The organism is Paraburkholderia mimosarum LMG 23256 = NBRC 106338, from assembly GCF_000739815.1.
Classification (GTDB): Bacteria; Pseudomonadota; Gammaproteobacteria; order Burkholderiales; family Burkholderiaceae; genus Paraburkholderia; species Paraburkholderia mimosarum.
This window is the reverse complement of sequence record NZ_BBJJ01000053.1, coordinates 1-49,685: the sequence shown is the minus strand read 5'-3', so window position 1 is coordinate 49,685 and position 49,685 is coordinate 1. Positions and strand designations below refer to the sequence as shown.

Here is a 49,685-nt window from a genome sequence, read left to right as displayed (position 1 = left end):
GAGAAGTCGTGCAGGGCGAGGGTCGCGCCGCTGTTCACGGTCACGGCGGAACTGGAGGCGAATGCGTTGGCAATGCCCGCGGCGAGCGTGCCCGCATTGATGTTCGTCGCGCCGGTATAGGTGTTCAGCGCCGACAGCGTGAGCGTACCCGCGCCCGCCTTGGTGAGGCTCGTGCCATCCCAGCCCGTGGCGGAGGCGGCTTCGTTGGTGAGCACCACGTCGACGTTGAAGGCGTCGGTGGCGTTCGCGAGCGTGAACGTGCCGTTGCCTGATGTCGCGCCCGCTGCCCACGTCAGTCCAAGGCCGACGTTGTAGTCGAGACCATCCGCGCTCTTTTGTGCCGCGAGGGTCAGGTAGTCGACGGGACTCGCCGCGCCACCCAGCAATATCGTGCTGAAATCGCCGGTGACGCCACCGGTCGTGTGGATGGCCGTGTATTCCGTCATCGGCAAGGTGGTTGCCGACGTGGGCGTGTTCGACGAATAGCCCGATATGTCCAGCGTGCCCGCGAGGTTAGCCGTGTTGGCGGTGATGGCAGGGCTGTTCGTGCCCACCGAGACGCTCAGCGTGGAGTTGGCGGCTTGTGTGAACGTGCCGCTCACCACCAGTTGCGCGTTGGCGCCGACATTCGTCGTGGCGCCGCCTTGCGTCGTGTACGACGAGGCGTTGAAGGCGCCGTTCTGCGCGAGCGCAAGCGTGCCTGCACCCACAGTCACCGCGCCCTGGGTCGAGCCCGCCGCCGTGAGCGTGGCCGTTCCCGCGCCGGTTTTCGTGAGACTGCCGGTACCCGAGAGCGCGTTGGCGAGCGTGCCGTCCGATGCGAAATCGAGTTGCAGCGCGGCGCCGTTGGCGATCGCGCCGCTGCCCAACGCACTGGCATTCGTCGCGATGAGCGTGCCGGCGGCGACATCGGTGCCACCCGAGTACGTATTGGCGCCCGACAAGGTCAGCGTGTTCGCACCCGTCTTGTCGATACCGCCCGCGCCGCTGATATCGCCGGAGAACGTCGTGCTGGCGTTGCTGTTGGCGGTGAGCACGGTCGACGTTGCGGTGCCCAGGGTGATGTTGCCCGCGCCCGAGAGATTGTTCGCCGTCTGCGAGAAGTCGTGCAGGGCGAGGGTCGCGCCGCTGTTCACGGTCACGGCGGAACACTGGAGGCGAATGCATTGGCAATGCCCGCCGCGAGCGTGCCGGCGTTGATGGTGGTCGCGCCGGTATAGGTGTTCAGCGCCGAGAGCGTGAGCGTACCCGCGCCCGCCTTGGTGAGGCTCGCGCCATCCCAGCCCGTGGCGGAGGCCGCCTGGTTCGCCAGCACCACGTCGACGTTGAAGGCGTCGGTGGCGTTCGCGAGCGTGAACGTGCCATTGCCGAGCGTCGCACCGGCCCGCCAGGTCAGCCCGAAGCCGACGTTGTAGTCGAGCGCATTGGCGCTCTTTTGCGCTGCGAGAACCAGATAGTCCACCTCGCTCGACGCGCCGCTCAGCGAGATCGTGCTGAAATCGCCGGTGATACCACCGGTCGTGTGGATGATCGTGTATTCGGTCGAGGGCAACGCGCTCGCCGAGGAAGGGGCGGACGAGCTGAAGCCCGTCACGTTGAGCGTACCGCCGAGCGTGGCCGTCGAAGCGCTGACGGCAGGCGTGGTCGCATTGAGCTCGACGTCGAGCGTCGAGCCGGCGGCCTGTGTGAGGGCGCCGCTCGTCACCAGTTGCGCGTTGGCGCCGATGGCCGTCGTCGCGCCGCCTTGCGTCGTGTACGACGAGGCGTTGAACGCGCCGTTCTGCGCGAGCGCAAGCGTGCCTGCACCTACTGTGACCGCGCCCTGGGTCGAACCCGCCGCCGTGAGCGTGGCCGTTCCCGCGCCCGTTTTCGTGAGGCTGCCGGTATCCGAGAGCGCGTTGGCGAGCGTGCTGCTCGATGCGAAGTCCAGTTGCAGCGCGGCGCCGTTGGCAACCGCCCCGCTGCCGAGCGCGTTGCCGGACGTGGCGACCAGGGTGCCCGCCGAAATCGTCGTGCCGCCCAGGTAGGTGTTCGCGCCCGAGAGCGTGAATGCGGAGGCACCCGTCTTGGTCAGGCCGCCTGCGCCGCTGATCACGCCGGAGAACGTTGTATTGGCATTGCTGTTCGCGGTGAGCACGGTCGACGTTGCGGTGCCGAGCGTGATGTTGCCCGCGCCCGAGAGATTGTTCGCCGTTTGCGAGAAGTCGTGCAGGGCGAGGGTCGCGCCGCTGTTCACGGTCACGGCGGAACTGGAGGCGAATGCGTTGGCAATGCCCGCGGCGAGTGTGCCGGCGTTGATGGTGGTCGCGCCGGTATAGGTGTTCAGCGCCGAGAGCGTGAGCGTACCCGCGCCCGCCTTGGTGAGGCTCGCGCCATCCCAGCCCGTGGCGGAGGCCGCCTGGTTCGCCAGCACCACGTCGACGTTGAAGGCGTCGGTGGCGTTCGCGAGCGTGAACGTGCCGTTGCCGAGCGTCGCACCGGCCTGCCAGGCCAGTTCGAAGCCGACGTTGTAATCGAGCGCGTTGGCGCTTCTGTGTCCAGCAAGCGTCAGATAATCGACGGGACTGGCCGCGCCGGCCACTGAAACCGTACTGAAATCACCCGCGATACCGCTGGTGGTGTGGATGACCGTGTATTGCGTGCTGGCCAGGGCGCTCGCCGAAGTCGGCGCCACCCCAGTGAAGCTCGCGACGTTCAACGTACCGTTGAGCGCCGCTGTCGCTGCGCGGATGAGTGGCGCATTCGATGACGAGACGTCCACATTCAGCGTCGAACCGGCCGCCTGCGTCAATGCATTGGTGATCGTCAACTGCGAGTTCGGACCCAAAGACGTGACCGCGCCGCTGAGCGTAGACAGATTGTTGGTCACCGAAAAGACGCCGGTCTGTCCGAACGCCAGCGTCCCGGAGGAAACCGTCACCGTACCCTGAGTCGAATTCACACCGGTCAGGGTTGCCATGCCGCTCCCCGTTTTGACCAGCGCCCCCGACCCCGCGAGCGTATCCGCGAGCGTGCTGTCCGCGGCGAAGTTGAGCTGGAACGTCGACGCGTTGTTGACCGTGCCCGTGCCAACCGCGCCGCCATTCGTGGCGACGAGCGTGCCTGCGGATATCGTGGTGCCGCCTTTGTAGGTATTGGACGCCCCGGAGAGTGTCAATGTCCCCGTGCCGGTCTTGGTCACGACGCCGGTCCCGGAGATGCTGCCCGAAAACTCGGTGCTTGTTCCATTGTTATTCGCGCTCAGCGTCGCGGACCCCAGCGTGATTGCGCCGGAACCCGAGAGACTGTTTGCCGTCTGGCCAAGATTGTTTTCGCTCAGATCTAGCGTGCCGTTCACTGCCACGCTGCCGCTCGTCGCAAACGCATTCGTTGCACCGCCAATCAATGTTGCGCCGGCGCCCACCGTGGTCGCGCCGACATACGTGTTACCGGCGTTGGCGAGGCCTAGTACGCCGCTTCCCTGCACGCTGATGCCGCCCGCGCCAGCAAGCAGCCCGTTGATCGTGAGCGTATTGCCGGCACTGATGTTGGCGTTCGTCGTGCCCGCGATATTGATGTTGCTGCTCGCGGCGAGCGTGCCGTTACCGGCGAAATTGCCGCCATTCTGAACGTTGATGGTTGCCGCATTAACCGTGAACGTGCCGTCGGTGACGTACAGTGTCCCGCCACTTTGCACCGTAAATGTCAGCGCGCGCAGGTTGGAACCGCTGCCGCCGCGCACCGTGCCCGACGTGCCCGCGCCGGCATCGGTGCCGACGGTAAAGACGCCGGCTGCCGTATTGCCGTAATTCACGCTGTTTGCGAGCGTGAAATAACCGCCATTCACGGTGGTATTGGCCCGGATCGCCGAATCGTATAGCGTCGTGGCGCCGCTATCTCCATAGAACACGACTTCGCCATTGCCCGATTTGGTCACGGTCACCGTCGAGCCGACGACGGACGAAATCGGATCGTAGAACTGGATCTGGTAGCCGGCATTGGCGATGAGGTTCAGGTTTCCTGAGGAGCCCAGATAGATTCCATTGGGCGTGCCGGTGCCTGGCACTGGCGCGTAGTTTCCGGATGTTCCGAACGTGACGCCCTGCAGGTTCCCCTGAAACAGGATATTCGCCGTCAGGGCACTCAACGAGATCGTGCCCGATTGCAGAAAGATGGCGCCGCCATTGGTGGAAGCGTCATTGCCGAGGAACTGGGTACCCGATGCAAGACTTACGAAGGCGCCAGACGCATCGTAATAGATGGCGCCGCCGTTCCCGGTTCCAGCGCCCGTTCCTGCCTTTACGACATAATTGTTTTCAAAGATGGCGGGGGCGTTGAAAACGTATTGGTAATTGTAAGCGTTGCCATTCCCGTAAGCGCTGATGGCCCCGCCGTAGGCACTGCCGCCCGAGCCGGTCGACACGATATAGTTGCCGTTGAACGTCACCGCGTTGTTGAACCGCACCACGGAGGCGTCACTGCCCGGGCTCAGGTAGCCAATATTGATCGCCCCGCCGCGTGGGTTGCCCGATCCCGTAGCGGAAGTGACGACGTAATTGCCCGTAAAGCTGGTCGGGCCATTGAATGTCAACGTGGAGGCGCCGCCCCAGATGTCGATGGCGCCGCCGAAGTAATTCTTTGCGAAGTTATTGTTGAATGCCGTGGTGCCGTGGTGCCGTTGAACGTCATCACGCCCGGGCTTTGGTACATCGAAATTGCGCCGCCATAATTGTCCGTGCGATTCGAATTGAATGTCAAATCGCCGTTGAACGTCATGTTTCCGGCATACATGGAGATGACACCGGCTCCATCGCCTGACGACGTGCTATTCGAAAATACGACGCCGTTCGCTCCTACCCCGGCGGTGACGTTCATTATTGTGCTTCCGGTCGTGCCGTTCATATAAAAGACATTGCCGAAGGCGCCGGCAAGACCATCGAACGTCACGTTGTTTAGAAGCACGTTGGAGGTGATCGAGCCCCCGGAATTGTAAAATATCGCGGATCCCGAATTCGCGGTCTGGCTGAATGTCAAATTCGAAAGCGTGACGGAATTGTTGTTGACGCTGGAGCCATTGTAGATGATGACATTGTTGCCGGCGCGTGTGACGGTATTTCCACCACCATCCAATGTGAGCGTCGAATGGGCGGCGCTATTGAAGTAGATAACGTTTCTCCACGTTGCTGCCGCGCCAATCGAGAAGTTGTAGTTCGTCGCGCTCCAGTTGGTTCCGCTATTCAAATACGTCCCGATGTCCGTGCCTTGGGGAATGGTCGTCTGCGCCGACGTCGCGGACGAAAAAAACATTGCGGATGCCTGTGCGAGAAGCAAAGGCCGTAGAAAATCAGCGGGACCGCGTCGATGGGGTGCGCGTGTCTGCGAATTGCCGTTTGCGCCGCCAGTCATTCCAGGAGGGCATTGCGCAACCTCTCCGCTTATCGTCGCCTCACAAATTTCTGTCAGAACCGCCGCGCATCTACCGCATCCTGAGCGAGCTTTCGCCAACTCGGATACCGCGACCCAACTCCCCGACTGATCGTTCCAAATGCTGCGGTAAACCCTGTTCATGGCGATCCCCCTATGTAAATTTGACTATGCAGGTCTTCGGTGGCAGTTCCCATACGTGTCGGGGATGGCCGCTTATTTTTTTGCCAAACGGTTGGTCTGGTGGTATGAACATTGGAGTACTAAATGGTTAATTCCGCAGCATGAAAAGCTCCGTAGCGCGTGCGGTCTCACAGACAGATGCGGTAGATAAAGCGGAGTTTCGTCACGTAACACCCGGCGGATGCTTTGGTCATCGCGATGATGAGAACGTCTCGCATGATCGATTTTCCGGGTAAACGCAAACGGTTCTTACTGATTTAACGATTCATGCCATTCGACAGTCACATCGCAACTGAAGAATTGATTTAAGTCAATTCTTCGACGCAAGCATGCAGGACAAGTTATTTCATGGTGTCGAAAATGCGAGTGGCTGCTGCTGACGAAGCTAGGCTACAACAATCGCTTCGTTATTGAGCGCTGTGTGTACAGTGCGACGACAGTATGGAAACGTTCAGCTCATGAAGCCGACATTAATCGCTTCTATTTGGGATTTGCGTGGGGGCTTGCGCTTGAATTGTCTGAGCATTCATTGCGCTTACCGCTGCCTTCATGGCGCGGGTGGCAATCCGTTAGCAGACCATGTAGATTGGCGTGGTCATTCGCCACGCACATGAAAGTGCGTAAGGTACGCACGGGTGGCGGTGGCGCAGCATCCATCCAGCCGCCCTGCGTCTACTCGGCGAAGAGATCCGGTCCGAAGACCTCGTAGTGAATGCGCGCCTCGTGAACGCCGAGCACCTTGAGCGCATCGTGCTGCATGCGCATGAAGGCAATCGGCCCGCAAATATAGTAATCGGCATCGGGCTGCAAGATAGCCTGCTTGATCCGGCCAATTTCGACGAAGCCCGCGTGATCGTAGTCGCGTCCTTGCACGTCGGCGGGCAGGAAGTTCGAATTCGTGGCGGCGGTCTCGCGCAACCGGTCGCGCATGGCGTACACGCCGCTGTTACGCGCGCCGTGGACGAACACCACCTTGCGGTGCGGGTCTTGAAGCGCCCGCTTGAGCATGCTGATCAGGGTTCCACGATGCATGCGGAGAGTAGCGCGGCGCATGCGATCAATGTGATGGGATGCAGTAGTCTCATCTTCATGACGGTTATCCTCCACTGATTTATATTGTTTAGTTTTCCGAACGACCGTGGTCTTGTCCCACGCGGGGCCGAGTCCGTCGCGCAGCGCGGCGAGCATCGTATCGAGTGCCTTGAGTTGATTCGCGAGCCGCGTATTTTGCGCGCTATGCGTATAAAATATTGCTGACAGGCTCCGTACTCCTCAATGTTTTTCTGCCCGGCGGTATTGCAGGCGACGCCTGGCGCTGGTCCGCCGTGCGTGCGGAGCAGCAGGCGCAGCCCGCCTAGCGCGTGGCGCTGCGTTTTGCCACCGAGGCGCTTTCGCCGCAACGCCAGCAGCAGTTCATCGAAGCGCTCAAGTCCTCGCGGCGCGCTGGCCGCCAATACGCGCACGATGCACGCGAAGACCGGCGCCAGCTGCTCGACGCCGCGCTGGCGCGTACGCGCGCGGCCGATAGCGCGGTGCGCGCACAAATCGAGAGCGGCGTGGTCGATTACGCCGCCACGCTGGCCTCCTGAGCGACGTCCTCGGCTTCGTTGCGGTCGCCCAGCATGCGCGCGGCGAGCGCAATGAAGCGAGGCAGCTTGCTCGCGACGAGCGCACGCACGGCGAGCGGATCTCCTGCGCCGACACGCGCGACGAGGTCTGCGTCCGGATCGCGCTCGCTCAAGGCCTTCCCAGACTGGTAGACCTGCAACGGTCGAACCGCAGGCGCACTCGCTTCCCTCTCTTCATGGGTGTCCCGGGTGAACCGGACATTGACATCTCATGGCGCTCATGCCGCGTCATGCCCAGTGGCCGGGAATCCATCGCCAGTTCGCGCCGTCCTCGACCCAATGACCCGGCACCCATTCATAGCCCGAGCGAACCTCCTGCCAGTGGCCGGGTGTCCACACATAAACGCCGCGATCCCAGCTCCAGTGGCCGGCATCCCACACATAGCCGGCACGCGGCGCCGGGACGGTTTCCTCCCGGGGTGGCGGAGGCGGCGCATTGGGCTCGACGATCACGGGCTGCGAGAACGCAGCCGTGGCGGTAGAAGCGAGAAGCACGCTGACAAACAAATCGCGCAGTGATTTCCGATTCATGATGTCTCTCCCTTGATGCAGTAAGCAGCGGCCCTTGGGACTTGAACGGCGGTGGGCCGAATATCCGTCGGCGGATATTTATCTAGTGCGCATATTTCGCGCTTGGTGTTTGGCCGAACAGTTCAAATTTACCTGTTGCCTTACAACAGCAAGTTCCGAACCAGAAATACTTGCGCTAAGGGTTTATACCTAATATGAATAGCCACAAAATTGTTAAATTTCTGCCTTAGAATGAATTTTCTAATTTGACTGCGGCGATGCAGCAAGGACGTTTGATCATAAGAGTTCAGCCGCAAGTCATGCCATCGGGGGTTGGCGCTTTAATTAGTATGACTAACCAAGGAGCATAACTGATGTCTGTTTCCGCACCCGAACAACTCCGCGCAAACTACGAGGCCGGTGTCGCTGCCTTCTTTGCGCTCGCTAAGCCCGTTCTTGATGGCGTGCACGCCGTCATCGACCTCAACGTGCAGGCCGGCAAGGCAGCGATGGTGGAAAGCGAAGCCACGCTCAAGGGTGCCCTCCAGAGCAGCAATCCCACTGAGTTCTTCACGCAGCAAATTGGCGCAACGCAGCAAGCGACCGCCAAGGCCCTGTCGTATGGCCGACATCTCGTCGACATCGCGTCGACCACCCAAAACGAATGGATGCAGGCCGCCCAGGCGCAATCGGGCGAGCAGGAGCAGCGTTTCAAGGCCTTTTCCGAAGGCCTGACGCAACACGCGCCCGTGGGCTCGGAGTCCTTCGTTGCGGCCATGAACTCGACGTTCGCCGCCGTGAACAATGCCGTCGAGACGCTGCGCGGCATCAGCCGCCAGGCCATCGAAACCGCCCAAAGCAACTTCCAGAACGTCGCCGCTTCCGCGCAGGAAGCCGCGCCGGTTGCCGCGCAACCGGCCCCCGCGAAGGCCGCGAGCCAGGCCAAGGCCTGATTCCCGTTGTTACCCGGTTGTGCAACAGGCAGGGCGACTTAGCAGGCAACTGAGCAGGCAACTGAAAGGCGATACGCCTCAGACCTTCGTCCTCACTGAGTGACGAGGGCGGGGCGTTTGCCGGCTCAGCGTTCAGAACACACATCTTCCAATGTAATTGCAGAGCGGGGAGCTCAACATGACTGACATTGTGATCGTTTCGGCCGCACGCACGGCGGTAGGCAAATTCGGCGGTTCGCTGGCGAAGGTGGCGGCGCCCGACCTGGGCGCGATCGTCATCAAGGCGGCGCTCGAACGCGCGGGCGTGAGCCCCGGGCAGGTGAGCGACGTGATCATGGGCCAGGTGCTCACGGCCGGCGCGGGCCAGAACGTGGCGCGCCAGGCGTCGATCAAGGCGGGCCTGCCCACGGCGGTTCCCGCGATGACGATCAACAAGGTGTGCGGCTCGGGCCTGAAGGCGGTGATGCTCGCGGCCAACGCGGTCATCGCGGGCGACTCGGAGATCGTGGTGGCCGGCGGCCAGGAGAACATGAGCGCGGCGCCGCACGTGCTGCCGGGCTCGCGCGACGGGTTCCGCATGGGCGACGCGAAGCTCATCGACAGCATGATCGTGGACGGCCTGTGGGACGTGTACAACCAGTACCACATGGGCGTGACGGCGGAAAACGTCGCGAAGGAATACGGCATCACGCGCGAAGAGCAGGATGCCTTCGCTGCGCTCTCGCAGAACAAGGCCGAAGCCGCGCAGAAGGCGGGGCGCTTCGACGCCGAGATCGTGCCGGTGGCGATTCCGCAGCGCAAGGGCGAGCCGCTGCAGTTCGCCACCGACGAGTTCGTGCGCCACGGCGTGACGGCCGACTCGCTCGCGGGTCTGAAGCCCGCGTTCTCGAAGGAAGGCACGGTGACGGCGGCCAACGCGTCGGGCATCAACGACGGGGCGGCGGCGGTCGTGGTGATGTCGGCGAAGAAGGCCGAGGCGCTGGGGCTCACGCCGCTCGCGCGCATCAAGGCGTACGCCAGCGGCGGGGTGGACCCGAAGGTGATGGGCATGGGCCCGGTGCCGGCGTCGACGCGCTGTCTGGAGCGCGCGGGCTGGACGGTGAACGATCTCGATCTGATGGAGATCAACGAGGCGTTCGCGGCGCAGGCGCTCGCGGTGAACAAGCAGATGGGCTGGGACACGTCGAAGATCAACGTGAACGGCGGGGCGATTGCGATTGGTCACCCGATCGGCGCGTCGGGCTGCCGCATTCTCGTGACGCTGCTGCACGAAATGCAGCGCCGCGACGCGAAGCGCGGTCTGGCCTCGCTGTGCATCGGCGGCGGCATGGGCGTGGCGCTCGCGCTCGAGCGTGCTTAATTCCGCTTGATAGCCGATTGACTCTGCTCGCTCCTCTTTTCGAGGCAGCAGCAGAGCATTAACCGGGTAGTAAGCGGCTCGCCGTGCGCAAGCAACGGCGAGCCGTCAGTAGCAGCAACCACGCGCAATATTAAAAGCTGACTAGAAGCCGCGCGGTCTCAGTCTTGTCTTCGTCTTGGGTGGAAAGAGGAAGCAGGACAACGGCGAATGTGGTGTCAATCTACTCAGGTGATGCCACAAATTCTTTTAAATAGATCTCTCGCAGGTATATAGGATGACTAATCGTATTGCATTGGTAACGGGCGGCATGGGGGGCCTTGGCGAGGCCATCAGCGTGAAGCTTCACGATGCGGGCTATTGCGTTGTCGTGACGCATTCGCCGGATAACGCCGGGGCGAAGGACTGGCTCGCCCGGATGAAAGAAACGGACCGCGAGTTTCATGCATATGGCATGGACGTGGCCGATTACGACTCGTGCCAGCGCGGCGCGGCGAAGATCCAGAGCGAGATCGGGCCTGTCGATATTCTCGTGAACAACGCGGGCATTACGCGCGACATGACGTTCCGCAAGCTCGACAAGGTCAACTGGGACGCCGTGCTGCGCACCAACCTCGACTCGATCTTCAATATCTCGAAGCCGCTGTGCGACGGCATGGTCGAGCGGCAGTGGGGCCGCATCATCAATATTTCGTCGGTGAACGGCTCGAAGGGTTCGGTCGGTCAAACCAACTATGCGGCCGCGAAGGCCGGCATGCACGGCTTCACGAAGTCGCTGGCGCTGGAAGTGGCGCGCAAGGGCGTGACCGTGAACACCATTTCGCCGGGTTATCTCGCCACGAAAATGGTGACCGCCATTCCGCAGGACATTCTCGACACCAAGATCCTGCCGCAGATTCCGATGGGCCGTCTTGGCAATCCGGGCGAAGTCGCGGCTCTGGTGCTTTTTCTGTGCTCGGACGAGGCAGGCTTCGTGACGGGCGCAAATATTCCTATCAATGGCGGCCAGCATATGCAGTGACGCTATGCCGCAGATGCGTCGCGCATCCATGATGTCAGGCAAATTTCGTCTGAGGACGCGCTGCGCATAGGAGCCGGTAAGTCATGCCGACCGCCGCAAGGGGGCCACGCACAAAGCGTAGGCCGCCCCTGCGGCGGTTTTTGCATGGCGCCGCCAGATTCTCGGGGCGCGATGGCGCGCAAGCGCGCCGCTATAATTGGCCACCCCAAGACGTGAGCGGAGACCGGCCTTTGTCGAGCATTGCGAAACTGCTGTCCATCCTCGAACTCTTTTCCGAGGCGCGGCCTTTTCTTTCCGCCGAACAGGTGGCGGCCGAACTGCAATGCTCCGTGCCGACCGCTTACCGCTATCTGCGTGAGCTGGTCGATACCGGCATGCTGTTGCGATTCGTGGGCGGCGAATACGGTTTGGGGCCACGCATCATCACGCTCGACTACCATCTGCGCATTTCCGATCCGCTGCTCAAAGCGGGGCAGCCGATCATGCGCGAGCTCGTCGAGCAGTCCGGTTTCGATGCCGTCATGTCGCGCTGGTATGGCAACGAGCTTGTCGATACGCACCGCGAAACCCACGACGCGGCGTTCGATCTGCGCTATGGACGAGGCCGTCCGCGTCCGCTATTTCTCGGCGCCGCGCCCAAGGCCATTCTCTCCACGTTTCCCAAGGCGAAGCTTGCCGCGCTGTTCGAACAGTACCCGGAAGACATCGCCACGAGCGGGCTCGGCACTTCACTCGAAGAATTTCGTGCGAGCCTGCTCAAGATCCGCCGCGCGGGCTTCTATCTCTCGAAGGGCGAACTCGAAGCGGGCATGTCGGCCGTCGCCTCGCCGCTCTTCACCGATGCATCGGGCGAAGCCGTGGCGGCGCTCGCGCTCGTCGTGCCCGAGCATCGTCTGGCGTTCTTCAACCTCGAACGCGTGGTCGAGGCCGTGAAGGACGCCGCGGCGCGGATCTCCACGCGCGTGCGCGCACTGATCGAATCCTGAGCAGCGCGAGGGCGCGAGGGCGCGAGGGCGCGAGGGCGCGAGGGCGCATGGCGTCACGCGATGGCGTCACGCCACCTCGTCACGCCAACCCCATACGCGCCGCCATCTCCCTCTCCCACACCGCGCGCGGCCGGAAGCCCGGCAACGTGCGTGCATGGCGCTCGACTTCGGCCAGCAACGCCTCGTCGGGCAGCGTGAAGTCCACGCTCACGCGCATCGGCTGGTCCACGTACCACGGTGTGTCGATGAATATCTCCAGCCGGTTGCCTTCCGGATCGCGCGCATAGAACGAAATGGCGTTGCCGTGCGTGACGGGAACGATCTCCTCCATCCCTTCCTCCACGAAGCGCCGGTGAAAGTGCTTGAGCGTGGCGAGGCTGTCCGCCTCCAGTGAAATCTGGTTGATCGGGTTGAACGCCAACTGCTCGGGCCTGCCGCTCGCCAGCACGATCTGGTGATGCACCTTGGGATCGCGGCTCAGAAAGACAAGGCTGACGGTGCCGCGCGGCGAGGGCAGCGTGCCACGATCCGTTACCGTGAATTCGAGTACCCGCGTATAGAAGTCTTCGAGCTTCGCCATGTCGCTCACGAAGAAGCCCATATGGCTGAGCGCGAGGCCGGTTCGCTTCGCGGTTTGTTCAGATTTCGGCAGATTCATGCTGTCTCCTAGTGATAAACCCCGACAAAAATCAGGTTGTGAGGCGTGTTTTACGTAGTGTATTCTCAATATACGATAAACGCACAAGAAAATGCGCGTCTCGACCCCATCAAGAACTCACTCTTTATCAGCGGAGCAACATGAAACTCGCCAGCTTTTCCACCCATGAAGGTTCGTCGTTCGGCGTCGTGCGCGACGGCGCGGTATTCGACCTCAAGAAGCGCCTGGGCGGCCGTTATGCGGACCTCAAGTCGCTGATCGCCGCGGGCGCGCTGGCCGAAGCACAGCTCGCAGCGAGCGAAGGCAAGGGGGACTATCCGCTCGCCGAGGTCACGCTGGAGCCGGTCATTCCGAATCCGCAGCAGATCTTCTGCGTGGGCCTGAACTACGCCGAGCACGTGAAGGAGACCAATCGCGAAACCACCGAGCAGCCCGTCATCTTCATGCGTCTGCCGGCTTCGCAGGTGGGCGCCGGGCAGCCGATGCTGCGCCCGCGCGAGTCCACCCAGTTCGACTATGAAGGCGAGATTGCCGTGATCATCGGCGAGGGCGGCCGTCGCATTGCCGAGGCCGATGCGTGGCGCCATATCGCGGGTTACAGCTGCTACAACGACGGCTCGATTCGCGACTGGCAGCGCCACACGGGCCAATGGGGGCCCGGCAAGAACTTCTACCGCACGGGCGCGTTCGGCCCGTGGATGGTCACGAGTGACGAGATCGAGCCGAACGCGCTGATGACGCTCGTCACGCGCCTGAACGGTCAGGAGGTGCAGCGCGCGACCACGGAGATGCTGATTCATGGCATCGCGAAGCAGATCGCGTATCTCTCCACTTTCACGCCACTTTTCCCCGGCGACGTGATCGTGACCGGCACGCCCGGTGGCGTGGGTGCGAAGCGCAATCCGCCGCTCTTCATGAAGCAGGGCGACGTGGTGGAAGTCGAGGTGGATTGTATCGGCACGCTGACGAATCCGGTCGCGGACGAAGCATGAGGCGTGGAGCGCGGCCCCCAATTTGGCGGGCCGCGCAGTCTTTCACGCATTGACTACGTATCAGGTGAATGGAAGGAGGGACATCGTGATTAATTCGGTATGCGAATCGGTTCCACAGAGACCGGCGCCCGATTACGACGTCGCGATCGTCGGCTTCGGGCCGACCGGTGCGACGCTCGCCAATCTGCTCGCGCTGCGCGGTATGAGCGTGGTGGTGTTCGAGCGCGACAAGGACGTATTTCAACTGCCGCGCGCGGTGCACTTCGACGGCGAGTGCATGCGGGTGTTCCAGACCGCTGGTGTCGCGCAGGCGCTGCTGCCCGATCTCTTCGTCGGGCCGGGCATGAAGTTCGTAAACGCGCGCGGCGAGCTCATGATCGACTGGAGCCGTCCGGGCGGCATTGGCCCGCAGGGCTGGTGCGCGAGTTACAAGTTTCATCAGCCGGATCTCGAACGTGCGTTGCGCGCGCAACTTTGCGAGCGCGGCGCAGCCGATGTGCGCCTGCGTCACGAGGTGTTCGCACTCGACGAATGCGACGGCCACGTGCGTATCCGCTTCGAAGACACCGCGCAAGGGCGTCTAGCGCAAACGACGGCGCGCTACGTGGTGGGCTGCGATGGTGCGCGCTCGACGGTGCGCCGCTTCATCGGCACGGAGCTGGCCGATCTGAAATCGCACGAGCGCTGGGTCGTGGTGGACGTGCTGCTCGAGCGCGAGCGCGCCGATCTGGGCGACTACTCGATCCAGTACTGTGACCCCGCTCGCCCGACCACCTACACGCGCGGGCCGCATAACCGCCGCCGCTGGGAAATCATGGTGATGCCCGGCGACGACGAGCGCCTCATCGGCACGCACGCATGGATCTGGGAGCGCCTCGCGCGCTGGATCACACCGGAGGACGCGCAACTCGAACGCTCGGCCATCTACACGTTCCATTCGGTGATCGCGCAGGGCTGGCGCCGCGGCAGGCTGCTGATCGCGGGCGACGCCGCGCACCAGACGCCGCCGTTCATGGGGCAGGGCATGGCGGCCGGCATACGCGACGCCGCGAACCTCGCGTGGAAGCTCGCCGACGTGATCGACGGCGTACTGCCCGATACGCTGCTCGACACCTACGAGAGCGAGCGCGAGCCGCACGTGCGCACGTTCATCGAAACGGCGGTGCAGCTGGGCGGCGTGATCCAGGCGACCGACAGCGACACCGTTGCCGCGCGAGATCGCGAGATGACTGCGGCGATTCGCGAGTTCCGCACGCCGCAGCCGCGTCTGGGGCCCGGTTGGCATGCGGGCGCCGCTGGAGGCCAGATCGGACCGCAGCCCCTGCTCGAAGATGGTTCGCGTTTCGACGATCGCGTGGGCTATCGCTTCGCACTGCTAGCCGATGAAGCGTTGGCCCGTCGTGCGCAAGACGCGCTTTCGGAAGCTCAGGGCGAGCGCGTGGCGGTCGTGCCGGCCACGTGCGATGTGCTGCGGGCCTGGCTCGCAGACGCGGGCGCACGCGCCGTGCTGTTGCGGCCCGACCGCTATGTCGCCGGCGTGGCGCACGATGCGAACGAGCTGGAAGCGCTGCTCGACCGTGCAGGCGTTGCGCGCATGCAGCCGCGTGAGGCTGCCGCAGCTTGACCCGATTGCCGGGCGGTCAGCCGTCGCCCTGGCGGCCGCCGGGCCCGATGTAAGCGAAGATGATCGAAGCATTCTCGAAGCGCAGGCGCTGGACGCAGATCCGCTAACCAAGGCACACGCGCCGCCCTATCCCTTATCAAGGAGACACAGATGGAGACGACCCCCTCCCTGCCAGCGTTGCCCGCCGCCGCGCCAGGCCTGACTCGCGCGCAATGGAAGATGATTCTGATCGCGAGCCTGGGCGGCTCGCTGGAGTTCTACGACTTCGTCATTTACGGCTTTTTCGCGCACGCCATCGCGGCGCAGTTCTTCCCGGCCAGCGATCCGCTCGTGAGCACGCTGCTCACGTTCTCGGTGCTCGCTATCGGCTATATCATCCGGCCGCTCGGCGGCATCGTGCTCAGCAGCCTCGGCGACCGTGTGGGCCGTCGGCCCGTGTTCGTAGGCTCGATTGTCGTGGTCACGCTGGCGACGATCTGCATCGGTCTGTTGCCCAATTACGCGCACTGGGGCATCGCCGCGCCCATCGCGCTGATCGGTTTGCGCGTGCTGCAAGGCTTTTGCGTGGGAGGCGAGATGCCCGGCGCGATCACCTACGCGGTGGAGGCGGCGCCGCGTCGCGCCGGCCTCGCAGCGGGCGTGATCGTCTGCGCGATCAATACGGGCGTGTTGCTCGCGACGATCGTGAATCTCGTCGTCCAGTCCGCGCTCGCGCCCGCCGATGCCGCGAGCTACGGCTGGCGCATTGCCTTCCTCGTGGGCGGTCTTTGCGGAATCGTTTCATACTTGCTGCGGCGCAAGCTCGACGAATCTCCCGAGTTCAAACAGATGCACGGCGCCGTGGTGAAGCAGCCGTTTCGCGAGACGTTGCGGCATCATCGCGGCGCGGTGGTGAGCGGCGCGCTCTCGGTTGCGGTGATGGCGGGCTTCAACGGCGTGCTTTACGGGCATATGCCCGCGTATCTGATCGAGACGCTGCACTACGCGCCGCGTGATGCCGCGATCGCGCAGAACGCGTACCTGCTCGTGAGTTCGGTGGGGCTGCTCGCCGCGGCCTGGGCGGGCGACTTCGTGCCGCGCCGTTATTTGCTGCGCCTTTCATGCGTGCTGCTCGTTGCGCTCGCCTGGCCGTTCTACACGGCGCTCGCGGCACACAGCGTGAACGTCGTCGTGCTGTTCGTGCTTGCCGCGCTGGTGTTCTCGCTTGCGAGCGGCACGTGGGCTTCGGTGCTCGCCGATCTGTTTCCGGTGCAGGTGCGCTTTAGCGGCATTGCGCTGGCGTACAACGTTTCGGTGGTCGTGTTCAGCGGCTTTGCGCCGCTCTTGTGCGCGGCCTTCGTGCGGATCAGCGGATCGCCCGCCGCGCCGGCGTGGTACGTGATCGGTTCGGCGTCGATCGCGCTCGTGGCGAACCTCGGGCTGCACGCGTCGTGGCGCTCTCGCGTGGAGCGCCGCGCCGCGGCAGCAGGTTAGGCAAGCGGTAGTGCTTGCGGCGCTCGAAGTTCGCAACCGCTTCGCGGTGGCTTACTTCGGCGTCACGTCGATATCGCCGAAGTATTTGCGCGCGAGCGACGCGACCGTGCCATCGGACTGGAGCTGTTCGATGGCGGCGTTCAGGCTCTTGCGCAAGGCGTCGTCGCCCTTGCGAATGCCGAAGGCCACGCCGCTGCCGAGAATCTTGTCGTCGTGCACCGCCTCGCCGACGAATGCGAAACCTTTTCCTTCGGGCTGCGAAAGAAAGCCCTTCTGGCCCGCGGGCGCGAGCACGAGCGTCGCGTCGAGGCGACCCGCGCCAAGATCGGCGTAGATCTGGTTCTGGTCCTGGTAGGGCACGACGGTCACGCCGGCCGGCTCCCAATGCACTTTCGCGTAGGTTTCCTGAATCGACGACTGCAGCACGCCCACGCGCTTGCCCTTGAGCGATGCGCCGGTGGCCACGAGGCCGCTGTCGCTGCGTGCGATCAGACGGCTCGGCACGCGATAGATCACGGTCGTGAAATCGATGGCTTCGCGGCGCTTTTCGGTGGCGTTCATGGCCGAATTGATGGCGTCGAACTTGCGCCCCTGCAGCGCTGGAATCAACCCGTCGAACGAGGTTTCGACCCATTTGCAGGTCATCTGCGTTTTCGCGCATACGGCATTGCCGATGTCGATGTCGAAGCCTTGCAGGGTGCCGTCCGCTGCCTTGGTCTCGAATGGCGGGTACTGCGCCTCGACGCCGAAGCGCAGCACTTTCGCATCCGCGAATGCCGATGCCGGGACCAGTACGCCGTACACGCATGCCAGCGCGAAGAGCGCCTTGAGTCGCTTCATGGAAAATCTCCTTGCCGTGTGGTTTGCTTGTGTTGCGAATGAAGGTGACGCGTCGTGGATCCTGCCCTGCTTCAGATCGCGCAAAGGCGGCGCGCGCCTTCGAGCAATGTTTCGTCATCCTTGGCAAAGCTCAGGCGGATCACGCCTTCGTCGGTGCCGTCGGTGTAGAACGCCGAAAGCGGAATCGTTGCCACCCGGGCGTCGCGAATGAGCCGCAGCACGAAGTCGCTGTCGCGCTCGTCCGAGAACGACCGGAAGCGCGCGAGCATGAAGAAGCTGCCTTCGCTCGGCAGCAACTCGAAGCGCGCGGGTTCCAGCGCGCGCGCGAGCAGGTCGCGCTTGTGCTGGTAGAACGCCGAAAGGCCGAGATAGCTCTGCGGTTCGGCGAGCGCCTGCGCGAACGCGTATTGCATGGGGGTGTCCGCGGAAAACACCATGAACTGGTGGACCTTGCGGATCTCGTCCATCAGCGCGGCAGGCGCGAGGCAGTAGCCCACACGCCAGCCCGTGACGTGGTACGACTTGCCGAACGACGAGACGATCACGCTGCGCTCGGCCAGCTCGCGGTAGCGCGCCATGCTTCGGTGCGGGGCGCCGTCGAACACTACGTGTTCGTACACTTCGTCGGAGAGAACGACGATATCGGTGTTGCGCGTGAGCGCCGTGAGCCGCGCGATGTCGTTCTCGCCGAAGATGGTGGCCGTGGGGTTGTGCGGCGTGTTCACGATGATCATGCGCGTGCGCGGCGTGATGGCCTCGCTCACCGCGTCCCAGTCCACCCGGAAGTCCGGCTGTGCGAGCTTGATCGCCACGGGCTTCGCGCCTTGCAGGCGCACGATGGGCGCATAGCTGTCGAACGCGGGTTCGAAGTAGATCACTTCGTCGCCGGGATGCACGAGCGCGCTGATGGTGGCGTACAGACCTTCGCTCGCGCTTGCGAGTACGGTCACTTCGCTCGCCGGGTCGTAGCGCGCGCCGTGGAGCGTTTCGAACTTTGCCGCGAGGGCCTCGCGCAATGCGCCGAGGCCCGCCATGGGAGCGTACTGGTTGTGGCCCGCGCGCATGGCGGCGGCCACGTCTTCCACGAGCTTCGCGCTCGGGTCGAAATTGGGTGCGCCTTGCGAGAGGTTCAGCGCCTGATGTTCGGCGGCCAGTTGGCCGATCACCGTGAAAATCGTCGTGCCCACGTCGGGCAGCTTGGAGCGGGCCTGGGCGGCGCTCTGCATGTTCGGTCTCCCTTCGGGCGGCGCGCGGCCGCTTGACTTACGGGCGCGAGGGTCGCAGCCGGCCCGGTGTCGAGCCTCGCGCGCAGCGGCCCATTACGCCGAAAGTGCGGCCCGCGCGCAATCGATTAATTCTCATGCCCGCCATGCGCAGTTCTCATGACGGCTCTGGGGTCGCGGTGCGGTCCCGCTCCATCCACGCGCTGAACAACTGCACCTTCTGCTGCTGGGCCACGCACTCCGGGTAGACGAACCAGTATCGCGAGCCCGTTGGCACGGCGAGGTCGAACGGCATGACGAGCCGCCTCGCCTCGACGTCCTCGCGCACGAGCGTGCGGTCGGTGATGGCGACGCCGAAGCCCTGCATGGCAGCAGTGGCCGCCAGGTCGAGCGATTCGAACGTGGGGCCGAGATTGGCGTCGACGTGGTTCGCGCCGGCGTGCGCGAGCCACAGGCGCCAGTCGGCGTGGTCGCGGGTGGGGTGCAGCAAGGTCTGATGGACCAGGTCGTCGGCCGTTGCGAGCGGGCGGCGCGAGAGCACCTCGGGCGTGCAGACGGGCGTGAGGTATTCGTCGAAGAGCGGCACGGCGTGCACGTCGGCGCCGGGCGACGAACCGTAGATGATCGCCGCGTCGAAGGGTTCCGCCTGGAAGTCGACTTCATGGCCCCACGTGGTCGTGATCTGGATCTGCAGATCGGGGTGTTCGTTCTGGAAGCGCATGATGCGAGGCAGCATCCAGCGCATCACGCAGGTCGGCACCTTGAGCGCCAGTTCGGTGCGCTGGCGCGTGAGACGTTGCGAGGCTTCCTCGATGCGGCCGAACCCGTCGCGCACGGCCGGCAGCAACTGCTCGCCCTCTGCGGTGAGCGTGAGGCCTCTCGACGAGCGGCGAAAGAGCGGCAGGCCGTAGTACTGCTCGAGCGCGAGAATTTGCCGGCTCACGGCGCCTTGCGTGAGGCAGAGGTGCTCGGCCGCGCGCGTGAAGCTGCCGTAGCGGGCAACCGTTTCGAAAATCTGCAGGGCGTTGAGCGGGGGAAGGCGTCTCATGGCGGTCGTTGAAGGGACGCTCGCGTGCTCGCGTCCGGCGGAAATCGAGCCGCTATGATACGACGGCCGCCCCGGCCTGACGGCGGCTACGGTGCTGCCACGCGCCGCTTCGACCGTTGCGCGACGCCAATCGCGCGGGCTGCCGTGACGCTTGCGCCGGAAATAATTTCGCGTGGCCCCTTTCGTATTGCTTTGTCTTGCCGTTAACCCGTATGCCTCGACGCGGGCCAGGTGCAATCACAAGAGCAAGACGAAAAGACAGTGGCAACGAGAATCATCGAAGGAGCGGCGGTGCGGGCCGCGACAAGGATACAAGTTCAGGAGCAGGCACCTGTCGCAGGGCGCGTGCGCGCGTGCGCCGATGCGCCGGCCGCGGGCGGCCACACGGGTACGACGCGCGACGCTGCCCGCACGGGCCGCGCGCTGCGCGTGCTCAAAACGCTGCGCGAGCACAAGTCCCGGCTGTTCTTGCTGGCCGTCGCGACGGGCTGCGTCATCACATTCGCGTCCTGGCTGGAGGATCAACTGCGGCCCGCGCTCGAGGCGCGCGAACTCAACGAACGCAATGAGCAAGCCGCCGAGGAACTGCGCGAGCGTCATGCGCCGTGCCTGCCCAGCGTGGGGCACAGCCACACTTCGTGGTGCGGGGCCGTGACGATTCCGCCCCCTCCACCGCGCCCGGTCACGCCGCTGCCGCTGATCGCGGGCGCGCCCGCGGCGTTCTGCACGGCCAACGGCAGCCCGTCCTGCTGAAGATTTCTTTCTCGCTTCGCCGGCTAGTCAACAGCGCCTCGTCCGTCACGCGGCTAAGCTTCCTCCCACATAGGCATGACCGGCGCACGTTCCGTCGGCACATTGGCACGTTGCGAGCGCGGCGCGGCCGGATCGCGGAAACTGTCGCATCGACGAGTCAGCATCGCGCTCGCCGCCGCCTGCGACGTGAGCGAGACTCAGTGCATCGCGCGGCGCGCGTAAGGTTGCGTTCGCCGAGCAAGGCGAACGCCCTCGATAGGTTCGGATCGAGCGGTTCTGGCTATGAACGTGTTCATGACCGAAATAGCGAGTCGCGACAGGATTTTTTCAGCTGATCCGCATGATTCTCGTGTCTACCGAACCTGAACTGTCAGCATCGAAAGGGAACGAACATGAACGAGATTTTCTGGCCCGAAGACGACTTGGCCGGCACTACCGGCAACGTCTGCGCCGATGAAGTCGCCGTCGCTGAACCTTGCGCCGCGCGCCGGGCGCAGGGAGCACGGCAATGAAGGCCGCCGTGGTGCGTGCGCCGGGCGGTCTGAACCGCATCGAGATTCGCGACATCGCCGAGCCCGGCGCGCCCGGCGCCGGCGAGATCCGGGTGGAGCTTCACGCCACGTCGCTCAACTTTCACGACCTGCTGGTGGCCAATGGCGCGATCCCCACGGCGGACGCTCGCGTACTGATGTCGGATGGGGCGGGCGTCGTCTCGGCGGTCGGTGCGGGCGTGACGGAGTTCAAGCGCGGCGATCACGTGGTGTCCTGCTTCTTTCCACAGTGGGCGGACGGCGCGCCGTGGCAGGCAGTGGGCAATTTCACCCAGACGCCCGGCGACGGCGCGGACGGCTTCGCGACCTTGCACGCCGTGCGCCCCGCGAGTGCATTCACGCTCGCGCCGCGCGGCTGGACGCACGCCGAGGCGGCCACCATCACGACGGCGGGCCTCACGGCATGGCGCGCGCTGGTGGCCGACGGCGGCCTCAAGGCAGGCGACACCGTGTTGACGCTGGGCACCGGGGGCGTGTCGATCGCCGCCGTGCAGATCGCGCGGATGATGGGTGCCTCGGTCATCGTGACATCATCGTCGGACGAGAAGCTTGCGCGAGCGAAAGCGCTGGGCGCCGACCAGGTGGTCAACTACCGGCAGCACGAGAAGTGGGGCGCACTCGTTCGCGACATGACGGGCGGGAAGGGCGTGGATCATGTGGTCGAAGTGGGTGGGCCGGGCACGCTCGCGCAGTCGATCGACGCCGTGCGCGTGGGTGGCCATATCGCGCTGATCGGCGTGCTGACCGGGCGCGAAGGCACGGTGCCGACCTCGGTCCTCATGGCGAAGCAGGCGCGTTTGCAGGGCTTGATCGTCGGGAGCCGCCGCCAGCAGCAGGAGTATGTCGCGGCGCTCGATCAGGCCGGCATCCGTCCGGTGCTGGACCGCACCTTCGGTCTCGACGAGCTGGCCGATGCGTTCGCCCATCAGCAGGCCGGGGCGCATTTCGGCAAGATCTGCGCGGCGTGGTAAGGCAGCACCGCTCTCGCGGGTGATGATGGCGCGTGCGAATAGATTGATTCGCCTTGCTAATTAAGTTGGGGATTTCGCCTCCTTGCTTTGCGACGCATCGCAGCATTATATGAACAGTACGTGCACGGCAAGGCGCCGGCAAGTTCGACAAGCGCGAGAGCCGGGGTACCTTCCCTATTGAGGAGACTCACCATGCCGATTTCCCGTCGTCGCTTCATGATGATTGCCGCATCCGTGGCTTCCACGGCGGTGCTCTCCAACGAATCGCGCGCCGACGCGGCGGTGCTCTCCGAGAGCGATCCGACCGCGATGTCGCTCGGCTACAAAACCGACGCGAGCCAGGTCGACAAGACGAAGTTTCCGCGTTTTCAGGCGGGGCAGGCCTGCGGAAACTGCCAGCTGTTTCAGGGCAAACCCGGCGCCGCGAATGGCCCGTGCACGATTTACGGCGGCAAGCTCGTCGATGCAAAAGGCTGGTGCAACGCCTACGTGAAGAAAGCCTGACGCCTGGACTCAGGGCTTGCGGCCAAAGGCTTCCCGTAACTTCCCTTTGGCCTTCTCAAGCGTGTCGCGCTGCGATTTGGGCAAGTTTCTGCCTGCGCGGTTGATATAGAAGTTCAGCATCGACATGGCCGACTGAAACGGCGTGCCCTTGCGCCGGCGGCTGCGCAGCGACGACTCCTTGAGCGAACGGGCGATGGTCTCGGCGCTTCCCGACTTGAACACGCCGGACTCGATATCCATGGCGTCGCTCGTCTCGTTGACGTGTTTCGACCAGCGGTTGCTCGATGCACCATTCTTGTGACCGCTCTTCGTGCGCGCTTTCGCGGCGCTGGTGCGGGCATGGCGCTGTCGCGCCGGGCGGCCGCTTTTGCGGCGCGCGGACGGATGCTGATTCGTGCTCATGACCTCTCCCACGTGACGATTCACTCGTTGCGCAAGCGCGATTCCCCGCTCGCCGCGCCGGGGAGGCACGCGCGATGCGACGGGGTTGTTGTGCACTGCGCAATGCCGCGAGAACACCCTTCGCATACGCGCAGAACCTGCAAAGGGAGGCGATCATGAAGTCAACACCACGCTACGAGATCAATATTTGCGGCGGCGATTTTCAGCACGTGCGCGAATGCTTTCGCGAATGGAAAAAAGAGACGCTCATCTACCGCAAGGATCAGAAGATGTTTGAGGGTCGGGACGAAGTGCGCCCGATGGAGAAACGGGAGTACGACAACACGGAGCAGGCGCGTAAGGCGCTCCAGAACGCCTGCAGCCCGTACGACCCCTATGCGCTCGCTGCCGAAGTGAGCAACGGCGAACGCGATATGTGGATCGTCATGGCGGCGTACCGGGAATAGGGGAAACAGCGGGCAACAGCGGGGGGCAACAGCGAAAGCGCACGACGCAGCGGGTTCATGTGCGCGCATCGAAGCGGCGGTCCTGCGGGACGCAGGCTAGAAGAATTACAACCAGCGCGTGTGCAATTGCAATTGCAATTGCAATTGCAATTCTCGCACACGAGGGATGGATTAAAGGAAAAGCAGTGCGAAGCGAGGCGCGCACACATAGGCCATTCAAGGAGCAAAGTATGGGTCTTTCAACGCAAAATCCACGTCCAGACGATTCCTCTAAACCCGGCGACGAAGTCGCCAAGCAACCCGCTCGCGAAAAGCCCGCACGGGGTGCGCCCGGCAGCTTCGATCAACCTGAGCCGCGGCCGGAGTCCATGCCGCGCGAGGGCGGCCCGCACCCGGAACAGACGGCGGAAGTGCCGCTGGGCAGCCACGGGCGCGCAGAGCCGCCGGGCTCGTTCGGGCACAACAGCGCGCCAGTGCGGAGAAAGCGCAGTTAGCGCGTTCGAGGCGAAGCCCACCGCACAGAGACATCTGATAGTCGTGCCGATTTTTCGACACAGCGGGCGTGCATCACGCGACGCGTCTCAAAATGTCGATGCGTGTGAACGCGCTCACGGCGCCAGCATCCACGCGGTGATGCTCTGCACGACGTCGCTTTCCATGCCATTGAAGCCGTGATACGCGAACGCCTCACACGGGTCGCCGTGCGAGGCGCCTCCGGAAACGAGCGTCAGCCTCGTTCTCGGTGATTGCGTGAGCTTTTGCATCAGCGTGTCCGTTTCGGAAACGGGGCAGAACTTGCAGGCGTCGTCCTTGTGATGGACCACGAGCACGGGAATCTTCAGCGCCGCGAGATTCATGCCCGTAACCGGATCGCCGCCCCGGTTGTCGCGCAGGATGGTCGAGCTGAGCACGATGCCGTCCGGTCCGCTGCCGGGGCTTGCGTCGTTCGCGAGCGCAATGGCGATAGCCGCTGCGGACTGCGTGCCGCGGCTCGTGCCCACGAGCCACACCGGCACATGTAGTTGCTCGCGCAACCATGCGATTACGGCGCGTGCGTCCGCGGTGTGCTCGGGCGTGGGGCGAAAACCGTTCAGCCAGGGTGGCGATTGACGGTCGCTCGGCGCGTCGATGACGGCCACGGCAACGCCGTCGTTCACGAACAGCATGCGCGAGCGCACGAGGAAGTTGTTGGCGCCCCAGCCAAAGTTGCCCTGCGGGTCCAGTTGCAGTCCGCCGTGCCCGCCCGCGTAAAGAATGGCGGCCGCCTTTGGCGCCGCAGGCACGATGAAAAGAAACCGTTGCGTGACGCCGGGCCGCGTGGGAATGTCGACGACCCTCGGGGCCGTTTGCGCGTGAACGAGCAGGCTGAAGGCGGCGAGCACGAAGGCCAGCAGCGCGTCGTGCAGCGACCGGGAACGTATCCGTCGGATCACGGCCGCAGCGCGAAACTCAGCGGCCCGCGAGCATGCGGCCGCCGAGCGCGATCAGCACGACGCCCACGGCCGAGTCGAGCGCGGCCTTGCGCCGAACAAGAAACGCACGCACGGCGGGGTGCGAGGCGAGGAGGGCCATCGTGCAATACCAGGCGCACGAAATGAGGACGGCGATCACGACGACGGCCACCTCCAGCCAACGCGGCGCGGCGGCGGGGACCATCAACGCGAAGATGCTGCCGTAGAACGCAATCGCCTTGGGATTCGTCATGCTGACGACATAGCCCATTTTCGCGGCGGCCCAGCCCGATGCGCCCGCTTGCGCCGCAACCTGCATGGGTTCGCGCGCGCTCATGAGCATTCTGGCGCCGAGCCAGATCAGGTAGCTCGCACCCGCAATGCGCAACACCACGCCAATCCAGGCGACATGGGCGACGATCAGGCTCAGCCCTGCCATGGCGATCCATGCCCACGTGCCCGAGGCCGCGGCGAGGCCAAGGCCGGTCGCGAGGCCCGCGCGCCGCGAAGCCACGGCTGTCGAAGTGACGATGACGAAGTTCGGTCCAGGGCTGGCGACGCTCAGCAGCAGGACGCCCGAAAGGGCGAGCAGGACATTGAAATAGTTCACGATGGTGGATCCGCGGCTGGGTGAAGGCGTTAGAGGTCAAGGCGCCAGCGAGGCTCCCATCTTACCCGAGCCCGTTCGAACTGCGCGTGCCGAAGCTCGTCGACGCCCCTCAGCTCGATATCGTGATTGGCGGGCAAGACGCTGGTGCAGTCTCTAGCGGCTGGCGGGCCTCTGTCTATGCGCTCGGGGCATTGCGTGCGAAGGGGCGACTGGATGAAGACGCGAATGAACGTCGCGCTGTTCGCCGAGCGTCGACGTCTCGTCAACAAGCCGTTCCACGATCTGCTCGACAAGCGATGCACGGCGAAGGACTCAGCATGGCGGTAGCCTTCACGGCCGGACGAGCCTGTCAGGGCCTCGGTCGCACGAAGCGCTGCTCAGTGACCTTCGTGCCCCACTGATGTCCTTCGGATTCCTCATCGAAGCGGAAGCCGAATGATTCGTACAGGTGGCGCGCGGCGTCGAGGCCCTTGAACGTCCACAGATAAGTCTCGCCGTAGCGCGCATCGACGAACCGCATGGCGTTCGTCATCAGCTGCCGGCCGATGCCGGTGCCGCGCAACGAATCGTCGACGATGAACCAGCGCAGATGCGCCGCGTCGCAGACCTGGTCGGCGTGGCCGTCGATGGCGAGCGAAGCCAGTACGCGCCCCCGTTCCACGGCGAGCCACAGGGCCTTGCCTTCGGCGGGTAACGCGCCCGCGAATTGCGCCAGTTCCGTTGCCACCTTTTTCTCGAAGAACGCGCCGAAGCCCCAGTTCGCCGCGTAAAAGCGCGCGTGCAGGCTGGCGATGTCACCGATGCAGCCGGGCAGATAGCCCTCGACGATCTGCACGCCCGCCGTTTGCGCGGCCTCGCGGGTCGCGTTGGGGTTGTCGTGCGCGAGCGCGTCGGCGTAGAGCGCCAGCGCGCGCACGAGCGTCTGCTGGTCGGCGGGCACGAGACGCCGCAGCGCATTGGAAACCTGGTCGGTCGCGAAGCGGTCGATCCTCGCGCGCAGCTTCTGGCCCGCGGCGCTCAGGTACAGCTCGGAGGAACGCGCGTCGTCATCCGCTGTCTTGCGTTTGACCAAGCCGGCCGCCTGGAGCCGCGCGACCTGGCGGCTCGTGTTCGACTTGTCGAGCCGCAGGATGTCGCCGAGCGCCTTCGCGTTGATGCCCGGCTGGGCGCCGATCTCGATGATGGCGTGCACGGCGGAGGGGGCGAGATCGCTGTCCGCGAGCGTCGAGCGCATGAAGCCCAGCTCGCGCACAAGCCTGCGGGAGAACTCGCGCAACTCCAGGATCGTCGTTTCGCGGGGTTGTACGGGTATGTCGACATAATCCATGATGCTCTCCGCCTGGCCGCACGCAGGCGCGAACCGCTGATGGTTGCGCTTCGCAACCAATATAGGTGCGGTTGGCGGATTGTGCAAGGGCGGCAAATGCTTAACCCCAGGCCACCCAGGCGCGCAGGCGTCGCTATCGCGGCGTGCTCAATCGATCACTTTGTTGCCCGTTTCCTCGAACATCGAAACGGCAATGAGCGAGATCAGCACGCAGCCGATCATGTACCACGCGGGCGCCATCTTGCTGCCTGTCACGTGGATGAGCCAGCCGGCCACGAGCTGTGCCGTGCCCCCGAACACCGAGACGGAAATCGCATAGGCGCTCGACATGTAACCCGCCCGCAGATGCTTCGGAAAGTTCTCCGGCATCAGCGCGTAAGCGGGCGCCGAGCCCATCGTGTAGCAGAGCATGAGCGCGATGAGCGCGGCGAGCACGACCGGCAGCGACGGAAAATGCGTCATGATCCAGAACGCCGGATAGAGCAGCAGAATCAGTGCGATGCGGCCGATCACTGTGAGCGGCTTGCGACGGCCCATGCGGTCCGACCACGCGCCGTAAATCGGGCACATCACGAGCGAGATCGTGCTCGACGCCACGCCCGCGAGGATCGACATTTTAGGTGGCAGTCCCAGGTATTGGATGCAGTAGGTCGGCATGTAGTACATCATCACGTACGTCGAAACCGACATGCCCATGATCGCGAAGATCGTGAGGAACCAGTTGCGCACGTACAAGCCGCGCTTCGGATCGTTGCGGTCCGCCACGACGCGCTGCGCTGGCCGCTCCTCGCGAATGTGCCGGCGCAGATAGATGCCGACGGGCGCGATCAGCGTGCCGAGCAGGAACGGAACGCGCCAGCCCCAGCTGTGCATCGTCTCGGCGGAAATCAGAAAGCCGAGACTCGCGGCCAGGCCCGAACCGAGCAGCGCTGCCGCGCCCTGGCTCGCGAGCTGCCAGCTTGCACGAAAGCCGCGGCTTGCCTGGCCGCCCATTTCCAGCAGCGTGGCCGTTGCCGCGCCGAACTCGCCGCCTTGCGCGAAGCCCTGCACGAGGCGGGCCACGACGATCAGCACGGGTGCGGCAAGACCGATCTGCGCATAGGTGGGCGCGAGCCCAATGGACGCCGAGCCCACCGCCATCAGCAGGATGGTGAGCGTGAGCGCCGGCTTGCGGCCTGCGCGGTCCGCGTAACGGCCGAGCACGATGCCGCCGAGCGGCCGCATGACGAAGCCCACCGCGAAGACGGCGAAGGCGAGCAGCAGCGACGTGACCTGGCTGTCGGCCGGAAAGAACTGATGGCCGATCGTCAGCGCGAAATAGCTATAGACAGTGAAGTCGAAGAATTCGAGCAGGTTGCCGATGACGGCCGCAAGGACGATCTTGCGCTGCTCGCCGGGTGCGAGCGGGGCGGCTTCGGCCGCTTTGAGAAGCGTTTCGGTCGTGGCGTTCATGCGCGGTCCTTGTCGAGGAAGCGTTCGACGAGACGCGTCCAGAAGGCGGCGCCGATCGTCAGGTTTTCGTCGTTGAAGTCGTAGCGTGCGTTGTGCAGCATCGGCTTGCCTTCGCCATTGCCAAGGCGTACGAAACAACCGGGGCGCTGCTGCAGGTAGTGCGCGAAGTCCTCGCTGCCTGCAATGGGTGGAAACGGCGCGATGACGTGCTCGGGCCCGACCAGCTCCTCGGCCACCTGGCGGGCGAATTCGGTTTCGGCTTCGCTGTTGATGAGCACCGGATAGCCGCGGATGAAGTCGATCTCCACCGTCGCGCCGTAGCTGCGCGCCTGCGCGTCGACGATCGCGCGAATGCGCGCTTCGAGCGTGGCGCGCACCTCGGGCGAGAACGAACGCACGCTCATTTCCAGCACGGCGTCTTCGGGAATCACGTTTGGCGCGTGGCCCGAGCGGAACGCGCCGACGGTCACGACCGCCGCTTCATTGGGATCGACGTTGCGCGACACCACCGACTGCAAGGCCATAACGATGCTGCTGCCCACCAGTACCGGATCGATAGCCAGATGCGGGCGCGCCGCGTGGCCGCCGCGACCGTGAACGCGCAGCTTGACGGTGTCGCACGCGGCCATGAGCGGACCGGCGCGAAAGCCGAACGTGCCGGCAGGCACGCCCGGATGGTTATGCAGCCCGAAAATGGCGTCGCACGGAAAGCGCGCGAACAGGCCGTCGGCGAGCATGCGCTCGGCGCCGCTGTCGGCGCCCGCTTCTTCGGCGGGTTGGAAGATCAGGTGCACGGTGCCGTCGAAATTGCGCGTCTTCGCGAGCTGGCGCGCCGCGCCGAGCAGGACCGTCGTATGGCCGTCGTGGCCGCACGCGTGCATCTTGCCGTCGTGAACGCTCGCGTAGTCGAGGCCGGTCAGCTCCTGGATGGGCAGCGCGTCCATATCGGCGCGCACCCCCACCGTACGCGTGCCCGTGCCCACCTTGAGCGACGCCACGACACCATGCCCGCCTACGTTGCGCGTGACCTCGTAGCCCCAGGCTTCGAGCTTGCCTGCAACGAAACGCGACGTGTTCGCTTCCTCGTATGACAGTTCGGGGTGCTTGTGGATGTGATGGCGAATCTCGTCGAGTTCGGGGCGGGCGTAGGCCAGGTCGGCGACTTCGCAGTAGCGGCGAGGGCTCACGAAGGGGGCTCCTTGTATTTCGAACAGGGTGTGAGGGAAAAGACAAGCGCCGAGTATTGCACCGTCGAAAAACTCGACCCATGACTGAAATGCACTGAAAACGTTGACTATAGGTCAACGTTCGGCGACGGCGCTGCCCCCTTGATGTCCGGACGTCTTGGAGCCACGTTTCGGACGATGCACGGACAGCGATGCCGCGCCACGGACCCAGCGCTTTTCTGATGGTATGCAGCCAACATTGTTCCGAAGAACCGTCGCCGCAAGACCGACAGACGGACTGCGCGAGCGCCGGCGCTAAAGCTTGTCTCGCCCGTCCCGCAAGGCGTTGCGGGCGCTGGCACGGACAATGCGAAAGCCCCGTCGCGCCGACTGAAACATCCACCACACCGGATGGCGGTATCCCCGTTCGTCGAGGCGCGCTTCAGGAGACCGAAATGAATTTGCTTGCCCATATCAAGAATGCGGGCATCGCTCTGCTTGCGGGGGTCGGGCTGTGCCTCTTCGCCTATGAAGTATTCGTGCGCGGACCCGAGACACTCATCGAGCCGATTTACCTGTCGCAGCAATTCAAGGAACGCGGCTACTCGGAAGAGGAACTGCAGCACATATTGGTCGATACGTTCGACGAGTTGCGCGGCGTGGCCAGATCCGTCACGCCAAGGTCTTCGGACAACGTGGTGGCTTCCGGGCTCGAACTCCCGGATATCCCCATCCCTGGGACGGGTTCTTCGGTGCGTCCGCTGGTCGAGTATGCGCGATCCCTGCTGGAAAAAGATGCCTCGGTATCCGCGAGCGTGACGGGGTCGACAGCCGTCTTTTCGGTGATGGTCACGTTGCGCGAATCACACGGCGATGTGCTGTCCTTCGATCTCTCCAGTCCCGGAGTGGCGGTTTCCAGGGGGGAATCCGGTAGCGGACAAGCACGCCATCTTGCAGCGGAAACCAACGCTCTCAGGGACGTGATGCGTAACGCCGCAAAGGAAATCCTGAATCGCCAAAGCCCGCTGACTTACGCGGGCTATCTCACGCAGACGGAGCAGTTGCGATGCATCGAACACGGCCTCGCCTGCGATTTTCGGAAAGTGCGCGAGCTTTATGAACGGATGGCTGCCCGAGAAAGCGATGACAAGCATGGGGTGGCGAACGCGGCATGGGCGCATCTCGCGCTCGCCAAGCTCGATGTGTTCGACCACAACCTGGCGGGCGCAATCCGTCACGCCCGGCAGATTGTGGAGCGCAGCGAGTCAGATCCCAACTGGGTTACCGCCAAGCCATGGGCGTACTACAGCTGGGGCGTGGCGCTCAACGATCTCGGTTGCTACGAAGAGGCCGCCGATGTACTGCAGCAGGCGGTGACGCTCAACCCCCGCTATGCCGCCGGCTACAACGCGCTCGCCCGTTCCTGGCTGGCGCTGGCCACTGCGCAGAGCGACGCCGGGCTGCGGGCCTCCGCTGGAACCTCTGCCTTGCACGACTATCGCAGGGATGCGCTGGATATGCTCCAGCTTGCAATCGAACTGGATCCGGGTTATCAGGAAGCCTATGTGAATCGAGGCGACGCGCTGAGGCTACCGCGTCTCACTCCAAACTATCGGGAAGTTGATTTCCCGAATCGGGGCGACGCGGCTATGCCGGCGCGGCTGACGTCCGCCGATCGTCGTCCCGCATGGCTGGAAGCCTCGGAGGCGAACGACGCCGAAGATGCGCGCAAAGCTTACCGTGATGCGGTCGCCCTGAATCTGGACACGGCGGGGCGCGCGTATGAGCGGCTGGTCGCGATGCACGACACCGCTTTTCTGAGCGTCAAGGAGCGGATTACGAGGCAACAACCTCGCTGCAAAATGGGCATGGTGCGCTCGCTCAGCGAAGCATGGGGATGCAACGATGCGTCGATGGATTCCCCGCCCAGCGGCAAAGGCCGCCTCAAATACACCGCATTCCAGCGTGACGCAAGTCAGCAGGCTGTCTGTCGCGATCCGGATGCGATCCTGCGCGATAGAACGCTCCCGAAGCTCCCCGGCGACAGCCATGCGAAGATCATCGCGGCGCGTGCGGCACCCGCGATCTCGGCGCAGACGACCGGCCAGGCGCCAGTCGAACTGCTGCGCAGGGTGTCGGGGCGTGGTAATCCGGCCGCTGACGCCGACCTGTAAGATCGCGGGAGATTCCAACGAACCGGCTTACCGTGTACCGGCACGCGGTAAGCCCACAATCGGTCTTTTCGCCGGCGGCCTTGACTGACAGGATCAACGGCGAGCCAACAAAAGGGAGCGGTGCAGTGCGGGGAAAGGGAGAGCATGAGGGCGCGCCGCAAGGCGTGATCGAGGACATCGGCGAGCGGCCGCTGCGCTATCTCGCCGAGATCGCCGCGGCCGGAGGCGTGCGCATGGCCGCGGAGGCACTGGGCATCAATGCCTCGGTGATCAGCCGCCAGGTGGCCGCGCTGGAGCGGCGGCTGCGCTTTTCGCTGATCGAACGTCGTGGGCGCAACGTGGTGGTGACCGAGATCGGCCAGCTGCTCGTGGATCACTATCGCGACGGCCAGCGTCGTCAGCGCGATCTGGCGGCGCGGCTGGAAGAGTACCGGCATCTGAAGCGCGGGCGCGTGGCGCTCGGCGTGGGCGAGGGTTTCATCGGCAACCTGGTCGCGCGTGCCCTGCAGCGTTTTTCGATGACGTATCCGGACATTCTCGTCGAGATCCGGTCGGGGCCGACGCCCGTCGTGCTTTCCCTCGTGCGCGACGACATGGTCGATATCGGCCTGTGCACGCGCACCGCAGACGACCCCGCCTTGCGCATTCATCCGTTCGCGTCGCGCCCGCTTTGCGCGCTCACGGCGCCGTCGCACCGTTTTGCGAAGATGCAGAAGGTGCCGCCCGCCGAACTCGCCAGTGAGCGCCTCATTTTCATGACCGAAGCGTTCGGCGTGCAGCACTTCGTGCAGTCGCTGTTCGACGACGCGCGCCTGAACGTGATTCCCGCCTATCGCGTCGATCTCTTCAACACCGCGCAGACGCTCGCGGCCGCCGGGCTCGGCGTGGCGTTCATGTCGTCGATCACGGCGCGCCGCGGCATCGACCTGGGCGAACTGGTGGCCGTGCCGATCGATCATCCGATCGCGGCGGGCTTTTCGAGCCAGATGGTCACGCGCGTGGGCCGCAGGCTTTCCCCAGCCGCCGATCACCTGAGAAAGCAGCTCGCGCAGAGCTTTCTGGAAACGGCCACGAAGTAAGATCGTTGCGCGCGCAGCGAATCAATTGTCCTGCTGATCGTGCGCGGCCTGCGATTCTCCAATCCTCAGGACTGCGTCGCGTTTGGCGAGCAGATGCTGGCGCAAAATTGCGGCGAGCCGCTTGCCGTCGCGCGCGTCGAGCGCCTCCAGCATCTGCGTGTGCTCGCGGATCGCGCGGTCCCACTTGGGCGTCTCGAAGTTCGAGCGAAACCGCAGCGCCTGCAGGCGGCGGTTCACCGCGATATAGGTCTGCCGCAGCGCCGAGTTGCGCGCCGCTTCGTTGATCTTGTCGTGAATCGCCTGATTGCGGCTGTAATAGCCGGCCAGGTCGTTCTGCGCGCGGCAGGCGAGCATGGCGTAATGCAATGCCTTGATCTCGGCGATCTCGGCTTCGGTGATCCGCTCGCAGGCAAGCTCCCCCGAAAACGCTTCGAGCCCGCTCATGAGTTCGAACGTCTCGCGCAGTTCCGCCTCCGACATCCTGGAGACCGATGCGCCGCGGTTGGGCGAAATCTCGATCAGCCCTTCGGACGCGAGCACTTTCAGCGCCTCGCGCAGCGGCGTGCGCGAAATGCCCAAGGTCTCGCACAGTTCGCGTTCGTTGAGCTTGCGGCCGGGCTCCAGGACGCCTTCCACGATGAACCGCCGCAGATGGTCGACGACCGTGTCGTGGAGTTGCTGGCGCGCAATGGGCGGTAGCTCCGGGGCGATTGCCGGGCTCGCGACAGCGGGTTTCAGGTTCGGATTTTGCATACAAAAGGCAATGCCATCGATTTTCACCGAATTTTAGCTGAGGGACAGAACTTCAACGAGGGCGACAGCGCTTGGGGTAAACCACATCGGAATTGTCTGTGTACGCGTTGGCTGATCGGATTATAGTTTTTTGCATGCAAAATTCAAAACAGGAGCGCTTGCATGCCGAAGCTCGATTTCCACCCCGCCGGCCGTCATTTCCTGCAGATCCCCGGGCCGAGCCCCGTGCCCGATCGCATCCTGCGCGCGATGAGCTATCCGACCATCGACCATCGCGGCCCGGAGTTCGGCGCGCTCGGGCTCAAGGTGCTCGAAGGCATCAAGAAGATCTTCAAGACCCAGCAGCCGGTCGTGATCTATCCGGCCTCGGGCACGGGGGCGTGGGAAGCGGCGCTCACCAACACGCTGAGTCCCGGCGACACGGTGCTGATGTACGAAACGGGTCATTTCGCGACGCTGTGGAAGCAGATGGCCGAACGCCTTGGCCTGAAACCGGAATTCCTCGGTCTGCCCGGTATCGAAGGCTGGCGGCGCGGCGTGCAGGCCGACATGATCGAAGCGCGCCTGCGCGAGGACACGCAGCACGCCGTCAAGGCCGTCTGCGTGGTGCATAACGAGACCTCGACGGGCGTGACCTCGGACATCGCCGCGGTGCGCCGCGCGATCGACGCAGCGGGGCATCCGGCGCTGCTGCTCGTGGATACGATCTCGGGTCTCGCGAGCGCGGACTACCGGCACGACGAGTGGGGCGTGGACGTGACCATCTCCGGCTCGCAGAAGGGCCTCATGCTGCCGCCGGGCATCAGCTTCAACGCGGTGTCGGAGAAGGCGCTCGCGGCGAGCGAGGAGGCGAGGCTGCCGCGCAGCTTCTGGGGCTGGGCCGAGATCATCGAGATGAACAAGAGCGGCTACTGGCCGTACACGCCGAACACGAACCTGTTGTACGGCCTTGCCGAGGCGCTCGACATGATCGAGGAAGAAGGCCTCGACAATGTGTTCGCGCGGCATCGACGGCTGGGCGAAGCGTGCCGGCGCGCGGTGCGTGCGTGGGGCCTCGAGATCCAGTGCGCCGACCCCGCCGTGTACAGCCCCGTGCTCACCGGCGTGATGATGCCCGAGGGCGTGGATGCGGATGCGGTGCGCAAGATCATCTACGAGCGCTTCGATCTCTCGCTCGGCACGGGCCTCGGCAAGGTGAAGGGCCGCATGTTCCGCATCGGGCATCTCGGCGACTGCAACGACCTCACGCTGCTCGCGGCGCTGGCCGGCTGCGAGATGGGGCTGCGCATCGCGGGCGTGCCCCTGAAGGACAGCGGCTTGCCTGCCGCCATGGCGTATCTCGCGGCGCAGCCCAACGTGGTGTCGCTGAAAGCCGCCTGAATCGAGGCGTGCTTCCAGGCGTGCTTCCGTGCGTGATTGCGCGCCGCGCCCGGGGCGCGGCACGAAGCGCGAGCGAATGACAGGCGACAGGCAGCTCCCATGCCCGAGGCTCCCAAAGAAGAGCGACGCGGCCGATAGAACCAGACAACGGAGACAGACGATGAAACGGTATCGATTGACGAGCGCGAGCAGCATCGTGCTGATCATGCTCTGCATCATGTACTTCATCACCTACCTCGACCGGGTGAACGTGAGCACGGCGGCGGCGGGCTTCCCAAGGAGTTTCAGCTCTCGCATACGCAGGTGGGGCTGGTCTTTTCGGCGTTTGCGTATCCGTATCTGCTGTTTCAGATCATTGGCGGCTGGGTGAGCGACCGCTTCGGCGCGCGCCGCACGCTGCTCTTTTGCGGCGCGGTGTGGGGCGTGGCGACGGTGCTCACGGGCATGGCGGGCGGCCTCGCCACGCTGCTCGCGGCGCGCCTCTTGCTCGGGTTCGGCGAGGGCGCAACGTTTCCCGCCTCGACCTCGGCGATGTCGCGCTGGGTCGCGAAGGAGCGGCGCGGGTTCGCGCAGGGCGTCACGCATTCGGCGTCGCGCATCGGCAATGCGGTGGCACCCGCGGTGGTCGTGCTCGTGATGGCGCGCTACGGCTGGCGCGAATCGTTCTTCGTATGCGGGGCGTTGAGCCTGCTGTGGGTGGTGGTGTGGGCGTTCACGTTCACCGAGCATCCGAAGGATCACCCGCGCATCACCGAGGCCGAGCTTGCCGTTCTGCCGCCGCCCAAGCCGCGCGCGACGGGCCTGCCGTGGATGGCGCTCTTCAGGCGCATGATTCCGGTGACGATCGTCTACTTCTGCTACGGCTGGACGCTGTGGCTCTTCCTCAGCTGGATTCCGCAGTACTTCCTGCACAACTACCACCTGCAGCTGGGCAAGTCGGCGATCTTTGCCTCGGTGGTGTTCTTCGCGGGCGTGGTGGGCGACACGCTGGGCGGTCTCGTGACCGACTGGCTCTTCAAGCGCACGGGCAACCTCAAGCGCGCGCGCAGCTGGATGGTGTCGGTGTGCATGCTCATTACGCTCATCGTGCTGGTGCCGCTGATGTTCGTGCACGATCCCGTCATTTCGATGGCGTGTCTCGCGGCGGGCTTCTTCTTCGCCGAAATGACGATCGGGCCGATGTGGGCGATTCCCATGGATATCGCACCGCAATTCTCGGGCACGGCGAGCGGCATGATGAACACGGGCTCGGCGCTCGCGGCGATCATCTCGCCGGTGGTCGGCGGCTTTCTGATCGACCGCTTCGGCAACTGGGATCTGCCGTTCGTGGGCAGCATGGTGCTGATGGGGTGCGGTGTGGTCCTTGCGTTGCGCATGCAGCCCGAGAGCCGCTTCGAGCTGGGCGGCAAGCCTGGAGACGCCGCGGTTTCGCATCAGCGAGTGTGAATCCCGATGGAAGACACACGTTCCACCCGCGCGCCAGGCATGCTCGTCAAGCCCATTCATCTCGTTCCATCGAGCGCGGGCCGTGGCTCGCCCCTCGCGCGGCGCCTGCGTGACGCGCTGCGCGGCGACGTGCTCTTCGACGCCGCGAGCCGCGGACGCTACGCAACGGATGCTTCGATCTACCAGATCCTGCCCATCGGCGTGGTGGTGCCGCGCGATCAGGACGACCTGCGCGCGGCGCTGGACGTCGCGCGCGTCGAGCACGCGCCCGTGCTGGCGCGCGGGGCGGGCACGAGCCAGTGCGGGCAGACGGTGGGTGAAGCGCTCGTGATCGACACGTCGAAGTGGCTCAACAACATCGTCGATTTCGACGCCGATGCGCGCACCGTGACCGTCGAGCCGGGCGTCGTGCTCGATCATCTGAATGCGTGGCTCAAGCCGCACGGGCTGTGGTTCCCGGTGGACGTATCGACGGCGGCGCAGTGCACGATCGGCGGCATGGCGGGCAACAACTCGTGCGGCTCGCGCTCGATCGAATACGGCAACATGGTGCACAACGTGCTCGGCATCGACGCGATTCTCGCGGATGGCACCGAAGCGCGCTTCCAATCCCTCAAAAGCCCGCACGAAGGCGCGCGCCTGGCGGCGCTGCTCGAAGGCCTGCAGCGCATCGCCACGCGCGAGCGCGGCGAAATTGCCGAGCGCATGCCGAAGGTGCTGCGCCGCGTGGCCGGCTACAACATCGACCTGTTCGACTGCCAGAACCCGCTCGCCTATACCGACGACGGCGTGGCGAATCTCGCGCATCTGCTCGTGGGATCGGAAGGCACGCTCGCATTCAGCCGCCAGATCACGCTGAAGCTGGCGCCGCTGCCGGCGCATAAGACGCTGGGCGTGGTGAGCTTTCCGACCTTCCGGCAGGCGATGGACGCGGCGCAGCATATCGTCAGGCTCGAGCCGACGGCGGTCGAGCTGGTCGACCGCACGATGATCGAACTCGCGCGGGGCAATCCCGGTTTCAGGCCGGTCATCGAAAAAGCACTGGCGGGCAGGCCCGATGCGATTCTGCTGGTCGAATTCGCCGGTGATGAGCACGATGCGCAGGTTCGCCGGTTGGGCGAACTGACCGCGCTGATGGGCGACCTGGGCCTGCCCGATTCGGTCGTGAAGATGACCGATGCGAACGAGCAGAAGGCGCTGTGGGAGGTGCGCAAGGCGGGCCTGAACATCATGATGAGCATGAAGGGCGACGGCAAGCCGGTTTCGTTCATCGAGGACTGCGCGGTGCCGCTCGAGCATCTCGCCGGGTACACGAGCCGCCTGACCGACATCTTTCACAAGCACGGCACCGAGGGCACCTGGTACGCGCACGCGAGCGTCGGCACGCTGCACGTGCGCCCGATACTCGACATGCGCCGCGACGGCGCCGCGAAAATGCGCGCGATAGCGGAAGAGGCCGCGGAACTCGTTCGCGAGTACAAGGGTGCGTTTTCGGGCGAGCACGGCGATGGCCTGTGCCGCGGCGAATGGATTGCCTGGCAGTACGGACCGAAGCTCAACGCGGCATTTTCCGAGATCAAGCAGCTATTCGACCCCGAGAACCGTTTCAATCCCGACAAGATCGTGCGGCCGCCGAAGATGGACGACACGAAGCTGTTTCGTTTCCCGCCCGGCTATCGCGAACGACAGATGCGCCCGGAACTCGACTGGTCGGCGTGGGACGTGCGGCGCGATCCGTTGTCCGGCGTGCAAACGCCGCCGGGCAGCGGCGACGATGTGACCGGCGGCCTCGCGAAAGCGGTGGAGATGTGCAATAACAACGGACACTGCCGCAAGTTCGACGCAGGCACGATGTGCCCGAGCTACCGCGTGACGAAGGACGAGCAGCACGTGACGCGCGGCCGCGCGAACACGCTGCGGCTCGCGATTTCGGGGCAGCTGGGCGAAGACGGTCTCGCGAGCGCCGACGTGAAAGACGCGCTCGATCTGTGCGTCTCGTGCAAGGGCTGCAAGCGCGACTGCCCGACCGGCGTGGATATGGCCAAGCTCAAGATCGAGGCGCGCGCCGCGTGGAGCGCGAAATACGGCATGACGCTGCGCGAGAAGCTGATTGCGTATTTGCCGCGCTATGCGCGGACCGCCGCGAAGGCAGGCTCGCTCGCGGAGGTGGTTGCGCGTATTCCGCTCGTCACGGCATGGGCGAGGCGAGTTGTCGGCTTCGCGCCGCAACGCTCGCTGCCGCAGTTCCAGCGTTCGTTTCTTTCCGAAGTCTCGGGCGTTGCGGGGGCGAAACGTGACTCGGCGGCGGCAAGCAAAGAAGTGGTGCTGTTCGTCGACACGTTCAACGACAACTTCGAGCCTGAAAATGCACGCGCCGCGCGCCGCGTGCTCGAAGCGGCCGGCTATTTCGTGCATTTCAACGTGCGCGGCGACGAACGCCCGCTATGCTGCGGCCGGACGTTCCTCGCGGCGGGGCGGGTAGCCGAAGCGAAGCGCGAGGCGAGGCGGCTGCTCGATACGCTGATGCCGTTCGTTGAGCGCGGCGTGTCGATCGTCGGCCTCGAACCGTCGTGCCTGCTCTCGATGCGCGACGAGTTCCTGCAATACGGTTACGGCGACGAGGCGCGCAAGCTCTCGGCCGCTGCGTTGCTATTCGAAGAGTTCCTCGTGCGCGAGAAAAGCGCGGGCCGTCTCGACCTGCCGTTGCACCCACTCGATGCGCCGCGCGCCTGGGTGCACGGCCACTGCCACCAGAAGGCCTTCGACGCCTTCCTTCCGGTGCTCACGGTGCTGGGCTGGATTCCGGGCCTCGAAGTCAAGCCGATCGAATCGTCGTGCTGTGGCATGGCGGGGAGCTTCGGCTACGAAGCGGAGCACTACGAGGCCTCTCGGGCGATGGCCGAACTGTCGCTCTTGCCTGCCGTGCGCAAAGCCGGTCGCGCCGATCTCGTGGTGGCGGACGGCACGAGTTGCCGCCACCAGATCCACGACGGGGCGAACACGTCGGCCCTGCATGTGGCGCGCGTGCTGGAAATGGCGCTGCGATAACGCGCTAGTGCGCGAGTGTGCCGGCGCTCTGGCGCGAGCGCACGGCGTCGATGGCGCGCAGCATCTTGCCGAAGAACGCATCCGCGAACGCCGAGTCGAGCCAGCGCACGATCAGCGCGATCCTGCGTTCGGGCTCGATCCACATGAACGAGCTGCCCGCGCCCACGCCGAAATAGCTCGACTCCGGCACGCTCGGGAACACGCGCTGCCCGGTGTTGAGCCAGACCAGCGAGCCATAGAACGGCGCCAGCGCGCATGGCGTTCTCATGCGCGCGATCCATTCGCTCGACAGCACGCGGCGGCCCCGGGCCACGCCGTCGTCGAGCAGCATCTGCGCAACTTTGAGCTGATCGTTCGCGCTCACCGACATGCCGCCGCCCCAATGCGAGCCGCCGGGTACCGACTGCACGCGCCTGCCGCCCATATCGATCCACGCGTCGTCGTAACCGACCCATTGCCAGTTCTCGCTCGCACCGACGGGCCGCATGATCGCTTCGCGAAACACCTCGGGCAGCGAGCGGCCGAACAGATGCAGGAGCGCGAGCGAAAGCTGATTGATGCGCACGTCGTTGTATTCCCAGTACGTGCCGGGCTGCTGCAAGGGGCGCAAATCGCCTTTCTTTCCGTTCGGCGGCTCGCCGAACGTCACGGCCCGATAATGATCGGCCTGGTCGGAAAGGCCGAAGCACGTGCCCTGCCATTCGCTCGTCTGCTGCAGCAGGTGCGTCCACGTGACTGGCGCATTGTGATCGTCGTCGAAGCCGATGCCCGGCACGCGCGAGCGTACCGGCTCATCGGGATCGGGCAGGAGGCCGCGGTCGTGCGCGACACCGGCGAGCAGCGCGAGGTACGTCTTCGCAATGCTGAACGTCAGGTCGGGCCGATCGGGCTCGCCCCACTGCGCGAGCAGGCGGCCCTCCACGGCTACCGCGCCCGACACCGGGCCGCGGTCGTGAATGGGGCCGAGCAGGCGGTTCCAGGGCGGCGGGTCGTTCACGTGCACGCCGAATTTGCCATCGGCATTGCGGTCCCATGCCGATTCGTGATCGACGGAAAACTGAATGGCGTCCTGAACGTCCTGCGGCAAATCGTTTTGCATACGTACGTGTTTCCTTTTTCTTTGCGTCGCGTTGCGGTTCAGCGTGCGCCCAGGCGCGCCCGCGCCCAGATCAGCGTGACGAGACTCACGACTGACGCGAACATGAGCCAGAGCCCCGGCGCGAGATTGTTGCCTGTCGCCGCAATGAGCGACGCGACCGCGAGCGGGGTGAAGCCGCCGAACACGGTGGTGCCGATGTTGTACGCGAGCGCCATGCCCGTCGTGCGCGTGCGCGTAGGGAAGAAGTCGGCCATGAGCGCCGGAATCGCCGCGAAATAGGTGACCTTGAGCACTGCGATCCAGATCACGGCGGCCAGCAGCATGAGCAGCGACGGATGAGCGTTCAAGAGCAGGAACGCGGGATAGACGGTGAGGAAGAACAGCACGCCCGCACCGAACATGAAGCGCGTGCGCCCCACTTTGTCCGACCAGTGGCCGACGATCGGCGTGAGCACGATGGCGATGATGCCGGCAACGAGCGTGGCGATGAAGCCCGACGTGGGTGCGAGGCCGAGCTGGCGGGCGGCGTAGGTCGGTATGTAGAGGAGTACGTATTGCGCCGACGTGGTCAGCACCAGCACGCCGATCGAGGCAAGCACGCGCGCCTTCTGTGTGGCGAGCAGCTCGCGCACGGGCGACTCGGCTTTTTCGACGCGCTCGAATTCGGGCGTTTCGTCGATGCGTTTGCGGATATACAGACCCACCGGACCGATCAGCACACCGAACAGGAACGGAATGCGCCAACCCCAGCCTTCGAGTTGCGGCTGCGTGAGCATGCCCGTGAGCACGGCGCCGAACAGGGAGACGAGCAGCGTGCTCGCGCCCTGACTCGAAAACTGCCAGCTAGACATGAAGCCGCTGCGGTGCGGCGCGTGCTCGACCAGGAAGGCCGTGGAGCTGCCGAACTCGCCGCCCGCCGAAAAGCCTTGCAGAAGACGCGCCGCAAAAATGCCGATGGGCGCCAGTATGCCGATCGTCGCGTACGTGGGCATCAGCGCGACCATGCCGGTGCCGATCGTCATCATCGCGATGGAGAGCATGAGCGACGCCTTGCGGCCCTTGCGGTCGCTGTACGAGCCGAGCACGAGCGCGCCGAACGGCCGCGCGAGGTATGAGAGCGCGAACGTGCCGAGCGTGAGCAGCAGCGACATCGTGGCGTCGTGGACGGGGAAGAAGAGCTTCGAGAGCGTCGACGCGAAATAGCCGTACGCGAGCAGATCGTAGAACTCGAGCGCGTTGCCGATCGAGGTGGCGAGGATCAGGCGCGAAACTTTTTTTCCCGACGACGATTGCGCTGCGGCCTCTTGCCAGGGTTCGCTGCCGTGATGCGCAGGTACGGAATCGATGCTCATGGGCGTAGTCCTCATGCAAGCGTTGTGGGAATCTGCGGTGCGGGATTGGACGCGTCGGCCTCTCTTGCGCCGAGGTCCCAGAAGAGGCCGGCCATGATGCGCAGCCCGTCGCGCACGACCGGCCCGAGCAGATGCTCGTCCGGCGCGTGCTGGGAGCAGCCGGGGTACGAATGCGGCACCCACAGCGTGGGCATGCCGAGCACGTCGGCGAACACGTCGTTGGGCAGCGTGCCACCCAGATTGGGCAGCAGCACGGGCTCTTCTCCCGTGGTCTCGCGCAGCGAGCGCAGCGCCCACTGCACCCAAGGGTTGTCGGGATCGACGCGCGTGGCGGGCGCGCCGCGCTCCACCTCGAGTTCGACCCTGGCGAAGCCGTGCGCATCGAGATGGGCACGCACGATGCGCTCGAGGTTCTGCCAGTCCGTACCCACTACGAAGCGGATCTGCATATACGCGATCGCATGCGGCGGGATCGCATTGACGGGCTTCTCGGGGTTACCCGTGCGAAACGCCAGCACTTCGAGCGTGTTCCAGCCGAACACGCGCTCGGTGGGTGTGAGGCCCGGTTCGCCATAGTCGCGATCGACCTCGGGCTCGCCGGGATTGCCGCCCACGCGGATATCGGCGAGCGCGCGGCGCACGGACTCGGGAATGGGCGGCGGGCGCAGGCCTTCCACGCGTATCGCGCCGTTCGCGTCGACCATCGAGGCGATCGCGCTGGCGAGCACGACGCCCGGATTGCGCAGCAGCCCGCCCCAGTTGCCTGAATGATGGCCGCCTTCGCGCAGCGTCAACTCGAGCTTGAAATTGACGACACCGCGCGAGCCGAGAAAGATCGTGGGCCGATGCGCCGAGAGGCGCGGGCCGTCGGAGGCGATCAGCACGTCGGCGCACAGTTCGTCGCGCAGCTGCGTGCACAGTTCGTGCAGCCCCGGCGAGCCGACTTCCTCGCCCGTTTCGAACAGCAGCTTGAGGTTGAAGCCCAGCTTGCCGCCGCGCGCGTCGAGCACGGCCTTGAGCGCGGCGAGATTGATGCTGTGCTGGCCCTTGTTGTCGGCGGTGCCGCGGCCGTACCAGCGCTCGCCGTCGACGGTGACGTCCCACGGTGTGAGGCCGTCGCGCCATTGCGCGTCGTAGCCGCGCACCACGTCGCCGTGGCCGTAGCTCAGCACCGTAGGCAACGCGTCGTCTTCATGGCGATGGGCGATGAGGAACGGGCCGGCGCCCTGGACAGGATTGCTCACGACGCGGCAGGTGAAGCCCCATTGCGTGAGCAGCGGCGCGAGTTCGTCGTCCAGATAGCCGCGCAGTCTCCCGGCGCTGGCCGGCTCCTGGCTCTCCGTGCGATACGCCACGCGACGGCGCAGGTCGTCGAGGAAACGGCCCGAATCGAATTGGCCGGCGGCGGCTTGAATGGCGAAGTCACGAGTCAACGGCGTAGCTCCTGTCACGGAAACGAATGGAATCGATCCTGCAACCGCCGATATTTCTGCACAATTACAATATTTGCGACCTATCGTTGCCGAAACGGCAAAGCGAACACAACCGCGCCCATCGACATGGACAACACCGCACTGCGCTATTTTCTGGAAGTGGCCCGCAGCGGCTCGCTGAGCAAGGCGTCCGAGCGGCTCTTCGTGGCCGTCTCGGCGCTGAGCCGCCAGATCGCCCGCCTCGAAGAAGAACTGGGCACGCCGCTATTCGAGCGGCGCCCGCGCGGCATGGTGCTGAGCGAGGCGGGGCGCATGCTCGCCGAGCACGCGCGGCGCAGCGTGCTCGAAACGGAGCGTGTAGTCGGCGAGATTCGCGGGTTGACCGAGGGCGGCCGCGCGACGATACGCGTCGCCAGCTCCGAAGGCCTCGCGCCGGAGTTTTTGCCGCACGTGTTCGCGCACTTTCTGAAGACCTATCCGCAAACGCATTTCCAGCTGGATGTGTCGGAACCGTCTGTTGCAACGCAGCGCGTGAGAGAGGGGACGGCCGATATCGCGCTGTGCTTCAGCCTCGCGCCGGAGAAGGAAATTGCCGTGCACTATTCGCAGCGTGCGCCGATTTTCGCGCTCATGCGGCGCGATCATCCGCTGGCGGCGCGCGAGTCGCTATCGTTGCGCGAGCTGCTTCCGTGGCCGGTGGCGATGCACAACCAGGGCGTGACGATCCGGCAGCTCTTCGATATCGCGTGCAGTCTCGAAGGGCTCATCTTCGAACCGGTGTTCGTGAGCAACTATCACGTTGCATTACAAAGGTTCGTACGCCTGACCGATGCGGTTACATTCACCGGTTTTCTGACCGTGCGCGGCCGTCTCGAAGTGGAGGGGCTTGCCGCCGTGCCGCTCACGAACCCGGAACTGCACCAGCGCACGCTGCAGATCCAGACGATGGCGGGCCGCACGCTGCCGCAAGCCATGCAGGCCTTTCTCAGTCTCCTCACGCGTGCAATCGATGACGAAGCGCTTGCTGGCGGCTAAATTCTCAGCAGCCGAGCCTGGTCGCGAGCCTGCGCATGCCCGCGAACACGGCTTCGGCCACGTCCATGGGGAACGTTGCAGGAATCCGTTCCGAGACCGCTTCGATCACGCGAGGCGTGCGGGCCGCCACGTCCGCGAGCATCTGCTCGACGTCCTGCGCGGCGAATCCCACGCGCTGACCTTGCGCGATCCAGTGGCGCGGATAGATCTCCTCGACGCGGTAGTGCCGGTTGCGCCCCCGCACGGCCATCGCGAGACTCACGCGCTGCGGCGCGATATGGTTGCGGCCGCGGCCGATGATGGGGTGGGCGGATAACACGTCGTAGAGCGGCGTGGCCGCGTACTCGCTGCCGGGCAGCAGCGCGATGCTGTAGTTCTTCGCGTGGCCGTCCGTTGCCGCGAGCAGCCAGAAAACGATCTGCGTGACGAAGAAGTGGCGGCGGTCTGCCGCGGCCTGCGCGGAGCCGTCGAGCACTTGCATGATCGCGTCGATGCCGGGGCCGCCGTCGGCTTCGTATTTGGCGAGCCCGGACGTGCCCGTGGCCTGGCAGAGGTCCTCCTGCGGCAGGCGCACGATCCATTTGCCGTCGCGGGAAAGGCGCCGGTCGAAGCGCTCCACGACTAGCGTTTTCACTTCCTCGAACTGCGCGATCTCGCACGGCGCGACAGGCAAACCGTAGGCGGCGATGATCTGCGTGCACAGCCATTCGTTTTCCACCGAGGTGCGCATGTCGGCGCGCATGTTGCCGACGAGACCGAGCGGCAGCTTCAGGATGTGCGTGGTCGGCGTGCTCCCTTCGGGAAGCAGCCACTGTCCGCCATGACGCAACAGCGCGGTCTTTTCCTGCGCCCCGGCAATCGAGAGGCGCAGGCTGTCCACGGTTTCGCGCTCTCCGGCGTGCGGTGCGGCCGTGGTTTCGCGCAGCAGTTGCGCGATCTCCGCTTCGCTCAGCGCGCGTCCCTTGATGGCCCGCAGGCCGGTGGGCGCTTCTCCTGCGGGAAGGATCTGCAGCGCGCCCACGCAGTCGCGGCCGAGCGCGGCGAGCAGTTCGAAAGGCGAGGTGCCGCCGGTCTGGTAGCGCGCGGCGATGCGTCTGCGGATGCGGTCGCTGTCGGGCAGCAGATTGTCGAAGTAGTCCGTCACGAGCGGGCCGCGGTACGGCAGGTTGCCGGGCGTGAACGGCAGCGAAAGCGAAAGCGGGCGGCCTTGCTCGTCGTCGATCCAGCTGTCGAGGTACGTGAGGCGTTCGTTGCCGCGCGCACTCTCCCAGTAGCCCACGGGCAGGCCGTTCATCCACAGATCGAGCTGGTTGGGCAGGCGGGGGCGTGTGCTCACCAGTCTTCCCTCGGTTTGCGTCGTGCGGCGGGCCGGCGCGCCGGTTCGCCGGCTGCCGGCGTGGTGCGGGCACGCTTGCGGGTGGGCGCGGGCTTGGCCGTACTGGACATCCTGGTGGCGGCTGGGGGGCTGGGCGGCCGGCGCGCCGGTTTCGCGGCGACAGGCGACGCTTCTTCATCGGCCGCGCCGAGCCTGATCTCGACATCGACGAGCCGCAAGACCCGGAACAGCCGCTCTACGCTTGCGGTCTCGGGATTCGCCTCGAACGCGGCATAGCTTTGCTGCGAGATGCCTAGTCGCTGGGCCACGGCGGCTTGGGTGAGGCCGGCCTTCTTGCGGAAGCCGACGAGGATCGGGCGTAGCTGGCCAAGGGTCTTGAGAGGGTAGTCCACGGAAACTCCGGGCGGCAAAAAAACGCCGAGGCGAGCGCCGGGGGCGCGGCGTAGTCGAATACAGTTTATACGTTGTAAAGACGAAATACAAACCATAGCCTGTAATCGCAGGATACAGAACACGCGCTGTATCGCGTGGCAGCCCGGTGTCAAGCCGATGGTGATCAATCCGGTAAGAGTGCAACTAACTGCCTGTCGCAACTCCCCCATTCCTTCGCCGCTTCGCGGCCAACTTCATTCATCAGGCCATTGGGAACGCGCAGCCAGGCGCGCAAGGAGACACACGATGTCACCATCGCTTAGGCGCCCAGCCCCCGCTGGCGCAGGGCACGCGCATGCCACGCCTGGGTGCGGCGAAGCACATCGCGCACTTGCGGGTTTCGTCAAAAGGTAAGATCATCATACAACTTTTGACGGAGCGGTCCGCCGCCATCCCATAGAACGAAGGAGACGACGATGGAAATCGTGGTGACCGGCGCCGCCGGTTTTCTGGGCCAACGCCTGATTCGGACACTGCTCGCGCGCGGCGAGCTGACCGGCCCCGATGGCCGTGCGCAACGCATCGCGAAGATTCGCGCATTCGACGTGGTCGCGCTCGAAGGTATCGACGACGCGCGCGTCGAAGTACTCACCGGCGACATCAGCGACACCAGTCAGATCGAAGCCCTGATCGGCCCTCGCACGGCCAGCGTGTTCCATCTCGCGGCAATCGTGTCGGGCCAGGCCGAGCAGGAATTCGACCTGGGCATGACGATCAACTTCGACGCCACGCGCGCGCTCTTCGAGCGCATTCGCGCGCTGCAAACGCGTGCGCGTTTCGTGATGACGAGTTCGGTCGCCGTGTTCGGCGGCGATCTGCCGCCGACGGTCGAAGACACGCACGTCTGGTCGCCCAGGAGTTCCTATGGCACGCAGAAGGCGCTCTCGGACCTGCTGCTCGCCGACTACAGCCGGCGCGGCTTTCTCGACGGACGCAGCCTGCGCATGCCTACCGTCGTGGTGCGCCCTGGCAAGCCCAACCGCGCCGCGTCGAGCTTCGCGAGCGGCATCATCCGCGAGCCGATCAACGGCATGGATGCGGTGTGCCCTGTCGCGCCCGATACGCTGCTCTGGCTCATGTCGCCGGACCGGGCCGTGGAAAACCTCGTGCATGGTCACGAGTTGCCCGCCGAACGCCTGAGCGAAGGGCGCGTCATCAATATGCCGGGGCTTTCGGTGACCGTGAGCGAAATGCTCGATTCGCTGCGCCGCATCGCAGGCGACGCCGTGGCGGGGCGCGTGCGCTTCGAGCGCGACCCTGCCATCGAGAAGATCGTCAACTCCTGGCCCGGCAACTTCTCGGCGACGTATGCGCGCTCGCTCGGCTTCGTTTTCGATGCGAACTTCGGCGATGTCGTGCGCGCATTTATCGAACGCGACGCTGCCGTTCGCTGAGCTTCATGTCACGTCATGACGCCGACCACGCGCCGCTAACCGTACACGGTTAGCGGTCGTTCGAGCTAACGCATCAAGCCACGCGAATGACCACCTTCCCGAAGTGCTTGCCGGCCTCGAGCCACGCATAAGCCTCGGGAGCTTCATCGAAGCCGAACACGCGATCCACCACGGGGCGGATCTGTTGCGCCGCCACCAGCCGCGTAACGTCCTCCAGCATCGCGCGGCTGCCGACCATGATGCCGTGCAGCCGCTTCATGCCGCCGATCACGGACAGCAGCCCAAGCTCCGGCCCTGCGAAACTCGTCACGCCGCCGATGATGGAAACGAGCCCGCCCATCTTCGTAGCGGCGACCGAGCGCGGCAACGTATCGCGTCCGCCCACCTCCACGACGATATCCGCGCCTTCGCCGCCGGTCAGACGCAGCACTTCGTCCTGCCACTCGGGGTGCGAACGATAGTTGATCGTCTCGCTCGCGCCCAGCGCGCGGGCGCGTTCGAGTTTCGCATCGCTCGACGAAGTGATGATGGTTCGCAGTCCGGCCGCGTGGGCGAGTTGCAGTGCCCAGATCGATACGCCGCCGGTGCCGAGCAGCGCCACCGTCGCGCCGGGCAGCGCGTGGCCATCGGCGAAGATCGCGTTCCAGGCCGTGACGCCGGCGCACGAAATCGTCGCGGCTTCCTCGTAGCTCAGGTGCGCCGGAATCGCGACGAGCGAGCTTTCCGTGGCGACGAAACGCTCGGCGAGCACGCCGTCGAATTGCGCGCCCGCCGACTCGCGCACTTTGGACGGCGCGGGAGCGCCGTCCGCCCAGTGCGGGAAGTACGTGTTGATCACGCGGTCGCCCGGCTTGAAGCGCGTGACGGCCGCGCCGACTTCGACCACTTCACCCGCGCCGTCGGCGACCGGCACGAGCGGGGCATCGCCGAGACCGAGGTAATCGCCGCGCGCGAACATCAGGTCGCGATAGTTGAGCGAAGCCGCGTGAATCTTCACGACCACGTCGTGCGCGCCGGGCGTGCGCGGCGTGAAGTCCGTGCGCGCGAGTGCGCCATAGCCGCTCCCGGCCTTCAGTTTCCATGCCTTCATTGACTGCTCCAGTACGAGTGGGAGCCCTTATGGTAGTGTTGCTTGCAAGGCGACATTGGTGAGATTGTGGATGACAACTGTCGCTGCTACGGATACAAAAAGGAAGTGAGGAAATGAGCGATCGCTTGAGCGGCGTAGCCGAATTCGTGGACGTGGTGGATGCGGGCAGTTTCTCGGCAGCCGGCGAGCGCCTGGGCGTGACGCGCTCGGCGGTCGCGAAGATCGTGGCGCGGCTCGAGCAGCGTCTGGGCGTGCGCCTGCTGCAGCGAACCACGCGCAGCCTGAGTCTCACCGACGAAGGCCATGCCTACTACGAACAGTGCCGTCGCGTGCTGGGCGAGCTGGGCGCCGTGGAAGCCGCGTTCGAACACGGCCGGCGTGAGCCGTCGGGACGCCTGCGCATCACCGCGCCGGTGCTGTTCGGGCGCCAGTGCGTGGCGCCCGTGGTGCGGCGGCTCGTGGAGCAGCACCCGCGCCTGAACGTCGAACTGTCGTTCAGCGACCGCGTGGCCGATCTCGTCGAAGACGGCTTTGATCTGGCCGTGCGCATCGGCGCGCTGCCCGATCACGGCACGCTCGTCGCGCGCCGGCTCGGCGTGCAGCACATGGGCATTTGCGCTTCGCCTGCGTATCTCGCGCGCCACGGCAAGCCCGCGGACGTCGCGGTGCTCGCCACGCACACCGGTATCGCGTATGGCCGAGCCGGTCAGAATGCGGTCTGGCGCGTGCGCGGCCCGGGCGGCGACGTGCAGGAGTGCCGGCTCGCGTCGCGGCTGTGCTTCGACGACCTGCTGGCGATTGCCGACGCGGCCGCCGGCGGCGCCGGTCTCGCGTGGTTGCCGTGCTGGCTCATGGGCCCGTATTTGCGCGACGGCCGCCTCGAACTCGTGATGGACAGCAACACCGTGCTGGGCGACGAAGTCCACGTCGTGCGGCAGAAGGCGCGGCACATGCCTTCGAAGGTACGCGTGGCCGTGGATGCACTCGTTGCCGACGTCTCGCGCATGCTTGGCGCCGATCCGGAGCAAGCGCAACTCCACGAAAGCTGAGGAGATGCGGCCGGGTTTTGCACGGCGCCCGGAAAAATCAAAAAGCCCACATG

General features: G+C 65.0%; 40 protein-coding genes and 4 pseudogenes. 20 read left to right on the top strand and 24 right to left on the bottom strand.

From position 1 onward, the window contains the following. The 5 genes and pseudogenes from BMI01S_RS27465 to BMI01S_RS27450 all read right to left on the bottom strand — a co-directional run. A partial coding sequence (locus BMI01S_RS27465; RefSeq protein WP_042291159.1) for an autotransporter-associated beta strand repeat-containing protein occupies nucleotides 1–1,142 on the bottom strand: 1,142 nt, incomplete at its 3' end. Further along, the gene (locus BMI01S_RS27460; protein WP_042291156.1) at nucleotides 1,139–4,570 is read right to left on the bottom strand and encodes an autotransporter-associated beta strand repeat-containing protein; all 3,432 of its coding nucleotides are present in this window, start codon (nucleotides 4,568–4,570) and stop codon (nucleotides 1,139–1,141) included. The genes BMI01S_RS27465 and BMI01S_RS27460, both read right to left, overlap by 4 nt. Beyond that, entirely contained in the window at nucleotides 4,567–5,286 is a 720-nt protein-coding gene (locus BMI01S_RS27455; protein ID WP_028233169.1) for a hypothetical protein, read from the bottom strand. The genes BMI01S_RS27460 and BMI01S_RS27455 overlap by 4 nt, the downstream gene beginning before the upstream one ends. 171 nt (nucleotides 5,287–5,457) lie before the next feature. Next, nucleotides 5,458–5,547, bottom strand: a pseudogene (locus BMI01S_RS44100) (ESPR domain-containing protein); the annotation flags it as partial. 711 nt (nucleotides 5,548–6,258) lie between these two features. Continuing rightward, a pseudogene (locus tag BMI01S_RS27450) lies at nucleotides 6,259–6,603 on the bottom strand (nitric oxide dioxygenase); the annotation flags it as partial. A gap of 344 nt (nucleotides 6,604–6,947) precedes the next feature. Here BMI01S_RS27450 and BMI01S_RS27445 point away from each other — a divergent pair. Further along, the gene (locus tag BMI01S_RS27445; RefSeq protein ID WP_051381645.1) at nucleotides 6,948–7,175 is read left to right on the top strand and encodes a hypothetical protein; all 228 of its coding nucleotides are present in this window, start codon (nucleotides 6,948–6,950) and stop codon (nucleotides 7,173–7,175) included. Here BMI01S_RS27445 and BMI01S_RS27440 read toward each other — a convergent pair. Together BMI01S_RS27440 and BMI01S_RS27435 are read right to left on the bottom strand one after the other, a co-directional pair. Next, nucleotides 7,169–7,354, bottom strand: a pseudogene (locus tag BMI01S_RS27440) (RNA polymerase sigma-70 factor); the annotation flags it as partial. The gene BMI01S_RS27445 and the pseudogene BMI01S_RS27440 sit on opposite strands and share 7 nt — an antisense overlap. 88 nt (nucleotides 7,355–7,442) lie before the next feature. Further along, a complete protein-coding gene (locus tag BMI01S_RS27435) occupies nucleotides 7,443–7,745 on the bottom strand; it encodes a YXWGXW repeat-containing protein (RefSeq protein ID WP_042291153.1) in 303 nt (100 codons plus the stop codon). A gap of 353 nt (nucleotides 7,746–8,098) precedes the next feature. On the opposite strand from BMI01S_RS27435, the gene phaP reads away from it, so the two are divergent. The 4 genes from phaP to BMI01S_RS27415 all read left to right on the top strand — a co-directional run bounded on the left by phaP (nucleotide 8,099) and on the right by BMI01S_RS27415 (nucleotide 12,041). Then, nucleotides 8,099–8,677 carry a TIGR01841 family phasin gene (gene phaP, locus BMI01S_RS27430; RefSeq protein WP_028213675.1) on the top strand — a complete coding sequence of 193 codons (579 nt, stop codon included), beginning with the start codon at nucleotides 8,099–8,101 and terminating at the stop codon, nucleotides 8,675–8,677. 178 nt (nucleotides 8,678–8,855) lie between these two features. Further along, entirely contained in the window at nucleotides 8,856–10,037 is a 1,182-nt protein-coding gene (locus BMI01S_RS27425; protein ID WP_042291150.1) for an acetyl-CoA C-acetyltransferase, read from the top strand. A gap of 274 nt (nucleotides 10,038–10,311) precedes the next feature. Next, complete coding sequence (gene phbB / locus BMI01S_RS27420) at nucleotides 10,312–11,055, top strand: acetoacetyl-CoA reductase (protein ID WP_036046229.1); 744 nt, start codon at nucleotides 10,312–10,314, stop codon at nucleotides 11,053–11,055. 230 nt (nucleotides 11,056–11,285) lie between these two features. Continuing rightward, a complete protein-coding gene (locus tag BMI01S_RS27415) occupies nucleotides 11,286–12,041 on the top strand; it encodes an IclR family transcriptional regulator (RefSeq protein WP_028232167.1) in 756 nt (251 codons plus the stop codon). Nucleotides 12,042–12,120: 79 nt separating this feature from the next. Here the strand turns inward: BMI01S_RS27415 and BMI01S_RS27410 are convergent, their stop codons facing one another. Then, complete coding sequence (locus tag BMI01S_RS27410) at nucleotides 12,121–12,699, bottom strand: VOC family protein (RefSeq protein ID WP_036019944.1); 579 nt, start codon at nucleotides 12,697–12,699, stop codon at nucleotides 12,121–12,123. A 140-nt stretch (nucleotides 12,700–12,839) separates the two neighbouring features. On the opposite strand from BMI01S_RS27410, the gene BMI01S_RS27405 reads away from it, so the two are divergent. The 3 genes from BMI01S_RS27405 to BMI01S_RS27395 all read left to right on the top strand — a co-directional run bounded on the left by BMI01S_RS27405 (nucleotide 12,840) and on the right by BMI01S_RS27395 (nucleotide 16,788). Beyond that, nucleotides 12,840–13,691, top strand: coding sequence for a fumarylacetoacetate hydrolase family protein (locus BMI01S_RS27405; RefSeq protein WP_028213486.1), 852 nt, complete (start codon nucleotides 12,840–12,842; stop codon nucleotides 13,689–13,691). Between the two features lie 85 nt (nucleotides 13,692–13,776). Then, nucleotides 13,777–15,315, top strand: coding sequence for a bifunctional 3-(3-hydroxy-phenyl)propionate/3-hydroxycinnamic acid hydroxylase MhpA (gene mhpA, locus BMI01S_RS27400; RefSeq protein ID WP_028232166.1), 1,539 nt, complete (start codon nucleotides 13,777–13,779; stop codon nucleotides 15,313–15,315). A 150-nt stretch (nucleotides 15,316–15,465) separates the two neighbouring features. Further along, nucleotides 15,466–16,788 carry an MFS transporter gene (locus BMI01S_RS27395; protein ID WP_028232165.1) on the top strand — a complete coding sequence of 441 codons (1,323 nt, stop codon included), beginning with the start codon at nucleotides 15,466–15,468 and terminating at the stop codon, nucleotides 16,786–16,788. Nucleotides 16,789–16,839: 51 nt separating this feature from the next. Here the strand turns inward: BMI01S_RS27395 and BMI01S_RS27390 are convergent, their stop codons facing one another. The 3 genes from BMI01S_RS27390 to BMI01S_RS27380 all read right to left on the bottom strand — a co-directional run bounded on the left by BMI01S_RS27390 (nucleotide 16,840) and on the right by BMI01S_RS27380 (nucleotide 19,899). After that, nucleotides 16,840–17,628 carry an ABC transporter substrate-binding protein gene (locus BMI01S_RS27390; protein ID WP_028232164.1) on the bottom strand — a complete coding sequence of 263 codons (789 nt, stop codon included), beginning with the start codon at nucleotides 17,626–17,628 and terminating at the stop codon, nucleotides 16,840–16,842. A gap of 71 nt (nucleotides 17,629–17,699) precedes the next feature. After that, entirely contained in the window at nucleotides 17,700–18,854 is a 1,155-nt protein-coding gene (locus tag BMI01S_RS27385; RefSeq protein ID WP_028213482.1) for a pyridoxal phosphate-dependent aminotransferase, read from the bottom strand. A gap of 154 nt (nucleotides 18,855–19,008) precedes the next feature. Further along, nucleotides 19,009–19,899, bottom strand: coding sequence for a LysR substrate-binding domain-containing protein (locus tag BMI01S_RS27380; protein WP_028213481.1), 891 nt, complete (start codon nucleotides 19,897–19,899; stop codon nucleotides 19,009–19,011). A gap of 261 nt (nucleotides 19,900–20,160) precedes the next feature. Here BMI01S_RS27380 and BMI01S_RS27375 point away from each other — a divergent pair, with 261 nt between their 5' ends. The 3 genes from BMI01S_RS27375 (at nucleotide 20,161) to BMI01S_RS27365 (ending at nucleotide 22,678) form a co-directional block, all read left to right on the top strand. Next, nucleotides 20,161–20,652, top strand: a complete 492-nt coding sequence (locus BMI01S_RS27375; protein ID WP_154671366.1) for a hypothetical protein — start codon at nucleotides 20,161–20,163, stop codon at nucleotides 20,650–20,652. Nucleotides 20,653–21,160: 508 nt separating this feature from the next. Next, nucleotides 21,161–22,174 (top strand): zinc-dependent alcohol dehydrogenase family protein, encoded by a 1,014-nt coding sequence (locus BMI01S_RS27370; protein ID WP_028232163.1) that lies wholly within the window; start codon nucleotides 21,161–21,163, stop codon nucleotides 22,172–22,174. A 192-nt stretch (nucleotides 22,175–22,366) separates the two neighbouring features. Next, nucleotides 22,367–22,678, top strand: a complete 312-nt coding sequence (locus tag BMI01S_RS27365; protein WP_028232162.1) for a high-potential iron-sulfur protein — start codon at nucleotides 22,367–22,369, stop codon at nucleotides 22,676–22,678. A 9-nt stretch (nucleotides 22,679–22,687) separates the two neighbouring features. Here BMI01S_RS27365 and BMI01S_RS27360 read toward each other — a convergent pair whose 3' ends face one another. Next, the gene (locus BMI01S_RS27360; RefSeq protein WP_028232161.1) at nucleotides 22,688–23,080 is read right to left on the bottom strand and encodes a DUF3175 domain-containing protein; all 393 of its coding nucleotides are present in this window, start codon (nucleotides 23,078–23,080) and stop codon (nucleotides 22,688–22,690) included. Nucleotides 23,081–23,235: 155 nt separating this feature from the next. Here BMI01S_RS27360 and BMI01S_RS27355 point away from each other — a divergent pair, with 155 nt between their 5' ends. Next, on the top strand, nucleotides 23,236–23,526 hold the full coding sequence (locus BMI01S_RS27355) for a hypothetical protein (RefSeq protein ID WP_028213476.1): 291 nt from the start codon (nucleotides 23,236–23,238) through the stop codon (nucleotides 23,524–23,526). Between the two features lie 608 nt (nucleotides 23,527–24,134). On the opposite strand, the gene BMI01S_RS27350 is transcribed toward BMI01S_RS27355, so the two are convergent. The 5 genes from BMI01S_RS27350 to BMI01S_RS27330 all read right to left on the bottom strand — a co-directional run bounded on the left by BMI01S_RS27350 (nucleotide 24,135) and on the right by BMI01S_RS27330 (nucleotide 29,553). After that, nucleotides 24,135–24,959, bottom strand: a complete 825-nt coding sequence (locus tag BMI01S_RS27350; RefSeq protein WP_306303739.1) for an alpha/beta hydrolase family protein — start codon at nucleotides 24,957–24,959, stop codon at nucleotides 24,135–24,137. Nucleotides 24,960–24,975: 16 nt separating this feature from the next. Next, the gene (locus BMI01S_RS27345; protein WP_028232159.1) at nucleotides 24,976–25,587 is read right to left on the bottom strand and encodes a LysE family translocator; all 612 of its coding nucleotides are present in this window, start codon (nucleotides 25,585–25,587) and stop codon (nucleotides 24,976–24,978) included. Between the two features lie 349 nt (nucleotides 25,588–25,936). Beyond that, nucleotides 25,937–26,914: a bifunctional helix-turn-helix transcriptional regulator/GNAT family N-acetyltransferase gene (locus tag BMI01S_RS27340; RefSeq protein ID WP_028232158.1), complete on the bottom strand. Its 978-nt coding sequence runs from the start codon at nucleotides 26,912–26,914 to the stop codon at nucleotides 25,937–25,939. A 147-nt stretch (nucleotides 26,915–27,061) separates the two neighbouring features. Then, the gene (locus BMI01S_RS27335; protein WP_028232157.1) at nucleotides 27,062–28,366 is read right to left on the bottom strand and encodes an MFS transporter; all 1,305 of its coding nucleotides are present in this window, start codon (nucleotides 28,364–28,366) and stop codon (nucleotides 27,062–27,064) included. Beyond that, nucleotides 28,363–29,553 (bottom strand): M20 aminoacylase family protein, encoded by a 1,191-nt coding sequence (locus BMI01S_RS27330; RefSeq protein ID WP_028232156.1) that lies wholly within the window; start codon nucleotides 29,551–29,553, stop codon nucleotides 28,363–28,365. The genes BMI01S_RS27335 and BMI01S_RS27330 overlap by 4 nt, the downstream gene beginning before the upstream one ends. A 434-nt stretch (nucleotides 29,554–29,987) precedes the next feature. Between BMI01S_RS27330 and BMI01S_RS27325 the strand changes: the two genes are divergently transcribed. Then, complete coding sequence (locus BMI01S_RS27325) at nucleotides 29,988–31,706, top strand: tetratricopeptide repeat protein (protein WP_051381510.1); 1,719 nt, start codon at nucleotides 29,988–29,990, stop codon at nucleotides 31,704–31,706. 125 nt (nucleotides 31,707–31,831) lie between these two features. Further along, nucleotides 31,832–32,785 (top strand): LysR family transcriptional regulator, encoded by a 954-nt coding sequence (locus BMI01S_RS27320; protein ID WP_244145343.1) that lies wholly within the window; start codon nucleotides 31,832–31,834, stop codon nucleotides 32,783–32,785. A 21-nt stretch (nucleotides 32,786–32,806) separates the two neighbouring features. On the opposite strand, the gene BMI01S_RS27315 is transcribed toward BMI01S_RS27320, so the two are convergent. After that, nucleotides 32,807–33,538, bottom strand: coding sequence for a GntR family transcriptional regulator (locus tag BMI01S_RS27315; protein WP_036046223.1), 732 nt, complete (start codon nucleotides 33,536–33,538; stop codon nucleotides 32,807–32,809). Nucleotides 33,539–33,700: 162 nt separating this feature from the next. Here BMI01S_RS27315 and BMI01S_RS27310 point away from each other — a divergent pair, with 162 nt between their 5' ends. The 3 genes and pseudogenes from BMI01S_RS27310 (at nucleotide 33,701) to BMI01S_RS27300 (ending at nucleotide 39,412) form a co-directional block, all read left to right on the top strand. Beyond that, nucleotides 33,701–34,918 carry a pyridoxal-phosphate-dependent aminotransferase family protein gene (locus BMI01S_RS27310; protein WP_028232152.1) on the top strand — a complete coding sequence of 406 codons (1,218 nt, stop codon included), beginning with the start codon at nucleotides 33,701–33,703 and terminating at the stop codon, nucleotides 34,916–34,918. 160 nt (nucleotides 34,919–35,078) lie between these two features. Continuing rightward, nucleotides 35,079–36,364, top strand: a pseudogene (locus BMI01S_RS27305) (MFS transporter). Nucleotides 36,365–36,370: 6 nt separating this feature from the next. Beyond that, a complete protein-coding gene (locus BMI01S_RS27300; protein WP_036046221.1) occupies nucleotides 36,371–39,412 on the top strand; it encodes an FAD-binding and (Fe-S)-binding domain-containing protein in 3,042 nt (1,013 codons plus the stop codon). Nucleotides 39,413–39,416: 4 nt separating this feature from the next. On the opposite strand, the gene BMI01S_RS27295 is transcribed toward BMI01S_RS27300, so the two are convergent. From BMI01S_RS27295 to BMI01S_RS27285, 3 genes are read right to left on the bottom strand one after another with little or no spacing between them, the layout of a single operon-like run. Beyond that, nucleotides 39,417–40,511 carry a serine hydrolase domain-containing protein gene (locus BMI01S_RS27295; RefSeq protein WP_028232150.1) on the bottom strand — a complete coding sequence of 365 codons (1,095 nt, stop codon included), beginning with the start codon at nucleotides 40,509–40,511 and terminating at the stop codon, nucleotides 39,417–39,419. A 38-nt stretch (nucleotides 40,512–40,549) separates the two neighbouring features. Next, nucleotides 40,550–41,863, bottom strand: coding sequence for an MFS transporter (locus BMI01S_RS27290; protein WP_028232149.1), 1,314 nt, complete (start codon nucleotides 41,861–41,863; stop codon nucleotides 40,550–40,552). 11 nt (nucleotides 41,864–41,874) lie between these two features. After that, complete coding sequence (locus tag BMI01S_RS27285) at nucleotides 41,875–43,296, bottom strand: M20 family metallopeptidase (RefSeq protein WP_028232148.1); 1,422 nt, start codon at nucleotides 43,294–43,296, stop codon at nucleotides 41,875–41,877. A 126-nt stretch (nucleotides 43,297–43,422) separates the two neighbouring features. Between BMI01S_RS27285 and BMI01S_RS27280 the strand changes: the two genes are divergently transcribed. Continuing rightward, on the top strand, nucleotides 43,423–44,331 hold the full coding sequence (locus BMI01S_RS27280; RefSeq protein WP_028232147.1) for a LysR family transcriptional regulator: 909 nt from the start codon (nucleotides 43,423–43,425) through the stop codon (nucleotides 44,329–44,331). A 4-nt stretch (nucleotides 44,332–44,335) separates the two neighbouring features. Here BMI01S_RS27280 and BMI01S_RS27275 read toward each other — a convergent pair whose 3' ends face one another. Both BMI01S_RS27275 and BMI01S_RS27270 read right to left on the bottom strand, forming a co-directional pair. Further along, complete coding sequence (locus BMI01S_RS27275) at nucleotides 44,336–45,625, bottom strand: type II toxin-antitoxin system HipA family toxin (RefSeq protein ID WP_042291162.1); 1,290 nt, start codon at nucleotides 45,623–45,625, stop codon at nucleotides 44,336–44,338. A gap of 38 nt (nucleotides 45,626–45,663) precedes the next feature. After that, complete coding sequence (locus tag BMI01S_RS27270) at nucleotides 45,664–46,059, bottom strand: helix-turn-helix transcriptional regulator (protein ID WP_028213461.1); 396 nt, start codon at nucleotides 46,057–46,059, stop codon at nucleotides 45,664–45,666. A gap of 456 nt (nucleotides 46,060–46,515) precedes the next feature. Between BMI01S_RS27270 and denD the strand changes: the two genes are divergently transcribed. Then, the gene (denD, locus tag BMI01S_RS27265) at nucleotides 46,516–47,493 is read left to right on the top strand and encodes a D-erythronate dehydrogenase (RefSeq protein WP_028232146.1); all 978 of its coding nucleotides are present in this window, start codon (nucleotides 46,516–46,518) and stop codon (nucleotides 47,491–47,493) included. Nucleotides 47,494–47,566: 73 nt separating this feature from the next. Here the strand turns inward: denD and BMI01S_RS27260 are convergent, their stop codons facing one another. Beyond that, nucleotides 47,567–48,583, bottom strand: coding sequence for a zinc-dependent alcohol dehydrogenase family protein (locus BMI01S_RS27260; protein ID WP_028232145.1), 1,017 nt, complete (start codon nucleotides 48,581–48,583; stop codon nucleotides 47,567–47,569). Nucleotides 48,584–48,696: 113 nt separating this feature from the next. Here BMI01S_RS27260 and BMI01S_RS27255 point away from each other — a divergent pair, with 113 nt between their 5' ends. Next, nucleotides 48,697–49,632 carry a LysR family transcriptional regulator gene (locus tag BMI01S_RS27255; RefSeq protein WP_028232144.1) on the top strand — a complete coding sequence of 312 codons (936 nt, stop codon included), beginning with the start codon at nucleotides 48,697–48,699 and terminating at the stop codon, nucleotides 49,630–49,632. Nucleotides 49,633–49,685 lie beyond the last annotated feature (53 nt).

What these genes read in the sequence shown, in the direction of transcription:
- BMI01S_RS27455 (WP_028233169.1), bottom strand. Translation starts at nt 5,286, where the DNA reads ATGTTTTTTTCGTCCGCGACGTCGGCGCAGACGACCATTCCCCAAGGC.
- BMI01S_RS27435 (WP_042291153.1), bottom strand. Translation starts at nt 7,745, where the DNA reads ATGAATCGGAAATCACTGCGCGATTTGTTTGTCAGCGTGCTTCTCGCT.
- phaP (WP_028213675.1), top strand. Translation starts at nt 8,099, where the DNA reads ATGTCTGTTTCCGCACCCGAACAACTCCGCGCAAACTACGAGGCCGGT.
- BMI01S_RS27425 (WP_042291150.1), top strand. Translation starts at nt 8,856, where the DNA reads ATGACTGACATTGTGATCGTTTCGGCCGCACGCACGGCGGTAGGCAAA.
- phbB (WP_036046229.1), top strand. Translation starts at nt 10,312, where the DNA reads ATGACTAATCGTATTGCATTGGTAACGGGCGGCATGGGGGGCCTTGGC.
- BMI01S_RS27410 (WP_036019944.1), bottom strand. Translation starts at nt 12,699, where the DNA reads ATGAATCTGCCGAAATCTGAACAAACCGCGAAGCGAACCGGCCTCGCG.
- BMI01S_RS27405 (WP_028213486.1), top strand. Translation starts at nt 12,840, where the DNA reads ATGAAACTCGCCAGCTTTTCCACCCATGAAGGTTCGTCGTTCGGCGTC.
- BMI01S_RS27395 (WP_028232165.1), top strand. Translation starts at nt 15,466, where the DNA reads ATGGAGACGACCCCCTCCCTGCCAGCGTTGCCCGCCGCCGCGCCAGGC.
- BMI01S_RS27390 (WP_028232164.1), bottom strand. Translation starts at nt 17,628, where the DNA reads ATGAAGCGACTCAAGGCGCTCTTCGCGCTGGCATGCGTGTACGGCGTA.
- BMI01S_RS27385 (WP_028213482.1), bottom strand. Translation starts at nt 18,854, where the DNA reads ATGCAGAGCGCCGCCCAGGCCCGCTCCAAGCTGCCCGACGTGGGCACG.
- BMI01S_RS27380 (WP_028213481.1), bottom strand. Translation starts at nt 19,899, where the DNA reads ATGAGACGCCTTCCCCCGCTCAACGCCCTGCAGATTTTCGAAACGGTT.
- BMI01S_RS27370 (WP_028232163.1), top strand. Translation starts at nt 21,161, where the DNA reads ATGAAGGCCGCCGTGGTGCGTGCGCCGGGCGGTCTGAACCGCATCGAG.
- BMI01S_RS27365 (WP_028232162.1), top strand. Translation starts at nt 22,367, where the DNA reads ATGCCGATTTCCCGTCGTCGCTTCATGATGATTGCCGCATCCGTGGCT.
- BMI01S_RS27360 (WP_028232161.1), bottom strand. Translation starts at nt 23,080, where the DNA reads ATGAGCACGAATCAGCATCCGTCCGCGCGCCGCAAAAGCGGCCGCCCG.
- BMI01S_RS27355 (WP_028213476.1), top strand. Translation starts at nt 23,236, where the DNA reads ATGAAGTCAACACCACGCTACGAGATCAATATTTGCGGCGGCGATTTT.
- BMI01S_RS27340 (WP_028232158.1), bottom strand. Translation starts at nt 26,914, where the DNA reads ATGGATTATGTCGACATACCCGTACAACCCCGCGAAACGACGATCCTG.
- BMI01S_RS27335 (WP_028232157.1), bottom strand. Translation starts at nt 28,366, where the DNA reads ATGAACGCCACGACCGAAACGCTTCTCAAAGCGGCCGAAGCCGCCCCG.
- BMI01S_RS27325 (WP_051381510.1), top strand. Translation starts at nt 29,988, where the DNA reads ATGAATTTGCTTGCCCATATCAAGAATGCGGGCATCGCTCTGCTTGCG.
- BMI01S_RS27315 (WP_036046223.1), bottom strand. Translation starts at nt 33,538, where the DNA reads ATGCAAAATCCGAACCTGAAACCCGCTGTCGCGAGCCCGGCAATCGCC.
- BMI01S_RS27310 (WP_028232152.1), top strand. Translation starts at nt 33,701, where the DNA reads ATGCCGAAGCTCGATTTCCACCCCGCCGGCCGTCATTTCCTGCAGATC.
- BMI01S_RS27300 (WP_036046221.1), top strand. Translation starts at nt 36,371, where the DNA reads ATGGAAGACACACGTTCCACCCGCGCGCCAGGCATGCTCGTCAAGCCC.
- BMI01S_RS27295 (WP_028232150.1), bottom strand. Translation starts at nt 40,511, where the DNA reads ATGCAAAACGATTTGCCGCAGGACGTTCAGGACGCCATTCAGTTTTCC.
- BMI01S_RS27290 (WP_028232149.1), bottom strand. Translation starts at nt 41,863, where the DNA reads ATGAGCATCGATTCCGTACCTGCGCATCACGGCAGCGAACCCTGGCAA.
- BMI01S_RS27280 (WP_028232147.1), top strand. Translation starts at nt 43,423, where the DNA reads ATGGACAACACCGCACTGCGCTATTTTCTGGAAGTGGCCCGCAGCGGC.
- BMI01S_RS27275 (WP_042291162.1), bottom strand. Translation starts at nt 45,625, where the DNA reads ATGAACGGCCTGCCCGTGGGCTACTGGGAGAGTGCGCGCGGCAACGAA.
- denD (WP_028232146.1), top strand. Translation starts at nt 46,516, where the DNA reads ATGGAAATCGTGGTGACCGGCGCCGCCGGTTTTCTGGGCCAACGCCTG.
- BMI01S_RS27260 (WP_028232145.1), bottom strand. Translation starts at nt 48,583, where the DNA reads ATGAAGGCATGGAAACTGAAGGCCGGGAGCGGCTATGGCGCACTCGCG.
- BMI01S_RS27255 (WP_028232144.1), top strand. Translation starts at nt 48,697, where the DNA reads ATGAGCGATCGCTTGAGCGGCGTAGCCGAATTCGTGGACGTGGTGGAT.